This window comes from Streptomyces sp. KR80 (assembly GCF_052245555.1).
Classification (GTDB): domain Bacteria; phylum Actinomycetota; class Actinomycetes; order Streptomycetales; family Streptomycetaceae; genus Streptomyces.
The window spans coordinates 1-56,878 of record NZ_JBQQCD010000006.1; the positions used below are offsets into that span (position 1 = coordinate 1).

Consider the following 56,878-nt stretch of genomic DNA (forward strand, 5'->3'; position numbering starts at 1 on the left):
GACCCCCGTGCTGGGCCACCTCCGTCTCAGGCACCGCCGCGCCGTCAAAGGCGCTGTGCGGTGCTCCGCTCACGGAGCTCGTCGAGTACGGCGTCCACCAGCGGCAGCCGGTAGACGTCCGCGACGAGCGCCAAGTGCTCGTGTTCCGCGGCCGGTTCCGCGCCCGTCGCCACCACGATGCTGGTGGCGCTGCGGGCCGGCACATGTCCGACCGCCTGGTTCTGCAGGCCGCGGCGGAGGCCGACGGCCTCGGCGACGGCTGCCGTCCGCCGCTCGTCGAGCCCGGCCTCGGCCGCCTTCTCCCGGGCGCTGTCGAGCGCGTCGGCCTCGACATGGCATCGGACCGCCCGCTGAACGTCCCGGATCTCCGCCATCCGCCGGTTCGCCCGCCACTCCAGATCCGCGAAGGGCCACCAGACCGACCAGGGGGAGCGCTCGATGACCACATCCGGAGCGCCTGCGGTGACAGTCCGCCAGAGCGGCTGTAGCCGCCGCAGCCTGCGCCAGGCCGATCCCCGGGGCCCCATGGCAGGGAGCGCGAAGCCGGTGAGGACCAGCAGCGCGGCGACCGAAGCGCTCATCGGGGCCACGCCGTTGGAGAGCCAGTGCAGATCCCGGCCCGCCCAGGAGAAGGCGAAGCCGATGAGCTTGCAGGCGCAGTAGACCAGGCCCAGCCAGCAGCCGGCGGCGATTACCCGCAACCCGCGGGCGAGCCAGGAGCGGCCCAGGCTCGCGGCGTACCGCGGGCACATGATCCCGAGCCCGGCGAGACCGGCTCCGAAGATAGCCAGATACAGCACCAGGAAGGCGACCACGCCCGGCGCCGTTGCGTACGCGGTGCTGAAGTCGCGCGGGTGCTCCACAGAGTCCGGGCGGCCCACGGCGAAACAGACGAGCGCCACCGTCCACAGCCCTGCGGCGACGGCCAGGCCGATGCGGGACCGCCGGGCCGCGCGGGCGCGCGCCGCCTCGCTGTCGCGCACGGTCCACCGCATGAGAAGCACCAGGGCCCCCATGGCGAAACCCACCACGGACGAGTAGAGGAAGGCCATCGCCAGATTCGGCACGCCGGTGATCCGGTCGAACCAGCGGTACACGCTGGGTGCGGAGAGGAGGAACACCGTCGCGACCCCGCCGGTCATGACACAGGCCAGTCCGAGGTCTGCGTTGCGGCGGTCGCGCAGCCAGGCCCGGGTCTTGTATCCGACGATCGTCCACGCCACGGCGGCGAAACCCAGATAGAGGACGTCAAACATGCGCGCCCCCGCTCCGGTCGGTCCGGTTGCCGCCGCGGCTCCGCTCTCGGCGCACATGCTGCAGCGCGGGGCCGAGGGAGGCGGCGAGTTCGGCCGCCGGACCCTGCAGGGGCAGACCGTGGTCGGTGGACGAGGGCACCACATGCTCCATCAGCAGGGTGCCCAGCACCTCGGTCTCGCGCTCGGCCGCGTTGTCGTAGCAGTTGTGCCGGGCGAAGCCCATGGTCAGGCCCAGGCGCCGCATCGCCGTGGCCACGTCCACCGACGGTGTCCACACCTTCAGGGCGTCCTCGGTGACCGCCGGATCCTGCTCGTGGCCGAGCAGAAGATGGCCGATTTCGTGCAGCACGATGTGGACCTGGTGCCACGGCGAGGTCCTGAGCTCGTAGAAGACCCAGTAGGCGTCGTCCGTGGTGGCCGTCATGCCGGAGACGACGCCGTCGAGGCTCATCGGGACGAGATGGATGGGGCGGCCGATGCGCCGCGCGACGACGTCGCACAGCCCGTGCAGATCAGTGGTGGCGGGCAGCGCGAGCTCATTGATGAGCTGCTTGCACCGCCGGCGCACGCCTCCCACGTTCATGCCCTCGCCGTCCTCCTCGCCGGTACGTCGCCAGGTGTAGAAGAGCCGGACGTCTGCCTCATCGCCCTCCACGGGAGGCCTCACCACCCGCATCGCCTGGGCCGGCCGCCGGCTGGTCCGGGTCGGCCGGGTCCGAGGGGAGGTTCATCTGCTGCCGGAACTGGGAGATGATCGTGGTGAGGCTGTCCTGGACTTCCGGCGGCAGGCCCACCGAGCGCAGCGCGATCGCGCGGACCCGCTGGTCGCGCATGGCGACCAGGAACTGCACTTCCTCCTCCACCCGTTCGGCCTGCGCCTCGGAGAGATCCCCCATCAGATAGCCGACGGGGACGGCGAAGAACTTGGCCAGCGCGCGCAGGATGTCCGGGCTGGGGTTGGCACGTTTGGCGTTGCGCAGCATCGACAGGTACTGCTCGGTGAGGGAGACCCCGCCGTACTCCTCGGTCCGGCGACTGATCTCCTCCGCCACATACGCGTTCGTGTACGGGGCACCTGGGGGGTGCATGTTTGCGAACAAGTAGTTGAGCCGCCCCGCGAGCGCGCTGCCCGCGGCCTTCGGCGACTCGTCCCCCCCGGCTGCCATCTGCACCGCCCTTCGCAAACCCCGACTGGTATCGCCCCCCAGCTACGTCTCCCAGCAAGTGCTGGGGGTGTCCCCAGAGGTGCCCCCACCGCATGCTCACCGGCAGTTAAGTCGAGGGCATCCGCGCGATGCATACTGCCACGCGCGAACGCTCAGCACCAGCCCGACCCCGGACGGTAGTTGGGGTATCTCACTTAACCAGCAGTTGGGCGGATGGGTCCGGGGAGGAGGTCCGTCCTGGATCTGCGGAGCCAGCACATCCCCGGCCGCGATCGAGAGCGCGAACGCGCGCCTGGTGGGATCCTGGGGGTATGCCCGAGCTTCCGGATGTCGAGGGGTTCCGGCAGACCCTGGCCTCGTGCGGGACGGGCCGGCGGATCGAACGCGTCCAGGTGGCCGATCCGGGCGTACTGCACGGGGTGAGCGCGCGACGGCTGCGGCGCGACCTGGAAGGCCACCGGTTCACAGACCCGGAGCGGCACGGGAAGTGGCTGCTCGCCCGCACCGACGGGCCCACCGTCCTGCTCCACTTCGGCATGACGGGGCGTCTGGACTGCTGCTCGCCGTCGGATCCGCCTCACCCGCACGACCGCGTGGTGTTCGACGTCGACCACGAGCAGCTGCGCTATCGCGACCAGCGCAAACTGCAGGGCATCTGGCTCGCCGACGGCCCGGCCGTCGAGAAGATCCTGGCCGAGCAGGGGCCGGACGCCCTGGATGTGGGCCGGGCCGAGTTCGAGGAGCTGCTGTCGGGGCGGCGCGGACGGATCAAGGCGGTGCTGACCGACCAGTCCGTGATCGCGGGCCTGGGCAATCTGCTCGCCGACGAGATCCTCTGGCGGGCGAAGCTGCCTCCGGGCCGCAGGGCCGCCGACCTCGGCAGTGCGGAACGACGGCGGCTGCACACCGAGATGCGGCGCGTACTGCGGTCGTCCGTGCGCGCCGGGTGCGTCCCTCCCCGGAACTCCTGGCTGACCGGACGCCGTGACGACCCCGACCCGACGTGCCCCCGCTGCGGCGGCCATCTGCGCCGCAGCCGGATGGGCGGGCGCAGTACGGTCTGGTGCCCCCGCTGCCAGCCCGAGGGTTAGGGTCGGGCCATGGAGCACATAGGGGCGATATTGATCGACATCGACGGCGTGTTGACGGTGTCCTGGAAACCGCTGCCCGGAGCGGTCGCCGCCCTGGAGCGGATCCGCGCCTCGGACCTGCCGTTCGCGCTGCTGACCAACACCACGTCCCGTACCCGTGCCGCCATCGCGAACACGCTCGCCGACGCGGGCTTCCCGGTCGGCGTCGACGACATCGTCACCGCCCCTTCGCTCACCGCCGCGTATCTGGCCGAGCACTATCCGGGGGCGCGGTGCGCGCTGCTGAACAGCGGTGACATCAGTGCGGACCTGCCCGGGGTGACACGTGTCGGTCTGGACGACGACGCGCCGGACGTGGTCGTCCTCGGCGGTGCCGGACCCGAGTTCGGCTATGCGGCCCTCAACCGGGTCTTCGGGCACCTCCAGCGCGGTGCCCACCTGGTCGCCATGCACCGCAACCAGTACTGGCGCACCGACGAAGGGCTGCAGCTCGACACCGGAGCCTTCCTGGCGGGCCTGGAACAAGCCGCCCGCACCGTGGCGGAGGTCGTGGGAAAGCCCGCGGAGGCATTCTTCGCCACCGCACTGTCACGGCTCGGAGCCGAGCCCGCGCAGGCGCTGATGGTGGGGGACGACATCGACGCCGATGTGCTCGCCGCCCAGCGCCAAGGGATCACCGGGGTGCTGGTCAGGACCGGTAAGTATGCGCCCGAGACGCAGCGGAGCGCCCAGGGCACGCCCGACCACGTCCTGGACTCCTTCGCCGACCTGCCGGGCCTCCTGGAGCAGCTGAGCGGCTGAGCCATGCCCTAGGCCCCGTCGACGACAGAACGGTCGTCGAGGGCGAGCTTCATACCTCCTCGTCCCGGACCAGCACGGCCACCCCCGTGACCCGGCCCGCGGCCAGATCGGCCAGTGCCCGGTCCGCACGGCTCATGGGATAGCGGGTCAGCCGTACACGGGGCCGCGACCGCGCTGCCTCCGCCAGGAAGGCCCCCCCGTCCTCGCGGGTGTTCGCGGTGACGCTGCGCAGCGTCCGCTCCTGGAACAGGTGCCGTGCGTAGTCCAGACCGGGGATGGCGGTGAGATGCACGCCTGCCACCGCGAGCGTCCCGCCCCGGTCCAACTGGCCCAGCGCGACCGGCACCAGGTCGCCGACCGGGGCGAAGAGGATCGCGGAGTCCAGCGGCTCCGGAGGGTCCGCCGGGCCGGCCGAGGCCGCCCCCAGCTCCAGCGCCAGCCGCTGCGCCTCCCGCCCCCGGGTGACCACATGCACCGTGGCGCCCCGCGCGAGGGCGAGCTGGGCGGTCAGATGGGCCGAGGCCCCGAAACCGTAGATGCCCAGGCGCCCGCCGGGCGGCAGCTCGGCGCGCTGCAGCGCCCGGTACCCGATGATGCCCGCGCACAGCAGCGGCGCGGCCTGGTCGTCGGCCCAGTCGGCCGGCAGGCGGTAGACGTACCGGTCGTCGGCCAGGACATGCGAGGCGTAGCCGCCGTCGATGTCCCAGCCGGTGTAGCGGGACCGGGGGCACAGGTTCTCCCGGCCGGACCTGCAGTAGCGGCACGCGCCGCAGGTGCCCGCCAGCCACGCGGCGCCCACGCGGTCACCGGGTGAGAAGCCTTCGCTGGCCTGACCCGCGGCGATCACCAGGCCGACCACCTGGTGGCCCGGTGTGCACTGCGGCCTCCGGGGTGGAAGATCTCCCTCCGCCAGGTGCAGATCGGTCCGGCACACGCCGCACGCGAGCACCTCCAGCAGCAGGTCGTGCGGGCCGGGCGACGGAATGTCGCGCTCCACGAGCTGCAGTGGCGACGAGTCGATCGGCCCGGGCCGCATCACCACCCAGGCGGATGACGATGTCCCGGCGGCCATCCCGTCAGCCGCCGTTCAGCAGATCCTCGACCGGGAACGCGGCGGCATGCTCCGTGGGGCGCGAGAGATACAGCTCGACGTGGTAGTAACCGGTGCTCTCCTTGCCCTCGGGGGAGAGCCCGCGGGCCATGACCGCCTCTACGGCGTGCCGCTCTTCGTGCGCGTCGCTGAAGCGGCGCTGCGGAAAGGTCCGCGGCGCCTTCTGCGTGACCAGTCCGAAGCGCGCGAGGGTGTCCGCGATCGGCCCGTAGCCGACCGTGCGGAGGACGAAGGCGGCGACCCACACCGGACCGTCGATGTGCGGAACGATCTGCTCGAAGGTCCGGCTGGTGATGTAGCCGACGCCGCCGGTCACCGTGATCAGATGAACCGGGTGCAGCGTGCGGACCAGGTCCGCACTGGGTTCCTTGAGCTCCAGGTCCTCCCCGAACCCCTCGTCCAGCAGGCCCGCGGTCCGGGCGTACGCGACCGCGTTGCGCGCCGCGTCCAGGCCGATCACCCGGGTGGCGAGCGGCAGGCGGCGCTCGGCGTAGAAGGCCCGGTCCTGCTCGACCAGCTGGTCCCGGGTGAGACCGGCCGTACGGGGCGAGGTGTGGCGGTCGTACAGGTCGTCCAGGGTCACGTCGTGGCACAGCAGCGCCGCGTTGACGCCGTACGAGCAGCAGACGTCCACCACGGTGGCCGGCCGGTCCAGCCCGCTGATCGGCGTGCGGGCCTCGATCAGACGCCGGAAGATCTGCTGGGCGTGGTGCGGCGTCCGGTACTCCAGCGGCCGCAGCCGCCGGAAGTAGTCCCGCGGGTCGGGCCGGTCGTAGATGTCGTCGAACGACGTCTTTCCCAGCCTTCGGGCGGACGACGGCATGGCCTCGTCCGCGGCGGTCTCATACGCGTTGTTCCGGATGCCGGTCATCGCAGCCTCGCAGTCCACGGGTGAGTCGGTATCACCGGCCACTTCTATCGTCGCAGGGATCCCTGGGATACGGCGCGGCGACGGAACCGGCCACCATGTCCCGTTGACGCTTCAACGGTTCTGGGCCGATGTCCTCCCGCCCGGAGGAGTTGGGCGCCGTCGCGGACCTGGACCCCACCCTGGAGCCGATCGCCGCCGTGCCGCCCGCGGGTCAGTCGTCCGTCCGGCCCGGGTCCCGGTCACCTCGGTGGTCCGGGTCGCGGCGCAGCAGATAGGTGTCCATGATCCAGCCCTTGCGCCGCCGTGCCTCGTCCCGCGCGGCCTCGATCCGGTGCGCGACCTCCGACAGCCTGCCGGAGACGAGGATCTCGTCGGCCGTTCCCACGTAAGCGCCCCAGTGGATGTGCAGGTCCTCGTCCCGGAACCTGGTGAAGGCGCCGTGCGCGTCGAGCATGACGACGACGTCGTCGGCGTCGGCGGGGAACCCCTCGGACAGCCGCCTGCCGGTCGTGATGTGGACCGGCCTGCCCACGCGGTTGAGACCGGTGCGATGCCTGGCGGCCATTGCCGAGACGCTGCTGATGCCCGGGACGACCTCATGGTCGAAGGACACCGTGCCCCGGGCGAGGATGTCCTCCAGAATCCCCAGCGTGCTGTCGTACAGCGCCGGGTCGCCCCACACGAGGAAGGCGCCGCACTCGCCGTCCGCCAGCTCCTCGCGGATGAGCCGCTCGCAGATGTCGGCCCGTCGGCGGCGCCAGTCCTCCACCGCGGACGCGTACGCCGCCGGGGCGGCCGTACGGTCCCGTTCCGGATCGCGCGCTTCCACCAGCCGGTACGGCCGGTGGTGCCCGGCGTGCCGCTGAAGGATGTCGCGGCGCAACTGGACGAGATCCGCCTTCTCCTGCCCCTTGTCGAGGATGAAGAAGACGTCGGCCGAGCCGATCGCCTTCACCGCTTGGAGGGTCAGATGGTCGGGGTCGCCCGCTCCGATGCCGATGACGAGGATCTTTCGCACGGCCCCGAGTCTGCCGTACGCACCGGCCGAGCCCGCCCGGTGTTCGCTCGCCTGCGGGCGCTGTGACACCGGCCGGCCGTTCGGCGAAGGGTGCCCCGGGCATCGATAGAGGTCAAGGTCACATCCGAGCGGACTGCTGCTCAGGGGGTCGCCTCCCCTAGCCTTCCGTTCATGACGGTCCTGCCTGATGACGGGCTCTCCCTGGCCGCCGAGTTCCCCGACGCCACCCGTGAGCAGTGGCACCGCCTGGTCGAGGGCGTGCTGCGCAAATCGGGTCGGGACGGGCTCTCGGGTACTGCGGCCGAGGACGCGCTCTCCACCGAACTCCAGGACGGGCTCACCACCCGTCCGCTGTACACCGCCGAGGACGGCGCCGAGGCCCCCGGGTTTCCGGGCTTCCCGCCCTTCGTACGCGGCGGCAGGGCGGAGGGGACGGCCGTCTCCGGATGGGATGTGCGCCAGCGCCAGGCCCACCCCGACGCGAAGCGGACGAACGAGGCGGTGCTCACCGACCTCGAGAACGGCGTCACCTCCGTGTGGCTCGCCGTCGGCGAGGAGGGCATCCCCGTCGAGGGCCTCGCCCAGGCGCTGGACGGCGTCTACCTTGACCTGGCGCCCGTCGTCCTGGAACCGGGCGCGGCCTTCGAGGCGGCCGCACGCGAGCTGTTCCGGCTCCACGAGGAGCGCCGGGTGCCGCCGCGGGCCGCACTCGGCAATCTCGGCGCCGACCCGCTCGGACTGGTGGCCCGCACCGGCCGGGACAATGACCTCCAGGCGCACGGGGAATCCGCCGCCGCACTCGCCGCGCTCTGCGATCGCGACCACCCCGGTGTCCGGGCACTCGTCGTGGACGCCCTGCCGTACCACGAGGGCGGCGGTTCGGCCGCCGAGGAGCTGGGCTGCTCGCTGGCCACCGGAGTGGCCTACCTGCGCGAGCTGACGGCCGCCGGTCTGTCGGTCGACGCGGCCTGCGCCCAGCTGGAGTTCCGCCTCGCCGCCACCGCCGACCAGTTCCTGACGATCGCGAAGCTGCGCGCCGCGCGCCGTCTGTGGTCCCGCGTGGCAGAGGTCTGCGGGGCCGCTCCGGCCGCCGCGGCGCAGCGCCAGCACGCGGTCACCTCCCGAGTGATGATGACCCGTCGGGACCCGTGGGTGAACATGCTGCGGACCACGGTCGCCTGCCTGGGCGCCGGGGTCGGCGGCGCCGACTCCGTCACCGTGCTGCCCTTCGACAGCGCGCTCGGTCTGCCCGACGCCTTCGCCCGGCGCATCGCCCGTAACACCTCCTCGATCCTGCTGGAGGAGTCCCACCTGGCCCGGGTCATCGACCCGGCGGGCGGCTCCTGGTACGTGGAGCGGCTCACCGACGAACTCGCCCGCGCCGCCTGGGACTGGTTCCAGGAGATCGAGCGTGCCGGGGGCCAGGCGGCCGCCCTGCGCTCCGGGCTGGTCGCGGACCGGTTGGCGGCCACCTGGGAGCGCCGCTCCGAGGACCTCGCCCACCGCCGTGAACCGATCACCGGAGTCAGCGAGTTCCCCCATCTCGCCGAGGAGCCGGTGGAGCGCGAGACCGCGCCCGCCGCACCCTCCGGCGGACTGCCGGCCGTTCGCCGGGACGAGTCCTTCGAGGCCCTGCGGGCCCGTTCCGACGCCCATCTGGCCGCCACCGGCGCCCGACCGCGGATCTTCCTGGCCACCCTGGGCCCGGCGGCCGCGCACACCGCGCGGGCCACCTTCGCCGCCAACCTCTTCCAGGCCGGTGGCATCGAGCCGGTGCTCGCCGACGGCGACCGGGAACTCGCCGAGGCCTACCCGGCCAGCGGCGCCACGGCCGCCTGCCTCTGCTCCAGCGACACGCTCTACGCGGAGCAGGCGGAGGCCGCCGCTGCGGAGCTCAAAGCCGCCGGCGCGTCCCGGGTCTACCTCGCGGGACGGCCGGGTGAGCAGCGGGATGCCTATCTGCGGGCCGGCGTCGACGCGTTCGTCTTCGCCGGCGCCGACGCGGTCGCGGTCCTGTCCGCGGCCCTCGACGACATGGGAGTGGCGTGATGCAGGGCAGTGCGGGCGAGCCCGCGGCGATCCCCGACTTCTCGGGCGTCGAGCTGGAACCGGCAGGATCCTCGACGGTCACCGGTGACCAGTGGCGTGCCGCGCTGAAGGAGAGCACCGGCAAGGGCGACGACGACCTGCTGTGGGAAACCCCTGAGGGCATCGGCGTCAAGCCGCTCTACACCGCCGAGGACCTGGCCGGACTGGACTTCCTGGCCACCTACCCGGGCATCGCGCCGTACCTGCGCGGCCCGTACCCGACCATGTACGTCAACCAGCCCTGGACGATCCGCCAGTACGCCGGGTTCTCCACGGCCGAGGAGTCGAACGCCTTCTACCGGCGCAATCTCGCGGCGGGCCAGAAGGGCCTGTCGGTTGCCTTCGACCTGCCGACCCACCGGGGCTACGACAGCGACCACCCGCGGGTGACCGGCGATGTCGGCATGGCGGGCGTGGCCATCGACTCGATCTACGACATGCGGCAGCTCTTCGACGGCATCCCGCTGGACAAGATGAGCGTGTCGATGACCATGAACGGCGCCGTGCTGCCGGTGCTGGCGCTCTACATCGTGGCAGCGGAGGAGCAGGGCGTGCCGCCGGAGAAGCTGGCGGGGACCATTCAGAACGACATCCTCAAGGAGTTCATGGTCCGCAACACCTACATCTACCCGCCGCAGCCGTCGATGCGGATCATCTCCGACATCTTCGCGTACACCTCGCAGAAGATGCCGCGCTACAACTCCATCTCCATCTCCGGCTATCACATCCAGGAGGCCGGGGCGACGGCGGACCTGGAGCTGGCCTACACGCTCGCCGACGGCGTGGAGTATCTGCGCGCCGGTCTGGGGGCTGGCCTGGACGTGGACGCGTTCGCGCCCCGCCTCTCCTTCTTCTGGGCGATCGGCATGAACTTCTTCATGGAGATCGCCAAGTTGCGGGCGGCCCGCCTGCTGTGGGCCAAGCTCGTCAAGCGGTTCGATCCGAAGAACGTCAAGTCGCTGTCGCTGCGCACCCATTCGCAGACCTCCGGCTGGTCCCTGACCGCGCAGGACGTCTTCAACAACGTGGCGCGCACCTGCGTCGAGGCGATGGCCGCCACACAGGGCCACACCCAGTCCCTGCACACCAACGCTCTGGACGAGGCGCTGGCCCTGCCCACGGACTTCTCGGCCCGGATCGCCCGCAACACCCAGCTGCTGCTGCAGCAGGAGTCCGGGACCTGCCGGGTCATCGACCCGTGGGGCGGCAGCGCGTACGTCGAGCGGCTCACCCACGACCTCGCCCGCCGCGCCTGGCAGCACATCGAGGAGGTCGAGGCGGCGGGCGGCATGGCCGCGGCCATCGACGCCGGTATCCCCAAGCTGCGGGTCGAGGAGGCGGCGGCCCGCACACAGGCCCGTATCGACTCCGGGCGCCAGCCCGTCATCGGGGTCAACAAGTACCGGGTCGGGGGCGACGAGAACATCGAGGTGCTCAAGGTCGACAACTCGTCCGTGCGGGCCCAGCAGATCGAGAAGCTGCGCAGGCTGCGCGAGGAGCGTGACGAGGCGGTGTGCCAGGACGCCCTGCACGCCCTCACCCGCGCCGCGGAGTCCGGTTCCGGCACCGGCCTGGAGGACAACCTCCTCGCCCTCGCGTTGAACGCGGCCCGCGCCAAAGCGACCGTGGGCGAGATCTCGGACGCCCTGGAGAAGGTGTACGGGCGGCACTCCGGGCAGATCCGTACGATCTCCGGGGTGTACCGGGAGGAGGCCGGAGTGTCGTCCGGAGTGGAGCGCACGCGGGCCCTGGTGGACGCCTTCGAACGCGAGGAGGGTCGTCGGCCGCGCATCCTGGTCGCCAAGATGGGCCAGGACGGCCACGACCGCGGACAGAAGGTGATCGCCACGGCCTTCGCCGACCTCGGCTTCGACGTCGACGTCGGCCCGCTGTTCCAGACCCCGGCCGAGGTCGCCCGGCAGGCGGTCGAGGCGGACGTCCACATCATCGGCGTGTCCTCGCTCGCCGCCGGTCACCTGACCCTCGTGCCGGCGCTGCGCGAGGAGCTGGCGGCACAGGGCCGGGAGGACATCACCATCGTGGTCGGCGGGGTCATCCCGCCCCAGGACGTCGAGACGCTTCTGGAGATGGGCGCGGCCGCGGTCTTCCCGCCCGGCACGGTCATCCCCGATGCGGCCCACGACCTGCTGAAGACCCTCGCCGGGGTCCTCGGCCACGAGCTGTGAGCCCAGGGCCCCTCGAATGACCCGGACCATCGACATCGATGCGTACGCCAAGGGGGTACTCGACGGCTCCCGGGCCCACATCGCCCGGGCGATCACCCTCGTGGAGTCCACCCGGGCCGACCACCGGGAGCTCGCCCAGCGGCTGCTGATCGAACTGCTGCCGCACACGGGCGCCGCCCGGCGGGTCGGGATCAGCGGGGTTCCGGGCGTCGGCAAGTCCACCTTCATCGACGCCCTCGGCTCCCTGCTGACCGGGATGGGACACCGGGTCGCGGTGCTCGCCGTCGACCCGTCCTCCACCCGTACGGGCGGCAGCATCCTCGGCGACAAGACGCGGATGGAGCGGCTCGCCGCCGACCCCGCCGCCTTCGTCCGGCCCTCGCCCAGCGCGGGCACGCTGGGCGGGGTGGCGCGGGCGACCCGCGAGTCGATGGTCGTCATGGAGGCGGCAGGCTACGACGTGGTGCTGGTGGAGACGGTCGGCGTGGGCCAGTCCGAGACCGCCGTGGCGAACATGGTCGACTCCTTCCTGCTGCTCTCGCTCGCCAGGACCGGCGACCAGCTCCAGGGCATCAAGAAGGGCGTGCTGGAGCTGGCCGACGTCGTCGCCATCAACAAGGCCGACGGCCCCCACGAGCGGGACGCCCGGTCGGCCGCCCGTGAACTGGCCGGTGCGCTGCGGCTGTTGCGGTCGCCGGACGCGGAGTGGAACCCGCCGGTCCTCACCTGCAGCGCCCGCGAGAGCAGCGGTCTTGACACCGTGTGGGAGCGGCTGGAGCAGCACCGGAAGGTGCTCGATGCGACGGGTCGTCTCGCGTCGAAGCGGCGGGAGCAACAGGTCGACTGGACCTGGTCGATGGTCCATGACCAGCTGCTGGCCCGGCTACGGGACCACCCGGAAGTCCGGAGGGTCGCCCCTGACCTGGAACGACAGGTCCGCGACGGCGAGTTGACCGCCACGCTTGCCGCGGAACGGCTGCTCGCGGCGTTCGGCCAGTAGCCCGCCCCTGGCTGGGCCCGGTTCGGCTTCCCCTGGCTGCGCCGTCGCGGCGGCAAGCGATTCCCGCCGCGAGGGCGAGTAACCACCACGGTGGAGTCCGGCGGTGCCGAGCTCACAGCAATCGGTGGTCCAGCCTCCCGGCTGAGAGCCGGACCGTCAGCGGACGACGTCCACGAAGATCGGGTTCGTATAGAGCCAGGTGTCGGCCCACGGGTCGCCGTTGCCCGGCTCGTGGGGGAGTGGACCGTGCGGATCGACGCGGACCCCGAGCGGGCCCGGCCCGTTCCGCCGGCCGTCGCTGCCGCGCAGCCGCAGATAGCACGGCTCCTCGACCCGGCCGACCGGGATCCGGAGGGTGTACGTCCCTGTGCGGCCGGAGACGTCGGCCGTGTGCACGACGCGGGTGTCCGGCGCCCGCCACGCGTTGCGGTCCCACGCCGGGCCCCGCACCGCCCCGCGGATCACGTCCAGGTGGGCGAGTTGCGGCAGAACGCCGTGGAAGTTCGGCCGGGACGCGGTGGTGACGGTGACCGTGAGAAGGAGCCGCTCACCTGGCCGTACGCGCAGCCGGCCGCCGAGTGTCACGCCGCACTCGTGGCCGTCCCGCCGGTGCAGCCGTACGTCGATGCCGTCGATCAGCTGGCCGTGGTCGACCCAGACGCGGCCGGCGCGCAGGCCCGCCATGACCTCGCGGTAGCCGTACCGCGTCACGCCGACGTGGGTGCGGCTGAACTGACCGGGCCAGAAGTCGCTGCCGGGCTGCGGGCGGTCGGTGTTCACCGGATCGGGCAATTTGCCCGTGTTGTCGAAGTTCTGCCCCTCCGGCCAGTCGCCGTTGCGCCAGGTGTCGTGGACCGTCCGGTGGTTGTCGGAGTTGGTGGTGATCGAGAAGAGCCGGCCCTCGGACAGCAGGGCGTCCCACATGCCGCCCACCGTGGCGGTCATCCAGTCGAAGCCGCCGTGGGTCAGATACGCCTCGGCCGGGTAGCCGGGCCAGGACTGCGCGGTCGGCTTGTTCTCGTACTCGCCGCGCACGCTGGTGGCGCCGCCCCAGCCGGGCAGGGCGGCGCCCTGGGCGCCGGGCGCGCCCTCCATGCCGATCATGATCTCCGGTGCGGCGTCCCGCCAGGCCCGCAGCTCGTGTGGGGAGTCGATGCCCAGCCGGGACGGGTGGTTGGCGAGGACGAGCACATCGTCGACGTAACCGCTGCGACGCCGCTCGGCGAGCCACTTGATGGCGGCGACCGCGTGCGCCTCGTTGCCTGGCGTGTCGGGGTGGCCGGGGGAGCCCTCGGAGCGGCGAAGCAGCTTCCCGTCGTAGACGAGCTCGAACTGCCGGAGAAGTTCGGCCTCGTGGGGCCCGGGGGCCGAGAAGACGGTGGCGTGCTCGGCCGCGGGGATGTACCACTCCAGGCCCTGGAAGATCAGCATGCGCGGGTTCTCGAGGCGGGCGGATATCACCTCCTGGCGCTCCGCGAGCGCTCCACCGGCTTCGGCGTGCCCCACGTTGCTGTGCTCGGTGAAGACCATCCAGTCGAGGCCGAACTGCGCCCCTCGCTGCGCGAGCTGGGAGAAGGTGTACTTCGCGTCGTGGCTGTAGACCGAGTGCACATGGTGGTCGCCGACCAGATACACCAGATCCGGATCGCCGTCCGGCCGGTGCCCGTCCTCGGGGTCGGGGGAGGGGGCGGCGGACGCGGGCGATGCCGCGGTGAACGCGGACGCACCGGCGAACGCGGTGCCGTAGAGGCCCGCCCGGCGCAACAGCCCCCGCCGGGAAACGCCCTGGGCGTCCAGCGCCTCGGCAGGCACGCGGGGATCGGCCCACTCAGGAAGGGGAGGCATGGGGGTCGGCATGGCGGAGGTTCCCTGGTCGCGTGGACAACGATGTCAGGACCGTACGAGCGTTCCGCCGCCACGGCATGTGGTGGGGGAGATGAGGAGATGAACGGCCGGTGTCCAGCGCACTCGTCGTCCAGCCCGCATCGGCCCGGTCACCCGTTGATCGTGACGAGCGGTCTCCCGTCGAACGCTCGGACTTCGAAGCGGTCGATGTCCTTGCGCGCCATGCCCACGCCGCCCTGCAGATACAGGAGTTCGTCCTGACTGGCCGTGTGCGGCACGCCGTAGCCGCGCGCCGGCACGGCCCATGTGGCGACCGTCTGCTCCTCGCCGTTCCGGCCCACAGCCACCAGCCGGCACGTCAGCGGCCCGCGCACGTTTCCCAACTCGAGCCCGACCTCCGTGCCCCAGGCCCGCTGCTCCGTTCCGATCATCGCCGAGACAGCGGTACCGGGGTCGGTGTGCCGCGTTCTCTCGGCCAGAGCGCGGATCTGCTGCTGCTCACTCTGCGGCCGCCCCGGGCCAGGAAGATCACCGAGCCCCGCCGCGACGGACCCGCCGAAGGCGACCGCCGCGGCCGCGGCCACCAGGCACAACCGCCGCCTGCGGCCCCTGCGTCGTACCACCCTGACCTCGTCGACCATCCGGAACATCAGCCCCGGGCTGGGCTGTGGTGCCCAGGACTCGCCCGGGGGTGACGACGAGGCGTAGGCGGCCAGCAGCGCCTCGACGCCGGCGAACTCACGCAGCTGCGCCACGCAGGTCGCGCACTCGTCCAGATGCGCCTCAAAATGCCAGGCCTCCGCCGGGTCCAGCACGCCCAGCGCGTAGGCGCCGGCGGCGAAATGCAGCTGCGTCGTCATCATCGCTCCTTGTTCTCCCTTCCATACGGAGCGAAGCGGCCAACAGCTCAACCCGTACGCGACCAGGTGGGCCAGGATCCGGGAAGGACTGAACCAGGGGCGGACACCGCCCGTGGTGAGGGGTGAGCCGCGGGGAAACCTACGCTTCCGCGGCCGCCCCGGGTCCCGTGACTCGGTGAGCCGTCGTCTCCGCCGCGGACGGCGTTCCAGGGACCTGGCCTCGGTCCCGTGCGGCGGGGCGACGGCGACACGTCCGGCCCGTACGGTCGGCGTCCCCTGGCCAGTGGACGGGTGCGGACGTATGTCCACGCGTCCGGACACCACTTACACTCCGGGCATGCTGCGCGCACTGGCGGTTGACGACGAGGAACCGGCGCTCGAGGAGCTGCTCTACCTCCTCCGCGCCGACTCCCGCGTGCGCAGCGCCGAAGGCGCGACGGACTCCACGCAGGCGCTGCGCCGGATCAACCGGGCCCTCGACGCCGGGCCGGACGGGGACGACGCCATCGACGTGGTCTTCCTGGACGTCCACATGGCCGGCCTCACCGGCCTCGACATGGCCCGGCTGCTCGCCGGATTCGCCGTTCCGCCGATGGTCGTCTTCGTCACCGCCCACGAAGGCTTCGCCGTCCAGGCCTTCGACCTCAAGGCGGTCGACTACGTCCTCAAGCCGGTGCGCCGGGAGCGCCTCGCCGAGGCCGTACGTCGCGTCGCCGAGCAGATCCCGGCGGTCCGGGACGCCCGCCGCCCCCGGACCACGGACCTTCCCACGCCGGCGGAGCCGGTGGAGCCCGCGGATGACCGGATGCCCGACCACATCCCCGTCGAGCTCGGCGGCGTCACCCGGCTCGTGGCCGTCGAGGACATCACCCACGTGGAGGCCCAGGGCGACTACGCCCGCCTGCACACCGGCGAGGGCAGCCACCTGGTGCGCATCCCGCTGTCGACGCTCGAGGAGCGCTGGCGCGCCCGCGGCTTCGTCCGCATTCACCGCCGCCATCTCGTCGCACTCCGGCACATCGGCGAGCTCCGGCTGGACGCGGGCAGCGTGAGCGTACGGATCGGCGCCGCGGAGCTCTCGGTAAGCCGCCGCCATGCCCGGGAGCTGCGCGATCTGCTGCTGCGGCGGGCGAAGGGCTGAGCGCGATGCCCACGGAACCGACTCCCCGCCGCGAGGTCGTCACCGGAGTACCCAGGCAGAGCCGCGCGCGGCTGTCGGGCTATCCACCGCGCTCGGAGATCGACGAACAGACCACACTGGGCACCGCCTATGTCCGCTCCCTGATGCGCAGCCAGCTCAGGACGGCGCTCACCGCCTTCGCGGCCCTGGCGCTGCTGATCGGGCCGCTGCCGCTCTTCTTCGCCCTCCTCGACTCCGGCGCCGGACCGGTCTGGCTGATCCTGGGCTTCGCCGTCCATCCGCTGCTGATCGCGCTCGCCTGGTGGTACGTGCGCCGCGCGGAGCGCAACGAGCAGGACTTCGCCCGCCTGGTCGAAGGGCACTGAGCAGCGGTGAACCAGGCCTACGCCGTCCCCGCGGTCGCCGTGGTCGTGGTGGCTACGGTCCTCGTCGGTGCGCTGGGCCTGCGCATATCCCGTACCACCTCCGACTTCTACGTCGCTTCCCGGACCGTGGGGCCCCGCCTCAACGCCGCCGCCATCAGCGGTGAGTACCTCTCCGCCGCCTCGTTCCTCGGCATCGCGGGCCTGGTCCTCATCCAGGGCCCCGACATGCTCTGGTACCCGGTCGGATACACCGCCGGGTATCTCGTCCTGCTGCTCTTCGTCGCCGCACCCCTGCGCCGCTCCGGCGCCTACACCCTGCCGGACTTCGCCGAGGCACGGCTGGAGTCACAGCAGGTCCGCCGGCTCGCCGGCGCCTTCGTCGTCGGCGTCGGCTGGCTCTATCTCCTGCCGCAGCTCCAGGGCGCGGGGCTCACCCTGGAAGTGCTCACCGGAGCGCCCGGGTGGCTCGGCGGCCTGGTCGTCGCCGTCGTGGTGGTCGCCGCCGTCGCGGCCGGCGGCATGCGCAGCATCACCTTCGTCCAGGCCTTCCAGTACTGGCTCAAGCTCACCGCGCTGCTCGTACCGGCGCTGTTCCTGGTGCTCGCCTGGCAGGGCGACGGCGCGCCGCGGCTCGCTTTCGACGAACCCGCGGCCTTCCGCGAGCACCGGCTCGTACGGGTCGACGACACCGTCGACGTCAAGCTCGCCGGGCCGCTCACGGTGACCGCGACCGGCATGGTCGACGGGCGGTCCTACGACGGCGAGCGGGTCCGGCTGCCCGCCGGCGCCCACCGGATCCACCGCGGCACCGAGCTGTCGTTCCGTCCCGGCGACACCGTCCCCCGGACCGAACCGGGCACCGCGGGCGGCATGTCGACTCCGCTCGTCACCAGCCGCGACGAGCACCCGCTCTACGCCACGTACGGGCTGATCCTGGCCACCTTTCTGGGCACGATGGGGCTGCCCCATGTCGTCGTCCGCTTCTACACCAGCCCGCACGGCCGCGCCGCGCGCCGCACCACCGTGGCCGTCCTCGTGCTGGTCGGCGCCTTCTACCTGCTGCCGCCGGTGTACGGGGCGCTCGGCAGGCTCTACGCTCCCGAACTCACGCTCACCGGAGACGCGGACGCCGCCGTGCTGTTGCTCCCCGACCTGGTGATCGGGGGCCTCGGGGGCGATCTGCTCGGCGCGCTACTGGCGGGCGGCGCCTTCGCGGCGTTCCTGTCCACCGCGTCCGGGCTGACCATGGCGGTGGCCGGGGTGCTGACCCAGGACGTGCTGCCCTCCCGGGGAGTGCCCCATTTCCGGCTGGCCACCGTGCTGGCCATGACCGTGCCGCTGGCCGCGAGCGGAGTGGTCGGCTCGCTGCCGGTGGCCGACGCCGTGGGACTCGCCTTCGCGGTCTCCGCCTCGTCGTTCTGCCCCCTGCTGGTCCTTGGCATCTGGTGGCGGGGGCTCACTCCGCCGGGCGCGGCGGCCGGCATGATCACCGGAGGCGGCTCTGCGCTGGTCGCGGTGGCGGCGACGATGACCGGGCATCCGGACTCCGGACTGCTGCACACCCTGCTGGCCTGGCCCGCCGTATGGTCGGTGCCGCTCGGATTCCTCTCCATGGTGCTGGTGTCGCTCGCCACGCCGGGCCGGGTGCCTGATGGCACGGCGGCCACGATGGCGCGGCTGCACCTGCCCGAGGATCCCCCGGCTACTGCTGGCTGGGAGTCCCCCCAGCGGTCCCCCCAGCGGCAGCTTGGGGAGCGTCCCCAGGGGGCGCTCCCACCCATGTCGAAGGCTGTGGGGGAGGCCGCGCCCCGGCCGGCTGCCGTCACGGATCCCGCCGTCGAAGGAGCCGAACGGTGAACGCTCTCGCACTGCTCCTTGCCGGGTGCCCGCTGCTGCTCGCCACCGGCTACTGGATCGGCCGGTACGCCGCCCGGCGCGCCGGTTCCTCAGACCTCGGCACGCCCGTGGAGCGGGCGACCTTCCACACTCTGCACACTGCCTCGCTCGCCGCGCCCCCGCTCCGGGCCGGACTCACCGAGGAGACCGCGCGCAAGGCGGCCCGCCGGCTGCGCTCGCTGCTCGGCACCGATGCGCTCTGCCTCACCGACCGCGACGCGGTGCTGGCCTGGGACGGCGCCGGAGAGCACCACCGGTCCCAGGTGATGGGCCGGCTGGGTCATGCCCTGGAGACCGGCCGGGGCGAGGCCTTCCGCAGTTCGTGTGAGGACGTCGACTGCCCGCTGCGCTGGGCGGTGGCCGCCCCGCTCACCGTGGACGACCGGGTGCTTGGCGCCCTGGTCGCCTACGCACCGCGCGAGTCGGCCGTGTTCGTACGGGCGGTCGGCGAGGTGGCGCGATGGGTCTCGGTGCAGCTGGAGCTCACCGAGCTCGACCGCTCGCGGACCCGCCTCATCGAGGCCGAGATCAAGGCGCTGCGGGCTCAGATATCCCCGCATTTCATCTTCAACTCCCTCGCCGCGATCGCCTCGTTCGTCCGCACCGACCCGGAGCGCGCCCGGGAACTGCTGCTGGAGTTCGCCGACTTCACCCGCTACTCCTTCCGCAAGCACGGGGAGTTCACCACGCTCGCCGACGAGCTGCACTCCATCGACCAGTACCTGGCGCTGGTACGTGCCCGGTTCGGTGAGCGGCTCGGCGTGACCCTCCAGGTCGCACCCGAGGTGCTGCCCGTGGCACTGCCGTTCCTGTGTCTCCAGCCGCTGGTCGAGAACGCCGTCAAACACGGCCTCGAGGGCAAGCAGGCCAGAAGCCACATCACCATCACGGCGCAGGACGCGGGCGCGGAGGCGGTCGTCGTCATCGAGGACAACGGCGTCGGAATGAAGCCGGAACGGCTGCGGAGGATCCTCCGCGGCGAGGGCACCCCCTCGGCGGGGGTCGGGCTGTCGAATGTGGACGAGCGGCTGCGCCAGGTCTACGGCGACGACTACGGGCTGGTCATCGAGACCGGCGTGGGCGCCGGAATGAAGATCACGGTGCGGGTCCCCAAGTACCAGCCGGGCGTCCACTCGAATCTCTCGTCCGTGCGTTGAGTGCGTGCGGCCCCCATGTCCGTACGACCTGGTGACCGCCAGCCACCCACCGCGATCCGGGAGTCGGACGATGAGCATCCAGCAGACCCACACGCCTGCGCGCGAGGACCTGATCAGGGTGCTGACCGCGCTGGACCCGCGCGACCGCGAGGTGGTCAACATCCTTCTGCTGCCGCGTTCGCCGGAAGAGGCGGCCGCCGCGCTCGGCGTTTCGGTGGCGGAGGTCCACCGCCGCGCGTCGCGTGCGGTCACCCAGATGTGCCGGCAGGCGCGGAACCTGGCCCCCGTACGGAAGGCGCCGGTCAGGAAACTGGACCGGGCTCGCGGCCGGGAGCGTTTCCGGGACGGCGCCCGGGCGGGCGGCCGCGCCGCCTAGCCCGCGCTGTCGCGACGTCCGGGCACCTCGGGGCGTCCGGGCGTCAGATGCATCAGAAGAGGTGAATGGCCAGGTGGCCGAGCGGCAGGCCCAGGTGCCAGGCAGGCGCCCACACCGTCGGACCCTGTTCCTCGGCGATGCCGGCGATCTCCCATGCGGGGACGCCGTCGAGGTCGGCGGTCAGCACCTCGGTCTCCCGCAGCCACCGCCACGCCGCTTCGGCGAGCCGGAGGTCAGGGCCGTGCCCGTCACCGGCCGTCCGGAGCCGGTCCAGCCGCTCGCGCACCCACACCTCCCACGGCCTGCCGTACGCGGTCAGGGAGAGCCAGTGTTCCAGCTGGGAGATGACGCGGATGCCGGACAGCTCGCCCTCGACGTCGGAGAGGAAGGCGGTGAGCGCCAGGACCTCCCGCCCGGCGCGGAACTCCAGACTGGTCGGTGGCATCAGGTCGGCGGTGCGCAGCAGCTCGTCCGCGATGTACTCGGCGTACATCCAGGCCATGGGGACCGCCAGCTCACCGTCGCTGGTGCCGTTAACGCCCTCGGGCAGCATTCCGCTTCACCTTCTCCCGGGTTTCTCGATGTATGACGGCCCGTCGAACGGGCCTCTCAACCTTGAGACACGGATGGCAGGCCCACTTTGCTCATCCCACCTACCGCATCGGAGGTCGCGGCCGACGGGAGCACCGTGGTGGCGGGAACGCCGCCCGGCGCGTGACCGCTTCGTCCGGCCGGCGGGAGCCGCTTCGGCTGCCCGCCGCGAGGCAGGAACCTTCCCGGCGGCCGCAGGACAACCACCCTACGGGAGAAGGCAGTTGCGGCATGCGGCGGATCGGGGAATCGGCGGGGCCGGTGCCGGTCCCGGGAGGCGCAGTGACATCAGCGGCCTCGCGCACCGCGCCGGAGGCGCTGGTCGGCAGCGCTCCCGGCCGGAGGGCCACTCGGCACGCCTCTGGCCCGCCCGTGCGGCAGGAACCACAATGAGGCGGGCAGCGACGGATGAGGGATCGGTCGCCCGGTACGAGGGGCGCTTGTGAGCGGCTTGGGAGACACCGTGCCCCCGACGGGGCGAGGCCTCCGGCTGGCGCAGCTCCAGGCGGCGATACGCGCCGTGGCGTCCGGTAGTGGCGGCTTCGTGCTCGTCGACGGCGAGCCGGGCGCCGGGAAGAGCCACCTGCTCTCGGCAGGCGTGGCGGAGGCCGCCCGCCTGGGCCTGCGGATACACCGTGGCAGCGCCGACGACCTGGGCCGGGACCTCCCGCTGAGCGCCCTGCTCGACTGTCTCCGCGGCCACCCCCGATGTGCGGAGGTCGTCGAACTGCTGGGCGGCGAGCCCCCGCGGGCGCGCGTGGCGGCGGCCGTCGCGCGGATCACAGATCTTGTGCTGGACCTGTGCGCGGAGGCGCCCCTCGTCCTCGTCCTCGACGATCTCCAGTGGGCCGACGAGGCGAGCCTCCTGGTCTGGCACCGGCTGAGCCGGAACGCCGAGGGGCTGCCGTTGCTGCTGGTCGGTGCCCGCCGACCGGTTCCACGGCGGCTCGCTCTCGATCGGCTGGCACAGTCTCTTCGCGAACAGGGCGGACTGCTGATCCGTCTGGAGCCGCTGACCGCCGAGGAGACCCGGCGGCTCGTCGTGGAACTGCAGGGCGCCTCCGGGAGTCCGCAGCTGCTCGACCGGGTGCTGGCCCTCGCCGGTGGCAACCCCCGGTACGTACGCGAGCTGGTCACCGCCCCCGCAGGGCCGGACCCGGACGGGCGGAGCGCTCCCCCCGCCGTGCTCCGGGCGGTGGCCGGGACGCTGGGCTTCCTCTCCCCGGCCGCGTTCGACGTGCTGCGCACCGCCGCCCTCCTGGAGGCAGACGTCACCGTCCGTGAACTCGTCGCGCTCACCGGCCGCCCCGCGCGGGAACTGCTGCCGGTCGTGGAGGAGATCATCGCCGCCTCGCTCCTCGACGCCACCGGCGAGAGCCTGGCCTTCCGGCACGGCGTGGTCCGCGAGGCGCTGCTCGCCGGCCTGCCGGACCCCCTTCGCTCCGCGCTCCACCGGGACGCCGCCCGGACGCTGGCGGAGGCCCGGGCCCAGGTCACCCGCGTCGCCGAGCAGCTGCTCGCGGCCCCCGAGGCCACCGACGGATGGGTGACGGCCTGGCTGGTCGAGCACGCGGAGGCCCTCGCCGTCCAGGCACCCGCCCTCGCCGCCGCGCTCCTCCAGCGCACCGTCGACCGTATGGAGCACTCGGATCCCGACCGCGGCTGCCTGGAGGAGCACCTGGGCGCCGCGGCCTTCGCGCTGCGCCGGCCGGAGTCCGCGGCGCTGGTGCGCACCCTGCGCGACCGTGCGCCCGAGCCCGGGCGCAGAGCCTCGCTCACCGCGCTGCTCGTGCGCGGCCTCGTCCAGCGCGGCAGCTTCGCCGAAGCCTTGAACACTGTGGAGGAGGCGCTCCAGGAGCCATCACCCTCCCCGCAGTGGTCCGTCAGATTCACCGCACTGCGCGCTCTCGCGCTGGCGTATCTGGACCGGTACGCCGAAGCGGAGGAAGTCGCGGGCACGGCAGTCGCCCGGGCGGAGGCGCTGGGCGACCCGGTGACCCGGGCCCAGGCGCAGCACAGCCGGTCCATGGCCCTGCTCAGGCTGCGCCGTACGGCCGAGGCCGTGACACACATGGCCGCCGGCATCGAGGCGTCGCGGGACAGCCCCGAGGCCGCCGACCTGCGCCTGCACCTGCTGCTCAACCAGGCGGACACCCTCGACGCGCTCGACCGTCCGCCGGAGGCCCGGCGGGCACTGGAGGAGGCGCGCGAGCTGGCCCGTTGTACGGGCTCGACCAACCGGCTCGCCGGCGTCGACGCGACCTCCGCCGTCCTCGCCTTCTGGTCCGGGCACTGGGAGCAGGCCGAGGCCGACCTGGCAGCCGCGCGGAGCCGGCAGACCGCCGACGCCTGGATGCCGGTCCTCGTCCACGGCATGTCCGCCTTGATCCTGGGCCATCGCGACCGGCGTACGGAGGCCCGGCGCAGCCTCGGCCTGCTCGGCGACCGCCCACTCGCACCCGGCGACGCGCGAGCCAACTCCGCCTGCCTGCTGCTGGCCAGGGCGCTGCTCGCCGAGCGCGACGGGAGCCCCGCACAGGCCCTCGAGGCTCTCGCACCGGCCCTGATCACCGACTACGCGGCCGATCTGAGCCTGGAGCGCAGTCGGCTGCTGCCCGACACGGTCCGCCTCGCGCTGGACACCGGGAACGCCGAACGGGCCCGGGCCGCCATGGCGGCCTGCGCCTCGGACGCCGCGGCCGAGCCGGGACACGAGGGCCTGCGCGCCGCGGCCGCCCGCTGCCGCGGCCTGTTCGAGCAGGACCCCGACCGGCTGCGGGAGGCCGTGACGTACTACGAGGCCGTCTCCCGGCCGCTGCTCCTCGGGCAGTCGCTGGAAGACCTGGCCGTCGCCCTCGCCTGGCGCGGCGCCCTGGACGACGCGCGCGACAGCCTGGGCCGGGCGGTCGACGTCTACCTCTCGCTCGGCGCCGGATGGGACATCGCCCGCGCCGACGCGCGCCTGCGGCCGCTCGGCGTGCGGCGCGGCCGGCGCAGCGCCCGGCGCCGCGCCACCCGGGGCTGGGAGGCGCTGACACCCACCGAGTCGAAGGTCGCCCTGCTGGTCGCCGAGGGGCGGTCGAATCCGGAGATCGCGAGCGAGTTGTTCCTCTCCCGCCGGACCGTGCAGACCCATGTCTCGCACATCTTGGCCAAGCTGGAGGTGCGGTCGCGCACCGAGGTGGCCAGGGAGGTCACCGTCCGCCAGCCGTCCGGCTGACGTGACGTGCGGCGCTCGCCCGGTGTCAGCCCCGCTCCTCGTAGCCGGGCATGGCGTGTCTGAGGGCGCGCAGCGCGTAGTGCGTACGGGACTTGACGGTGCCCGGCGGCACGCCCAGGGCGCTCGAGGCTTCCGCGACGGACAGGCCCCGGAAGTACACCTGGACCAGCACCGCACGGTGCTCCGGGCTCAACCGCTCCAGCGCGGCCCGCACATCCAGCGCCGCCGCCGACCGCTCGGCGAGGTCGTCGTGCGGCGCGGGGGCGCTCTCCAGGACGGTGTCGCTGACCTCCGGCGGGCGAGCCTGCCGCGCCCGGCGCGCGTCGATCGCCAGCCGCCGCGCCACGGTGAACAGCCACGGCCGCATCGAGTCGTGGTCGCTCTCCAGCGCCTCCGGGTGCTGCCAGGCCCGCACCAGCGTCTCCTGCACCAGGTCCTCGGCTCGCTGCCGGTCGCCGTACGACAGCGGGAGCAGGAAGCCGAACAGCGCCCGTCCGTGCTCCCGTTGGAGCGCTGCCATCGCCTGCTCGCCGGTGCGCGGCGGGTGAGCGGCGGACCGGCCGCCGAAGCTCACGCGCCTCCAAGCGGCCGGGACCCTTGATCGGGCCGACGGGGAGGAAGCCCCGTGCGGGCGCTCTCTGCCGGGTCCGGTGGGAGTGCCGCCCCGGCCCTGCGCACTGTCGTTCCTCGGCTCGGTCGTGTGCGCGAGAGGTGGAGAGATCACCCGGCTCACCCCTTCGGGGTCGGATCCGTCGTGCGGAGGCCACGCATAGGCGGCCGCACGGCCGAGACTGACTGAGCGGACGTGCGGAGTTATCCGCCAAGTGGCGGATACCGCACCCGGTGTCGGTGAACGGACGAGCGGCGCCGCTCGCCGCACGATGAACGGGCGAATGGTCGGGCGCCGGGGGGCGGGCGGCGGCTCAGGATGCGCCGAGACGGTAGACCCGGCGTGCGTTGTCCGCGGCGACCAAGGACGCCACGCGTTCGGCGTCGGCCGACGACCAGTTGCTGTCCCGCACCCACCGGGTCAGAAGCCAGGTGAGGGCCTCGCCGAACAACCGCGCGCCCACCAGATGAAGCTCCGGCAGGCCGTACCCGTCGCTGGAGAACATCAGCTTGCCGAAGGGGGCCAGTTCCAGCGCTTCGCCGAGCACGGCGTCCGCGCGTGCCCCGGCGTGGTTCAGCGCCAGCCCCACATCGGCGTGGACGTGCGGGAAGACGTGCGCCAGGTAGGCGGCGTTGCGGTGATACGGATAGCCGTGCAGCAGGATCAGCGGGCAGCCGGTGGGGCGTACGGCGCGGACGAAGCCGGTGAGCAGCAGCGGGTCGCAGCGGTGCAGCGTGAGGTCGGGATCGCCGAAGCCGGTGTGGAATTGCAGCGGCAGGCCGGTGCCGACGGCGGACCACAGCAGATGGCGCAGCAGGACGGGGTCCGTGACGCGGCCCCCGGCGGTCCGGCCCGCGAGCCAGCGCTCGGCGGCGTCGCGCACCTGGGCCGGGCGGGGCGCGTCCGGCTCGAAGTCGAGCCCGTACCGGTACCCGGCGACCGACTTGAAGCCGGCCGCGGTGCGCGACGCCGTCCGGATCGCCTCGGCCAGCCCGTCGAGGAAGCCGTTGGTGCCGTCGCAGCGGTCGGCGACGTCCTCGGCAAGCCGCTCGAGCCGGACGATCTCACGGCTTGTGCCGCCGCCGGCCGTCGCCAACTCCTGTGGTGTCGTCAGGTCACCGCGCGGCCCGGTGTCCACCAGGTAGCAGTCGATGCCGCTCGCGCGCAGCAGCCTTTCCGTGACCTCCGCCGCTCCGAGCTCGCGCCGCCGGGCCAGATAGCGCTCGGGCGGGCAGTGCGGTTCGAGGCCGAGCGGCGGCGCGCACCAGCGGCGCACCGCGAACCCCAGCTGGCTGTCGAAGAACGTGGAACCGCGGACGAGGGGTTCGTCGGACTCCGTGAGATACGCCTCGAACCCGGCGCGGTCCAGCTCGGATCGGGCCACGCCGTGACAGTGGTGGTCCACCAGCGGCGGCAGCGCCGGCCCGACCGCACCGATGGCGGCCATGTCAGTACCGCCCGCGGGTCGCGTCCGCGATGTCCTGCGGCGGCACTCCGTCGAACAGCTCCGCTTCCGCCCGCCGCACGGCGACAATCGCCTCGAAGAGCGGGTCGCCCAGGGCCTCCCGGAGCACGGCAGAACGCTCGAAGTGCTCCAGCGCCGCGGGCAGCGAGGTGGGCAGGCGGATCTGCCCGCCCGTGAGGGCCGGGTCGCCGGCAACGGGCGGCGGCAGCGACCGCCCCGCGTCGATCCCGGCCAGACCCGCGGCGATCACCGCGCCGACCAGCAGGTACGGATTGGCCGCCGCGTCGAAGGACTTGACCTCCGCGTTCGCCGCCCCGGTGGCGTCCGGTGGGCCGGTGATGAAGCGGATCGCAGCCTCGCGGTTCTCCAGTCCCCAGCACTGGAACACCCCGGCCCAGCGCGAGGGTTGGAGCCGCAGATAGCTCGCCGGTGACGGTGCGCCGATGGCGAGCAGGGCGGGCAGTGCCTCGAGCACCCCGGCGAGGAAGGACTCGCACAGCGCCGTCATGCCGTACGGGCCGTCGCCGCCCCGGCACAGGTTCCGGCCGTCCCTCCAGAGACTCAGGTGCAGATGGGCGCCGTTGCCGACGCCCCCGGCCGCCACGGCAGGGCCGAACCAGGCCGCGAGCCCGTGCCGTACGGAGACGGCACGCACCGTCTCCCGGACGAGCACGGCGAGATCGGCCGCTTCGACCGGGTCGGCGGGCTCGACGGACACCTCGAACTGCCCCGGCGCGTACTCCGGGTGCAGCTGCAGCACGGCCACCTCTTCAGTGACCAGGGCGTCGAGGACGTCGGCCAGATAGCCGGACAGCTCGACGACGCGGATCATGCCGTAGCCGGGCCCCGCGCACGGATAGCGCGGTTCGGCCTCCGGGGTGTCGCCGCGTGCGACGACCCACTCCGTCTCGAACCCCATGCGCAGCTCGAGTCCCCGCTCCGCCGCCCACTGCGCGGCGCGGCGGGCGAACTGCCGCTGGCACGCCGGGTGCGGTGCCCCCTGCTGGTCGTAGCGGTCGACGGGCGCCCAGGCCCAGCCGGGCTGGGCCGCCAGCGGGGTCAGCCGGTCGAGATCCGGGAAGAGCCGCAGGTCGCCGTCGGGCCCGCCGATGTACGGGCTGGTGGTGATGGAGTCGTCGACGAGGTAGACGTCGAAAACGGGGGACATTCCGACGCCCCACTCGGCGGCCTGCGCCAGCCGGGCGATGGGCACCGTCTTGACGCGGGTGATGCCCGCGGTGTCCACCCAGGTGAGCGCGGTACGACGGACCCCCTCCGCGGTCAGCTCACCGGCGGCGAGACGGGCCCGTTCCCGCTCGCGCGCACGCTCCGGGCCGACGGCGTCCGGCGGCGGTGGGCCGGTCACGCGAACCGTTCCTCACGCCTCGCCCGGGTGCCACTTCGGCCACTCGCCGGGCCGGTCCGCCCAGTGGACCTGATCCGGGTCGTCGAAGTCGATCTCCGGGAAGAACTCCTGGACGCGGGGTTCGAACTCCTCGCGCTCCAGCGGCTCCCAGCCATGGCCCTGCAGGTGGACGAGGCGATACCGGCTGTCGGTGTCGAACGGGGCCACGATCACCGGAACGTCCGGTTCTGGTGTGCTCGGGGCGTTCTCCATGCCTCCAGAGTGCGCCCGGGTGGCCGGTCCGGCGACCTGTGAGCCGGCCTCAGGACGCGGAGCCGCCGGGCGGCAGACACCGCGGAAAAGACCTGGGCGCACCGGCCGGCGGAAGAGTTGACTGGAGGAATGAACTGCCCCTTCTGCGCGATCGTCGTCGGCGAGGTGCCCGACCACCGGGTCTTCGAGGACGAGACGGCGGTCGCCTTCCTGGATGCCAGACCGCTCTTCCCCGGCCATGTGCTCGTGGTCCCGCGGCAGCACGTCGAGACCCTCACCGACCTCCCTGCGGCCGAGGTGGGCCCGTTCTTCAGCCGGGTCCAGCGGATCGCGGGCGCCGTGGAGCGAGGCATGGCGGCGGCGGGCTCGTTCGTGGCCGCGAACAACCGGGTCAGCCAGTCCGTGCCGCACTTCCACGTCCACGTCGTGCCGCGGAACCGCAAGGACGGACTGCGCGGCTTCTTCTGGCCGCGCACCCGGTACGCCGACGAGGCACAGGCCGAGGAGGTCGCCGCGCGGCTGCGCGCGGCGCTGGAGACCTGACCCGCCGGCCGCGCGGGGATGAGGGGGATGACCGGCCCGTTTGCATCTTCATGAGTTTTCCGCTTGATTCGAACTAGCCGGTCATGTGGGTTCCGCTCTCCCCGGGCTGGGGGTGCATCATGCAGTTCACCGACCGCACCGAAGCCGGCCGCCTGCTCGCCGAGCACCTGGAGCATCTGCGATCCGAGAATCCGGTGGTCCTGGGCCTGCCCCGCGGCGGAGTGCCGGTGGCCTTCGAAGTCGCCCAGGCCTTGGACGCACCGCTCGATGTGATCCTCGTCCGCAAGCTCGGTGTCCCGTACCACCGGGAACTCGGCTACGGCGCCATCGGCGAGGACGGTGTGCGGGTGATCCACGAGCACATCCTGCAGATGAGCCGTGCCGACGAGGGGCAGCTCGCCGCGATCGAGCGCGACGAGGAGGCCGAACTCCGGCGCCAGGCCGAGCGGTTCCGCGGCGGACGGGAGCGCGTCCCCCTCGAGGGCCGTACGGCGATCGTCGTGGACGACGGGATCGCCACCGGCGCGACGGCGGCGGCCGCGTGCCGGGTCGCGCAGGCCCACGGCGCCTCTCGCGTCGTGCTGGCCGTCCCCGTGGCACCGCCGGACGCGGTCGTGTCACTCCGTCCCGAGGTCGACGAACTGGTGTGCCTGTCCACGCCCACCGCCTTCTTCGCGGTGGGGGAGTGGTACGACGACTTCTCCCAGACGTCGGACGACGAGGTCATGGACCTGCTGGCGCGCGCCACGGCCACCTCCGCGCCCCAGGGCACGCCGAACCCGGGCTCGCAGGCCTCCGGGGAACCGGAGATCCGGGAAGTGGAGATCCCGGTCCCGCAGGACAGGGTCGTGCTGACCGGTGACATCTGCGTGCCGGACGGAGCCCCCGGCATCGTCGCCTTCGCCCACGGCAGCGGCAGCAGTCGGCACAGCCCGCGCAACCGTGCCGTCGCGGCCGCCCTCAACGACGCCGGGCTCGGCACCCTGCTCTTCGACCTGCTCACCCTGGACGAGGAGCTCGACCGGGCCAATGTCTTCGATGTCGAGACCCTGGGCCGCCGCCTCCTGGAGGCGACCCGCATGCTCAGCGGCGAGAAGGTACCCGTCGGCTACTTCGGCGCCAGCACCGGGGCGGCAGCCGCCCTGTGGGCCGCCGCGGCCGTCGGCACCGAGGGCGCGGACGTCGCCGCCGTGGTGTCCCGCGGCGGCCGGCCCGATCTCGCCGGCCCCCGGCTCGGCGCCGTCCGGGCTCCCACACTGCTCATCGTCGGTGGCCGCGACGAGACCGTGATCGACCTCAACCGCCGGGCCCAGTCCCGTATGACCTGTGAGAACCGGCTCGCGGTCGTGCCCGGTGCGACCCATCTCTTCGAGGAGCCCGGAGCGCTGGAAACGGTCGCCGACCTCGCCCGGGACTGGTTCCTGGACCACTTCGCCACGGCCCCCACAGCCGCCCGCTAGGCCCTGACCGACCGGACAGGACCTGGTCCACCGTCGACTCCCACACCCCAAAGGGCGCATTCTGGAAGGTGACGCTGGACGTTGGAGGTGAAGGCCATGGAAACCGTCGTCGGATGGCACCTCGACCTGGAATTCCGCGAGATCGACACGAAGACCGAGGCGGCCGTCCTCCTGAGACTGCAGGACGGTACGGAATTGCGGGCCCACGGGCGGGCCAACAAGCACCCGGACGACCCGTCGCAGCCACGAGTCGGCGAAGAGATCGCGGCAGCCAGGGCACTGAACGACCTGGCACGTCAGCTGCTCGCGAAAGCCGGAGTGGAGATCGAGGAGGTCACACACCTGAAGGCCCACCTGGCCATGTGAGACACCGCCGGAGATCGGCGAATTCGAACCCGATAGTGCTGCCCGGCCGTCGCGCCGGGCAGCACCTGCAAGATTTAAAATGGGCTCGTGGCCCGACCGAACAAGGATGTCGAGGCTCTGCTCCAGGAGTACGCGGACCTCGTCCTCATCACCGGCGGAGACGCGTTCAAGGCTCGCGCCTACGAAAAGGCCGCCCGGGCGATCGGCGGCTACCACTCCGATGTGTCCAAGCTCGATGCCAAGGGCCTGCAGGAGATCCCCAACGTCGGCAAGTCCATCGCCGAGAAGGTGGTGGAATACCTGAGCACCGGCAAGATGCCCGCCGTCGAGGAGGTGCGGGCGAGGATCCCCGCCGGGGTGCGCGAACTCCTCACCATTCCCACCCTCGGACCGAAGAAGGCCATGGTCCTCTACGAAGACCTGCAGATCTCCTCGGTTCCCGAACTCCTCACCGCCATCGAGGAGGAGCGGCTGCGCGACCTCAAGGGCTTCGGCCCGAAGACCGAGGAGAACATCCTCCACGGCATCAGCCTCATGCAGGCGGCCGGTGACCGGGTGCCGATCAACACCGCGATGGAGGTCGCCGAGGAGATCGTCGCCGAGCTGTCGGCGGTGACCGGGTGCGAGTCCTGCACCTACGCCGGATCGCTGCGCCGGATGCGCGAGACCGTCGGAGACGTCGACATCCTGGTCGCTGCCGGCCGCTCCGAGCCGTTCATGGAGATGTTCTCCCGGCTGCCCATCGTCGCCGAGGTGATCGCCCACGGGCTGAAGAAGACCTCCATCCGCACCACCAAGGGCCTCCAGGTCGACCTGCGCGTCGTACCTCCGGACTCCTGGGGCGCCGGACTGCAGTACTTCACGGGTTCCAAGGCCCACAACATCCGCACCCGCGAGATGGCCGTGCACCACAAGCTCAAGCTCTCCGAGTACGGCCTCTTCGACGCCGAGAGCGGAAAGAAGATCGTCTCGGAGACCGAGGAGGAGGTCTACGCCCGGCTCGGACTTCCCTGGATCCCGCCGACGCTGCGCGAGGACCGCGGAGAGGTCGCAGCCGGCCTGCGCGACGAGCTGCCGGAACTGATCACGGAGGAGGACATCAAGGGGGACCTCCACACCCACACCGACCTCACCGACGGCCTCGCCCCGGTGGAGGAGATGGTCACCGCCGCGGCCCGGCGCGGCTTGCGCTACTACGCCGTCACCGATCACGCCCCGAACCTCTACATGCAGCGGATGACGGACGAGAAGATCCTGGCCCAGCGTGAGCGGGTGCGCGCCCTGGACGGCAAGCACCGCAAGATGCGCCTGCTGCACGGCACCGAGCTCAACATCGATCCCGACGGCGGCGTCGACTGGCCTCAGGACTTCCTCGAGGGCTTCGACCTCTGCGTCGCCTCGGTGCACTCGCACTTCAATCAGGGGCGGGACGCCCTGACCCGCCGGCTGGTCAAGGCCTGCGAGAACCCCTGCATCAACATCATCGGCCATCCGACCACCCGGATCATCGGCAAGCGGCCGGGGCTGGACATCGACCTCGACGCCGTCTTCGCCGCCTGCGCCCGCACCGGCACGGCATTGGAGATCAACGCCTTCCCCGACCGGCTCGACCTGTCCGACGAGAACATCCTGCTGGCCAAGCGGTACCGCGTGAAGTTCAGCGTGAACACCGACGCGCACTCGCCGCTCCACCTGGATCACCTGCGGTACGGCGTGGGCACCGCCCAACGCGGCTGGCTCACCGCCGACGATGTGATCAACACCTGGCCGCTGCCCCGGCTCCGCGCATTCCTCCGCAAGAGGGGCGTTGCAGGCGCATCGTCCTAGTCTGGTAGTACTCACTGTCCCCGAGCCTGGGGGAGATCATGGAACTCGGTTTTCTCAAACCGCTCTTCGACCGTCCGGGCCCATGGGCCTCGGTGTACATCGACACCTCGCGCGCGACCGAGGACGCGGCGAGGCAGCAGAAGCTCCGTGAGCGTTCAGTGGCCTCTCAGCTCGTCGACCGGGGCGCCGATGCGCGCACCACCAGGTCACTGATGGACCGGCTCGCCAACGAGCCCGTCTCCGGGGCGCCCCCCGGCCGGGCGCTCTTCGCCGCCGGTGCCGAGGTCGTGCTCGACCTCCCGCTCGCCATGACTCCGCCGACGAACGAGGCGACCTGGTCGACCCTGCCGCACATCGCGCCGCTGACGGGACTCCGTGGCGACCAGCCACCCTGTCTGGTGGCGTACATCGATCGCACCGGCGCCGATATGGAGCTGCGTGCGGCAGGTGGCCGCGAGCACCTGGGCCAGGTGGACGGCAAGGAGTGGCGGGGACGAGGACACCGCAGCATTCCCGCCGACCGGCAGGAGTGGCACTACCGGAACAGGGTCGAGAACGGCTGGAACGAGACGGCCGAGATCATCGCCGCCGAGCTCGCCCGACAGTGGCCGGAGTCCGGCGCGCAGCTGCTGGTCCTGACCGGTGACTCCCGGGAGCGCCGGGCCGTCCACAACCAGCTGCCCGAACAGATCCGCGCCGTCACCGTGGAGGCCGAGAACGGCAGCAGGTCCCCCGGGTCCTCGAAGACCCTGCTCGACCGGCAGATAGAACAGGCCTGTGAGGACTACGCGCGTGGGCGGCTCGAGAGCGCCCTCGAGCGGTTCCGCGCGGGCCGGGGCCGACCCGGCGAGCACTACCGGGCCGCCGGCGTCGACACCGGACCGGGGCAGGCCGCGGAAGGCGTGCCCGCCGTCGTCGACGCCGCCCGTACGCACCAGGTGGCCACGCTGCTCCTCGGAGAGATCGGGCCCGACGCAGCGCGCGAGTTGTGGATCGGACCCGGCGTCGACGACCTCGCCGTCCAGCGGTCGGAGGCCCAGGCGATGGGCGTCGCCAAGCCGGAACGGGCGCGCGCGGACGACGCCCTGCTGCGGTCCGCCGCCGCGGCCGACGCCGAGGTGCTGCTCGTCCCCGAGGGAGTGGCGGGGCCGGCGGGCGGGCTCGGTGCCGTACTGCGCTGGAGTCTGTGAGCCTGGGCGGCCGCATATGACAACGGCGGATCAGCCCTTCCGCCCCGCCCCCGACGCTTCCTCCCGCGGGACGGACACCACCTCCCGCGCGGGGGAGGGCAGGGGTACTCGCGCGGCGGGATCGGTCGCGCATCAGCTCATCGCCGCGCACCTGGTGGCCGGCCGGATGGAGCCCGGCGAGGAGATCGGCCTGCGCGTCGACCAGACCCTCACCCAGGACGCCACCGGCACCCTGGTGATGCAGGAGCTCGAAGCGCTGGGGCTGGACCGGGTCCGTACCGAAGTCAGCGTGCAGTACGTCGACCACAACATCCTGCAGGCCGACGAGCGCAACGCCGAGGACCACATCTTCCTGCGCTCCGCCGCCCGCCGCCTCGGCCTCTGGTACTCCAAGCCCGGCAACGGCGTCTCGCACCCCACCCACATGCAGCGCTTCGGCGTCCCCGGCAGAACTCTCGCCGGATCGGACTCCCACACCTGCGCCGCGGGCTCGCTGGGCATGCTCGCGATCGGCGTCGGTGGCCTGGAAGTGGCCCTCGCCATGGCGGGACAGCCGCTGCACCTCCGTATGCCGCGGATCTGGGGCGTACGGCTGACCGGGGAGCTGCCCCCCTGGGTCAGCGCCAAGGACGTCATCCTGGAGTTGCTGCGGCGGCACGGGGTGAAGGGAGCCGTCGACCGGATCCTGGAGTACCACGGCCCGGGGCTCGCCTGCCTGACGGCCATGGACCGGCATGTGATCGCCAACATGGGAGCCGAGCTCGGGGCGACCACCAGCGTGTTCCCGGCCGACGCGGCGGTACGGGAGTTTCTGCGGGCGGCAGGCCGGGCGGAGGACTTCACGGAGCTCGTTCCCGAGCCGGGCACCCGCTACGACCTGGACGAGGAGATCGACCTGTCGGCCCTGGAGCCGCTCATCGCCCGCCCCACGTCGCCCGGCAACGTCGTACCCGTACGGGAAGCCGCGGGCGAGCCGGTCTCCCAGGTGGTCATCGGCTCCTCCGCCAACCCCGGACTGCGGGACTTCGCCGTCGCCGCCGCCATGGTCAAGGGACGCCAGACCGCCTCCGGGCTGAGCTTCGACGTCAATCCGACCTCCCGTGAGCTCCTCCAGGACCTCACGCGGATGGGCGCCACCTTCGACCTGATCGCCGCGGGCGCCCGGATCCATCAGGCCGGATGTCTGGGCTGCATCGGGATGGGCCAGGCACCGGCCGTCGGACGCAACTCCCTGCGCACCTTTCCGCGGAACTTCCCCGGCCGGTCCGGTACCGAGGAGGACGCGGTCTGGCTCTGTTCGCCCGAGACGGCCGCCGCCTCGGCACTGACCGGCGTCATCACCGATCCACGGGACTGGGCCGCGCGGACGGGGACCGGGCCGCTCGACCTCGGCCTGCCGGCGCGCGCCGCCGTCAACACCGCCGCCCTGGAGGCGCCCCCGCCCCCCGACGAGGCCATCGGCATCCGCCTCGAACGCGGCCCCAACGTCTCCGCCCTCCCCGATCTGGATCCCCTTCCCGACACCTTGGAGGGGCCGGTCCTGCTCAAGGCGGGCGACGACGTCTCCACCGACGAGATCTCACCGGCAGGCGCCAAGGCGCTGCCCTTCCGGTCCAACATCCCGAAACTCGCCGAGTTCACCTTCACTCGACTGGACCCCCACTATCCGCGCCGGGCGGCCGAAGCCGCCGCCGGGCCCGGCGGCGGCGCGCACTTCGTCGTCGGCGGGGACAACTACGGGCAGGGCTCCTCCCGGGAGCACGCCGCGATCACCCCCCGCCACCTGGGGCTGCGGGCCGTACTCGCCAAGTCCTTCGCCCGTATCCACTGGCAGAACCTGGCCAACTTCGGAGTGCTCGCCCTGGAATTCGACGACCCGGGCGACTGGGAACGCATCGCGGTCGGCGACCGGCTCCGGCTGAACGGCCTGCACGCCGGCCTCGCCCCCGACACCGCACCGTCCCTGCGGGTGCGCAACACCACCAGGGGCGAGGAGTACGCCGTCCACCACCGGCTCTCCCCGCGCCAGCGCAGGACCGTGCTCGCGGGCGGCGTGATCCCCGCCCTCGCTGCGGAAGCGGATCGCCCGGCGGGGGAGTAAAAACGGAAGCGCGGGTCACCCGCTTGGGGGCCCCTCCCAGCGGTAGCTGGGGGAGTACACGGTCTCCCAAGGAGTGATTCCCGTGCCGATCGCGACCGTCAACCCCACGACGGGAGAAACGCTCAAGGCCTTCGACCCACTCGGCGCGGAGGAGATCGAGGAGCGGCTGGAGCGGGCGCAGGCGGCGTTCCGCGACTATCGCACGACGTCCTTCAGCCGCCGTTCGGAGCTGCTGCGCGCCGCGGCCGACCTGCTCGAGCAGGATCAGGAGGACGCCGCCGGCACCATGACCCTCGAGATGGGCAAGACGCTCGGCGCGGCCCGCGCGGAGGCGGCCAAGTGCGTCAAGGCCATGCGCTGGTACGCGGCGAACGCGCCGGAGCTGCTGGCCGATGAGCAGCCCGCAGCCCTGGACGTCGAGGACTCCGGCGGCGCCCACGCCACCGTGCGCTACCGCCCCCTGGGCCCGGTGCTCGCGATCATGCCGTGGAACTTCCCGCTCTGGCAGGTCGTCCGCTTCGCCGCCCCGGCGCTGATGGCCGGAAACGTGGGCCTGCTCAAGCACGCCTCGATCGTGCCCCAGACCGCCCTCTACCTCGAGGACCTCTTCCGCCGGGCCGGCTACCCCGGGGGCTGCTTCCAGACCTTGCTGATCGGCTCGGACGCCGTGGCCGACATCCTCCGGGACCCCAGGGTCGCCGCCGCGACGCTCACCGGCAGCGAGCCCGCGGGCCGTGCGGTCGCCTCGATCGCCGGCGATGTGATCAAGAAGACGGTGCTGGAGCTGGGCGGCAGCGACCCGTACCTCGTCATGCCCTCGGCCGACCTCGACCAGGCCGTACGGACCGGCGTCAAGGCCCGGGTGCAGAACAACGGGCAGTCCTGCATCGCCGCCAAGCGCTTCATCGTGCACACGGACGTCTACGACGCCTTCGCCCACCGCTTCGTCCAGGCCATGTCGGCGCTCACCGTCGGCGACCCGATGGACGAGGACACGGACGTCGGACCGCTCTCCAGCGAGCAGGGCAGGCGGTCCCTGGAGGAGCTCGTGGACGAGGCGCGCGGGCGCGGTGCCACCGTCCTGTGCGGCGGCGACCGTCCGGAGGGACGCACCGAGGGCTGGTTCTACGCGCCGACGGTGCTCGCCGACATCACCCCCGAGATGCGGATCTACCACGAGGAGGCGTTCGGTCCGGTCGCCGCGCTCTACCGGGTCGCGGATCTGGACGAGGCGGTGCGGCTGGCCAATGACACCCCCTTCGGGTTGAGCTCCAATGTGTGGACCCGCGACGCGGCAGAGCAGGAGCGCTGTGCCCGGGATCTGGAGGCCGGCGGGATCTACTTCAACGGGATGACCGCCTCGCACCCCGGATTCCCGTTCGGCGGGGTGAAGCGGTCCGGCTACGGGCGTGAGCTGTCCGGGCACGGGATCCGGGAGTTCTGCAACGTGACGACGATCTGGCACGGCGCCCCCACGCCCTGAACTGCCGGACTGCCGGTGGTCCATAGTGCAGGGGAGGGGGCGTGGGGACGCCGGACGGGAACGGCTACTGCTCGATCGGACGACCGTCGGTGCCGCAGATGTAGCCGGCGTTGATGCAGTCCGTGACCCGCCGGCGGAGTTCCGCGCTGTCCCAGGCGTTGAAGAAGTCGCCGTGGAAGGTGTAGCCGGGCGCCGTGGTCACGTTGGCGCCGTTACGGGTCCCGGCGAGGCTCAGCCCGCCGCCGCCCACCGGCCAGGTGATCAGCAGCTCCAGGCGCGGGACGGGCACCGGATGACTTGAGGGACAGGTGGAGCCGCTCGCGTACGCCATGTGGTCCCGGTGATTGGGGCTGTCGAGCCGGACTCCGTCCCAACAGGTCGGGAAGTCCAGGTAGTTCTCCAGTTTGGTGCCGGGCGGGCAGGTCATGAAGTCCCGGCTGGATTCGGGCCGTCCGACGCAGGACCAGCGGGCGGCGGGGTTGTCGTCGGGACTCGTGGCGAGGGCGTTGCCGACGACGTAGCGCAGACCCCGGGGGTGCGGGACGGCGCGGGTCCGGTCGGTAATGCCCTGGTAATACACGGTCACGCGTTCGGGGGCGACCGGCACGCCGTTCTTGTAGAGGGTCGGCGTCCAGTAGGAGGAGAGGTCGGTCTTCGGGGTGCAGTTGGTGGTGCCCGCGCTCAGCGACTCCAGAGTGGACGAGGCGTTCGCCGTGCGGTTCCCATAGAACTCGTGGATGTGGGACCGCCCGGACTGGCCAGGGAAGACGATCGGGTCGTCGGGCCTGCGGTGGCTGGAGAAGCAGTCGGCGCGGAACTCGGAGCCGCGGAGCGGCGCGGCCGCCTGGGAGACGATGGCCGCCTTCTGGGCCTGGGTGAAGTGGTACGCGTGGGTGGCGTGTCCCGCACCGGAGTGGCCGTCGCGGACGGCCCTGATGCCGCTGTCGGCGGCACCGGTGATCAGCAGTAAGCCGGCGGCAGCGGTTGCCGCGAGACGGCGGCGCATCGTCCCCTCCCCTCAGCTGAAGGGGATCTTGACGAAGGACGTGTCGCCGGTGCCCAGGGTGCTGACGCCGTTGCCGATGGCGTTCCAGACCTCGACCCGGACCTTGCCGTTCACCATGTCCCCGAGACTGCCGCTCGCCGACTTCAGTCCGAGGCTCTGCGTGTAGTGCTCGTATCCGGCCACGGGGTCGGTGGCGAAGTAGTGATAGGTCTCGGTACGGTCCCAGCTGCCGTCGCCGGTGAGGTCGTACGAGACGCGCACCTGCTGGCCGTTGGCGACCGTGCTGCCGGCGTCGACGAACAGGTCGAACTGCGTGGAGCCGCCGCTGTACTTCCGGGTGATCCCGGATGAGACGAAGGTCTGCTGCTGGTGCGGAGTCCCGTCGTGGTTGGTGCCGCCGGCCGAGGCGAGGGTGGCCGTGTCCCCGGACGACGCGGCGTCGCCGAGCGCACCACCGGAGCGCAGATGCAGTGTGGGGGAGCCGGAGGGCGGCTCGCTGCCCGGTGGCGTGGTGGAGCCGCCGCGGCTCCAGACGGCGACGTAGTCGACCAGCATCGGGCGGCCGGGGACCGTGGCCGACGTCGGCGTCTTGCTGCCGGCCAGCGCGTCGGGGAAGGCGCCGCCGATGGCGACGTTCAGCAGGATGAAGTAGCCCGCGTGCTGGGTCATGTTGTTCCAGGCGTCGGCACCGACGCGGTTCTCGTTGACACTGTGGAACTGCTGGCCGTCGACATACCAGCGCAGTTCGTTCGGGGTGGTGCTGCGGTCCCACTCGAACCGATAGGTGTGGAAGGCCGACTGGCAGCTCGAGCCCGGGCAGGCGCGGTTGGCACCGATGCCGGTGGTCTCGTTGCAGGGCCCTCCCGGGTTGACGCCGCAGTGGAGCACGCCCCACACGGAGTTGATCCCGTTGACGTTCTCCATGACGTCGAATTCGCCGATACCGGGCCAGTTCCAGTAGTTGCCGCGGTAGGGAGAGCCGAGGGCCCAGAATGCGGGCCAGTAGCCGAGGGCGGCGTTGCCGGTGACGTTCGGCATCTGGATGCGGCTCTCGATGCGCAGTACGCCTCCGGCGGGCGCCTTGAAGTCGGCGCGGTGGGTCTCGATGCGTGCCGAGGTCCAGTTGCCCGCGCCGTCGCGGAGCGGGGTGATACGTAGGTTGCCCCCGCCGTCGAGGCTGAGGTTGTCGAGGGAGCGGGTGTAGTTCTGGATCTCGCCGGTACCCCAGTTGGCGGGGCCGCCGGGGTACGAATGCCCGGTGTCTATCTGCCAGTTGGTGGACGAGGGCAGGGTGCGGTCCGGTCCGTTGAAGTCATCGCTCCACTGCAGGTTCCAGCCGGGCGCGGGCGGGACGTCGCCGCGGGCCGGCCCGGCCGTGAGCACCGCGGCCAGCACCGCGAGGGCCAGCGTGAAGACGCTGCAGGCGGCGAGGACGGCTCTGCGCCTGCGGGACGGAGGGGGCTGAGTGACGCTGCTCGTGCTCATGGGAGAGTGCCTCCGAGAGAGGGGGGTTGGGTGAGAGCGCTCTCAGCATGGTGTAAATGAAGACACAAGGACCGTCAATGAGTTGCGCACGTCAACTTCTTGAATGGACGGTCAATGTGTTTGGGTTTCCGCGATGAGCAGAGCGGTGTCGTCGTGTCCGTCGGGGTCGCGCAGCGAGTGGAGCAGCAAGTCGCAGGTGCGCTCCAGGGAGTGGCGGGGACCGGACAGCATCCGGAGCAGATCGGTGAGGCGCACGTCGATCGGGTCGTCCCGGGTCTCGACCAGGCCGTCGGTGTAGAGCACCAGCCGACTGCCCGGCGGCAGCTCGAGCTCCGCGGTCCCGAAGGGAACGCCCCCGACGCCCAGCGGCGCCCCGGTGGGGACGTCGACGTACTCCGCGCTGCCGTCGGGATGGACGACGGCGGGCGGCAGATGGCCGGCGGTGGACACCAGGCACTGCCGCGTTCGCGGGTCGTACCTGGCGTACACGCAGGTCGCAAAGGCCTGGTCGAGCCCCGCCGTGACATCGTCGAGATGGCTGAGCACCGTCTCGGGCGGCATGTCGAGGCGCGCCAGCGTACGCGTGGCCGTACGCAGCTGGCCCATCGTCGCGGCCGCCGTGATGCCGCTGCCCATCACGTCGCCGACGACCAGCGCGGTCTTGTCCCCGGCGAGCGGCAGCACGTCGAACCAGTCGCCGCCGACCTCGTGGGTGGCCCCCGCGGGCTGGTAGCGGTAGGCGATCTCCAGGCCGGGCTGGCGCGGTGGCCGGCCGGGCAGCAGGCTGCGCTGCAGCATCAGCGCGGTGCGCCGCTCCTTTCGGTACAGCCGGGCGTTGTCGATGCTGATGGCGGCCCGCGCCGCGAGTTCGCTGGCGAGCAGGCGGTCGTCCTCGTCGAACGGAGTCTGGTTACGGGCCCGCAGCAGGCTCAGGGTGCCTATCACCTGGCCGCGGGCTATCAGCGGCACCCCGAGGTAGGAGTGGGCGCCCGCCCGGGCGAGCAGGGCGGCGGAGTCGTCGTCCCGCGCGACCCGGCGCAAGGTCTCCTCGTCCAGCCGCGGCACGAGGATCGGGTCGCCGGAGTTCACGACCTGGGCGATCAGGCGGTCGGGGTCGTACCTGGCGACTTTGCCGGCGGGGTCCGGTGCGCCTGACGCCTCGGTGCGGTAGCCGGTCTTCACCGCGAGTGCCCGGAACACCGCAGGTCCGCCGTCGCTCACCGGCACCGATGCGGCCTGCCGGTCGCTGAGAATGTCGTCGAGGATGTCCACCGCCGCGAGATCGGCGAGGTCGGGTACGACCACCTCGGCCAGCTCCCGGGCCGTATGGGGAAGGTCGAGCGTGGTGCCGATCCGGACCCCGGCGTCGGCGATGAGGGCCAGCCGCTTCCGCGCCCGCGTCATCTCCACGGTCGCGCTGTGCCGCTCGGTCACGTCGATCACCGATACGGCGACGCCCAGGACCTGCCCGCCGGTGTCCTCCAGCCGGTAGTACGACACGGACCACGCGTGGTCCTGTCCGGGGTCCGCGGGCGTGCGCCCCACCTCGTACTGGTCCAGCAGCGGCGCGCCCGTGGCCAGCACCTGTTGCGTCGCGTTCTCGATGGCCGACACGTCGAGGAACGGCAGGGCGTCCGATACATGCCGGCCGAGGTGCTTCTCTGCGGGCAGGCCGTTGATCCGCTCGAGGGCCTGGTTGACCAGGACATAGCACAGATCCGTGTCGAGGACGGCCAGCCCGATCGGGGACTGGCTGATCAGCCGCATGGACAGCGCCAGGTCGGTTTCGACGGTGCGCAGCGCGGTCTGGTCGGTGGCGATGCCCAGGGCGTAGACGTTCTTCTTCTCGTCGAGCATCCGCATGTTGCGGAACTCGATCTGCCGCAGGCTGCCGTCCTTGACCCGGACGGGGAAGCCGCCGGCCCAGGTGGCGCCCTCGAGCACCTGGCTGAACAGCTCCTTGACCAGTGGGGCGTGCTGCGGGTCGACGAGCAGTGCGGAACCGGCCTGGCCGAGCGCCTCGTCCGCGCTGTAGCCGAAGAGCTGCTCCGCCGACGGGCTCCACAGAGCGATCCGGCCCTTGGCGTCCAGAACGACGGCGGCGACCCCCAGGGCGTCCAGAAGCCCCCCGGGTGCCGAAGGCTCGGGGGCGGCACTCTCGGGGTGGCCGGCCCGCCGAGGATCGGTCTGTCTCATCCCGGGCACCTCTCTCGGTTGCCCTGTCCTCATCGCCGCGATGCCTCCATCGTCCCCTGGATATGCCTGTTGTGCAGTCGACTCCGACTGATCGTCGGGCCCGATTTCGGCCGTGCGAGCAGTGTGCCGCCCGGCCCGTCGCGGTCCGTAGTGCCTCGGGCGCCCGGAGCATCGAGCCTACGGCCCCGCGGCGGCTGTGCCACACGGACGGCGCCGACCGGACGACCGGGATCCGCCGCCTGAATCCGCGATGTGAGTTCGTCGATTCATCGATTCTCGATGAATCCGGATCGGCTCTGAGCAGATCCCGGCCCGGCCACGTTCTTAAGGGCACGCGGTTCGAAATCTCGACCGTGGGTTTGTGAACGACGACAGGAGTTGCGCGTGTCCCGCAGGAAAACGGTCAGCCGGAAGAAGAAGATCGTCATACTTGTCGGCGCCGCCGCACTGGTCGGTGGCACAGCCGTGGTGATGACCGGTACCAGCCAGGCCTCGGTCACCTGTGACGGTCTGGCCAAGGCGCTGAGCAACAACCAGAATTTCATCGCCGACCAGCAGGCCAATCCGGACGCCCAGTCAGCGGCCAGGATCGCCAACCGGCAGGCAGTCATCAAGCAGATTCAAGTGCAGCAGCAGGCGGCGGGCTGCGCGGAGGGTGGGGACGCTGCTGCCGCGCCCGAGCAGCAGGCACCGCCGGCCCAGGACCAGGGTGCCGGTCAGGAGCAGGGCGCCGGTCAGGACCAAGGCGCGGGCCAGGGTGAAGAAGCCGGCCAGGGCGCAGGCGCAGGTCAGGCGGGAGAGGTGGTCTGCCAGGGTTCGACGGTGACCCTCTCCGGCGAGGGAGGCGCGCCCGCGGCGTCCAGCAGCCAGTTCCCGGTGGGCACCAAGCTCAAGGTGACCAACCTCGACAACAACAAGTCCACGACCGTGGACGTGACATCGGTCTCCGGGAGCTGCGCGCTCCTCAACAACGCGGCCTTCGAGCAGGTCCGTGAGCCCGGCAAGTTCCTCATCCGCAAGGCCCGGATCGAGCGCGTCGGCTGATCGGACCGTGCCCGCGCGTGGCGCCCGCTCCTCATTCAGCCGGATGCGGAGCGGGCCCACGCCCGCAGCGCGGCGCGGTCGTCGAACCGGCCGACGTTCGTGTCCAGGGGCTGGGTCTTGTACTGGTGAAAGCGCCACGGGGCCTTGATTCCCGGCTGCCCCGGCTTCCCGTTGTGGTTCGCGATCCACAGCCCGTCGCCCGCGAAGGACGTGGTGTCGCGATTCAGCCAGAAGTCCCGGTTGCAGTACAGCAGCACACGGTGGTCCGGGCGCTTGCCCTGGACGTACTTGATCCAGGAGTCCTTCTGCGCGTTGCTGACATCGGTGTCCTCCCAGTCGAGGACCAGCATGTCGCCGTCGACCAGGTTGATCTTCGAGAGGAAGTAGTCGGCCTGCGCGCTCATGCTCCCGGCCCGTACGAAGTGGTAGAAGCCGGTGACCAGTCCGGCGTCGCGCGCGGTCTTCCGCTGCCCGACCCACTTGGGGTTCGTGTACGACCTCCCCTCCGTGATCTTGATGAAGACGAAGTCGATGCCCTTGGTGCTGTAGTCCGTCGGTTGATACGACGCGACGTCAACGCCCTTGATGGTCATACCAGTTGCTTACCCGCGACCGCACCCGGCGAAGCGAACTCACCGTCCGCTCAGCAGCACCCAGACCTGACCCTTGGCGAAGTTCAGCGGCTCACCCGAGGGAGTGGTGAAGTTCGTGCCGTCCTCCTCCGTGTCGCGGCTCCACCGGGCGTCGTACGCCTTGCCGTCGCGCAGCACCACTGCGCTGCCCGAGCCCACGGTCTCGGTGTAGGGCGAGACGGCGCCCCAGCGGTCCTGGAACTCCGACTCACGGACGGTGACCCGCTGGACGACCACGGTCGCCGCTGCGGACCGTCCGCCGTCGGTGGTGCTGAACGCCGTTCCGTCCATCGACACCCGCCACTGCTTCTCGCCGGGCGACCAGGTGAAGGAGAAGCGGGCGGCGGGGTAGCGGACCGTGTGCTGCTGCACCGGCTTGCCACCGGCCGGCGCCGCCCCGAACCGGAATCCGATGTCCGCCGCCTCCGAAGCCTCGGGCGCGGCGGAGAGCAACCGGTCGGGCCGGAGGTAGAGGTTGTGCGGGGCCCGCCGGCCACCGTTGCGGAAGTACGCGTCGGGAGCCTCGCCCGGTGGAATGGCGTAGAGCGGAGCATCCTTGAGCAGCGGACTGAGCTTGGACTGGACCCCGGAGTACGCCAGGGCGGGCCGCCCGAACTGGCGGAGGAGTTCGATGTCCGACTCACGCGCGCTGCGCACCGGCCCCAGCTTCGGGGGCAGACGGGACGAGAGCACCGCGAGGATCCGGGTCTGCCCCGCCTCGACCTGCTCCACGTAGACGATGTCCGCCTTCCCCAGGCCGGTGTGCGGCCGCGCCGGTCCTACGTTGTCGATCTTCACGGCCAGCACCGGTCCCGGGTCGGCGACGAGTCCCGTGAACGGGGAGACCACCCTGCCCTGCGCGTCCCGGGGCGGCGGCGGCATCTCCTCCTCGGCCCCGGGGTCGGTGCAGGACGCGAGGGTGAGCGCCATGACCGCGAAGGCCACGGCGGCCACGCCCATGCGCCTGGCCGCCGACACGATCCGCTCCAGCCTGCCGCTGTGTGCGCCGCGCCAGTAGACCTTGCCGCAGTCGGAGCAGCGCATGAAGCTGTCGTACGTGCGCCGGGTGCCCGGCCGCAGCAGATGCTCCACATCGGCCTTCTCGACCCGGGACAGCAGCGCGTTGCACGCCATGCAGCGCGTCCACGGCGCCAGCGGGGGCTCGAACCGCTCGAGTACGTCGGCGAGTTGGCGGTCCGGCCCCGCACCCCGCACATACGCCCCCAGCCACAGCGAGCGCCGGCGCAGCAGCCCGCGGTCCTGGGTCAGCAGCACCCGGCGTTCCGCGTTCGCCTGCGCGATGAGTGCGTCGTCGTCCATGTCGTTGCGATAGGCGGTGTCCACGCCCACCAGCCGCAGCTGTCGCGCGAGCGCGCCGAGATGGACGTCGAGGACGAACCGCAGCGGCTCCGGGCGTGGCTCCTGCGGCCGTGCCACCGCGTGCACCTCCACCACATCGCCCGGCCGCGGCCGGTACGAGGGCGCGACCGTACGGCCGTCGATACGCAGGGAGCCGACCTCCGGGAGTGGTACGCCGAGCGACTCGACGACATGGCCGAGCGACGACGTCCCGTCGTGCGCCACCCAGACCTGCCCCGTCCGGTGGCGCGCCGACAGGAACAACCGCAGTTCCGCGGGGAAACGAAGGCACAGTGCCGGTTCGTACACATATTCAGGATGCCACCGAGTGGCCCGTCTCACGCGGATGCGACGGCCGGAAGGAGGACCTAGAAGCCCAGAGGTGTCGGCCGGATCTCGAATCCCACGATCCCTTCGGGCTCCTCCTGGCGTACGGACACCTCGTCGACGATCGCCGTCGGCGGACCGTCGTGGGCCCATGCGACCAGCTCGTCCACGCCCTCGGCGGCCCCTTCGAAGACGGCTTCGACGGTCCCGTCCGGCAGATTCCGCACCCAGCCGGCGACGCCGTGCGCCCTGGCGGTACTCCGGCAGGTGTTACGGAAGAACACGCCCTGCACGTCCCCGATGACCACCACGCGCTTGCGCACCATGCCCCGCCTCGCTCCCTTCGCGGATCCGCCGGGCACAGCGGGGCCGGCCGCCCCGTCCGTCCCGTATCCCGTATATCCCGTGCGGTCACTCGGTGGTGGCGCGCCCCTCCGGCGTCCGGGTCACCGAGCGGCCCTCGGCGGAGACCTCGTGGGCGAAGGTGATGGCGTCCAGGACGGCGGCTCCGCCCGGGTCGTTGTTGAAGTAGGTGTAGACATCGGCCGTGTCCGGCCAGGTGTCGGCGATGCGCCGCACCCAGGTGTGCAGCGCCCGGCGGCCGTAGCGGGGCCACGGCTCGGCGCGCCCCTGGTGGAGGCGGAGATACCCCCAGTCGGCGGTCCGCCAGAGGGGGGTGACGGGACGGGACCACTGGTCCGCCCAGCACAACGCGGCTCCCCGCCGCTGCAGCACGTCCCGGATCTCGTCCGTCCACCACGAGGCGTGGCGCGGCTCGACGGCGACCCGCGTGCCGTCCGGGAAACAGCCCAGGCAGGTGTCCAGCAGGGCGGCGTCCGCGCGTAGCGTGGGCGGCAGCTGAAGCAGTACGGGCCCCAGCCGGGGTCCCAGACCGGCGGCGTGCGACATCAGCCGTCGGACCGGCTCCTCGGGGTCGCGCAGCCGTTTGATGTGCGTCAGGAACCGGCTGGCCTTGATCGCCATGACGAACCCGGCCGGAGTGCGGTCCCGCCAGTCGGCGAAGTTCTCCTCGGTGGGGAGGCGGTAGAACGCGTTGTTGCTTTCGACCGTGGCGAAGTTCCGGGCGTACTCCTCCAGCCACAGCCGCTGTGGCCGCTCGGGAGGGTAGAGGACGTCGCGCCAGTCCTTGTACTGCCATCCGGACGTCCCGACGAGGACGGTCATACGGGCAGTATCAACCGATTCCGGCGGGGGCTGCGACCGCGGCGACCGCCCGCAGATAGCGTGCGACGGCCGCGCGCTGCACACCACGGGTCACCGGGCCGCCCAGGCGGGCGTACCAGGCGCCGGGCCGGGAGAAGGCGATCACCTCGAACCAGACCCCGTCCTCATCGTCCCGCGTGACCACGAACGCCTCCTCGCCGCACGCCGGATGGCCCGGCAGTGACCCGTACGCGAAGCCGGTCCGGCGCGGCTCGGACACCGTCGCCACCACCCGGCACGGGATCACCAGCCGGGGACGGCGCAGTCCCGGAAGGCGGGCGACGATCAGCACCGTGGCCCCCGGCACCGGCTCGGATCCCGGATGGACGTCGAAACCGGCTCCGCGCTGCGCGCCCCACGCCCGCACATACGCCCCGGCCCGGGCGAAGACCTCCGGGCCATCGCCGAGGCGGATCCTGCGGCGCAGCTGCGCATACTCGGCCGGGAACGGCCCGCCGAGCGTCGCACCGGCCTCCGGGTAGGTCAGCCGCCGCGCGCAGGCCGCGCGGTACAGCCGGTCCAGATCGCGGGCCATACGGACACGCTACGAGCGGTTTGGGCCGCGCCGCGCCGGTGCACCCGGGACGCCTGGCGCACAAGGCCGCCCAGCGGCCTCGGAAGGAGGAGCCATGAGGGCCCTGACCTGGCACGGAAGGCGTGATGTCCGGATGGACACGGTGCCGGACGCGCGGATCGAGAAGCCGACGGACGCGGTCGTACGAATCACCTGCACCGGCATCTGCGGCTCTGATCTGCACCTGTACGAACTCCTGGGGCCGTTCCTCCAGGAGGGCGACATCCTCGGGCACGAGCCCATGGGCGTCGTGCAGGAGGTCGGCGCCGAGGTGACATCGCTGGCCCCGGGTGACCGGGTGGTGGTGCCGTTCAACGTCTCCTGCGGCACCTGCTACATGTGCGAGGCGGGCCTTCAGTCGCAGTGCGAGACCACCCAGATCCGCGACCGGGGCATGGGCGGGTCGCTGTTCGGCTACACGAAGCTCTACGGCGAGATCCCCGGCGGGCAGGCCGAGTACCTGCGTGTCCCCTTCGCCGACACGCTGCCCATCAAGGTGCCCGACGGTCCGCCCGACGAGCGGTTCGTCTACCTCTCCGACGTACTGCCCACGGCCTGGCAGGCCGTGGAGTACGCGGCCGTCCCGCAGGGCGGCACCCTGGCCATCCTCGGCCTGGGGCCGATCGGGGACATGGCGGCGCGGGTGGCGCTGCGTCGCGGGGTGTGGCGGGTCATCGGCGTCGACCTCGTCCCGGAGCGGCTCGAGCGGGCGCGATCGCGCGGGGTGGAGGTGCTGGACCTGCGGGAGCACCGCAAGCACCTCGCCGATGTCATCCGCGATATGACCGACGGCCGTGGCCCGGACGCGGTCATCGACGCGGTCGGCATGGAGGCCCACGGAGCCCCGGCGGCCAAGGCCGCCCAGCAGCTCACCAACCTCCTACCCCACACGGTCGCCGAGAAGCTGGCGGAGCATGCGGGGGTGGACCGCCTGCGCGCCCTGCTCACCGCCATCGACATCGTCCGCCGCGGCGGCACGATCTCGGTGGTCGGCGACTACGGCGGCATGACCGACCCGCTGCCGCTGCTCACCCTCTTCGACAAGCAGATCCAGCTGCGGATGGGCCAGGCCAACGTCCGGCACTGGGTGGACGACATCATGCCGCTGCTCACCGACAGTGATCCGCTGGGTGTGGAGGGCTTCGCGACGCACACGCTGCCTCTGGAGGACGCCCCCTCGGCGTACAAGTCGTTCCAGGCGAAGGAGGACGGCATGGTCAAGGTGCTCCTCAGGCCGTGAGCCGCGGCACGCCCGACATCCGTCCCCGGCCAGGACTCGTACGGCGCGGAACCGTGCGGTGGGCGAGCGAGAGGCATCGCCCGCCGCGCGGTCCGTACGCCGCTGTCAGGGCTCGCAGACCGTGACGTGGAACAGGGCGCCCTCGGGGTCGCGGAACGCGGCGACGGGGCCGACGGTCGAGTCGGCGGGGGGCGATACGACCGCGCCTCCAGCCGCGAGGACCTGGCGAGCGGCGGCCTCCACGTCGTCCACGCAGAAGTGGACATGCCACTGCGGCCGGACGTGCGGGTCGGGGGCGGACTCCACGCCTCCGCCGCACAGCATGGCCACCATGTGCCCGCCGATGCGCACCACCACATGCTCGTCCTCGTACCGGACGTCGAGACGGTCGGCCTCCTTCGCGTCCCAGTCGAACACCTCGCCGTAGAAGAGCGCGGCGGCGAACGGGTCCCTGGTGCGCAGCTCCAGCCACGCGGGAGCCCCGGAACCGCGGCGGCGCACCCGCCAGTCGGGGTCGACCTCGCCCTCCCAGATGCCGAACACCGCGTCCTGGGGGTCGGCGGCCCACACCACCCGGCCCTTGCCGAACTCGATCGGGCCGACCGCGACCGTGGCGCTGCGCTCCCGGACGCGTTCCGCCACCCGGTCCGCGCTGTCGGCCGCGAAGTACGCCGTCCAGGACACCGGGAAGCCCAGCGTGCGCGCGGTGGCCGCGAGCCCGGCCACGGGCGTCCCATGGGCGAGTGCGACCGAGTAGCTGCCCTGCCCCTGGAAGCCGGGTTTGTAATGCCAGCCCAGCACAGCGGCGTAGAAGTCCTGGGCGGCCTTCAGGTCGTGCGCCATCAGGCTCACCCAGCAGGGCGCACCTTGGACCGCCCGCGTCCTGGTAAGCACGGCCCTCACCTCGTTCCGACGGAAGGGCTCACCGCTTCCACCTTCCGCTTCCTGCGGCGCCGCCGCCACCCCTGTGGGGCAGTTCCGGGACCTCCTGGGGCTCCAGGGGCCGGGTGGCCGGCCCGTGGAGCACCGACCCGTCCGTCGCGAACCGCGAGCCGTGGCACGGGCACTCCCAGACGCGGTCGGCGTCGTCGAAGTGGACCAGGCAACCCAGATGTGTGCACCGGGCATCCACCGCCGTGACCGCGCCGGAGTCGTCCCGGTACACCGCGCAGTGCCGGCCGCCCAGTCGTACGACCGCGCCGCTGCCGGGCGGGATGTCCTCGACGGAGTCCAGGTGCGAGGTGTGCAGCCGGTCGCCGACGAAGTGCTTGGCCACGAAGGCCTGCTGCTTGAGCAGCGGGGCGGCCTCCCGTACGTGCGGGAGACGCCGGGGGTCGTAGAGCTCGGTCCAGGCGGGCCGCGGCCCCCCGGCGATATGGGCGGCCAGCAGCCGTCCGGACATCACCCCGCCGCTCATGCCCCAGCCGCCGAAGCCGGTGGCCACGTACAGATGCTGCGTGCCCGGGTGGAAGTGCCCGACGTACGGCAGCCGGTCCGTGGTGTCGTTGTCCTGGGCCGCCCAGCGGTAGGTGATCTCGGCATCCGGGAAACGGCCCCGCGTCCAGGCCGACAGCAGTGCGTACCGCTCCTCGACGCTCCCCACCCCGGGCTCGAAGGCCTCGCCGGTGACGATCAGCAGCCGCTGCCCGTCGTCGTGCAAGGGTGCACTGCGCACCGAGCGGGTGTGCTGCTCCGGAGTGATGTACATGCCGTGCGGGGCGCTCGCGGCCGGGACCGCCGCGCCGGCGACCAGCTCGCGGCGCGGCTTGAGGCGGGTGAAGAGCATGGCCCGGTCGAAGACCGGATAGTGCGTGGCGACGACGACATCCCGGGCCACCACCGTCGCCCCACTCTCGGTGGTGATCCGGCACCGGGCTCCGTCGTGCAGGCCCACCGCGCGGGAGCGCTCGAAGATTCGCCCTCCGCGGGCGGTCAGGTCCCGGGCGAGGGCGAACAGGAACTTGCGGGGATGGAACTGGAGTTGGTCTGCCACGCGCACCGCGCCCGCGACCGGGTAGGGCAGGTCGGTCTCCGTCACGAACGATGCGGGCAGACCCGCTTCGCGCGCCGCCTCGGCCTCGGCGCGGATCTCCTCGACCCGCCGCGCCGACTCCACGTACGTGTAGGCGGGGATGCGCTCCAGTTCGGCGTCGGCCCCGAGCTCGGCGCAGATCCGGCTCACGTGCTCGACGGCGTCCTGGTGCGAGTCCGCGTACAGCCGGGCGGCCTCCGGGCCACGCTCCTCCCGCAGCCATGCGTAGATCAGGGTGTGGAGCGAGGTGAGCTTGGCCGTCGTGTAGCCGGTGACACCGGAGCCGATGCGGTCCGCCTCCAGGAGTGCCACGTCCAGACCGGCGCGCCGCAGCTCCCAGGCGGAGCACAGGCCGGCGATGCCACCGCCGATCACGGCGACCTCCACCTCCAGGTCGGTGTCGAGCGACGGATATCCGGTGCTCTCCGCCGACACCATCCAGTAGGACTCGTGGGTGGGGCCGTCGTGGCGGTGGTGCGACATGCCGCACGAGTTCCCCTCGGACGGGTCGGTTAACGCGGGACTCTCGCCGGCTGATCTGGCCCGAACGGCGGGCCTGCGGTCGGGGCCGCCCCGGGTGGGCCCGGCCTCCCGGGTGAACGGCCGGCCGGCGAGTAGGTGAACGCCGCGTGCCGAACCGTGCGCAATATGACGCGCGCCGCAGCCTGCGGGTCGCTACCCTGAGGGCGACGGACAGCCTCCTTGAGAGCACCGACAACCTCGGCCGTCCCGGGAGAGGCCAGCCACCATGGCCCGCTCCCGGTTGCGTGATCCGGCGCCACCGCGTCCGAACTGCCTAACTGCAGCCCCACCGGGCGTCCGGCGCCCGGTCGAGGCCGGGTCGGCACGTCCGGTTTCACCCGACGCGAAGGAGTGTGCGCGGTGACACCCGAGAAGACGAAACGCAGCCAGCTCCCGCCGGAGCGCAAGGAACGCGCGGGCCGGCACAACCGGCCCAAGGAAGCGCGGAATCCGGACGCCTGGTCGAGGTCGTCGCCCATTCGGCTGGCCGGATACGACGACGACCCGGCGGAGTCGCACATCGTCCGCGGAATCGACTAGGTCCTGTCCGGCATGATCGGCCGGACAGAACCTTAAGCGCCGCAACTCCTCGCGCGGGTCGGCCTGCGTGCGCGCGTAGGCGGGCCGACCATTCATCAGCGGTCGAACTCATCACTGAGAGAACGCTCTCGGGAGGCCGTGACGCCCCCGATCGGGCGGTCGTTTTTCCGAGCACCCGTCCGATCCGGCGTCCATCCGTCATGCCGAGGAGGCCTCCGTGCTCCACGCTCTCCCGACGATCACGAGCGTCTCCCGGCGAGGTGCGGCATGAGGTGGCCGCACCGCTTCCGCGCCTCGGCCGCGCCGACGTCCCCGCCGGAGCAGCTGCTGTTCGGCGGCCGGCTCAAAGGCGCGTGGGGGTGGACCGCCCACGAGGGGGCGCGGCTGGACGTCACCTTCCTGGCGATCCTCCGCCAACTCCCGCGGCTGATTCGGCTGACCGTCGAGCTGGCCTGGCAGGCCGACCGGGTGGCGCTGCTGGCGGTGGCCGTCGCGCAGCTCGGCCAGGGCGCCGCGACGGCCTTCGGCCTGCTCGCCACCAACCGCGTTCTGGTCGACCTGTTCTCCACCGGCCCCACCGCGGACCGGGTACGCGAGGCGGTGCCCTCTCTGTTCTGGGTCGCGGCCGCCACTGCCCTGGCCGCCACCCTGCGGGCCGTCTCCTTCGGCGCCGCCGGACGCCTGGAGCCGAAGGTCGAGCGGATCGCCGCGGTCAGCATGCTGAGCAAGGTGATCCGGGTGGAGATGGAACACATCGAGCGGGCCGACTTCCACGCCGTCCTCGACTCGGGCCAGCACGGCCAGGACGCGGCCCGCCGCCTGATCGGTCACTCGCTCGGCATCGCCGAGGCGCTGATGGGCCTGGCCGCGGCAGCGGGCGTCCTCGCCGTGCTGCACCCCGTTCTGATGCCGCTGCTGATCGTCGTCGTCATCCCGAAGGCCTGGGGCACGGTCCGTGCCGCGCGGTGCACCTATGAGTCCATCCAGGTCTGGCTCGAACACGTCCGCCAGCAAGCCACGCTGCGGCGCCTGCTGATCTCTCAGGAAGCCGCCCCCGAGCTGCGCGTGCACGGCGCCGGCGGCTTTCTGCTCGGCCAGTTCGAACGCATGGCGGTCGAGGCCGAGCGCGAGCAGACCCGCCTCGCTCACCGGGAGGCGGGTACGGACCTGCTCACCTCCGCTCTCTCCGGGGTCACGGCGGCGTTCACCTACGCCGTCCTCGGCTGGCTTCTCACCCGCGGGCACCTGCCGCTCGCCTCCGGCGCCACCGCGGCCCTCGCCATCGGCAACGGCACGAGCGGACTGCGCAGGCTGGTCACCAACATCCATCACCTGTACGAGCAGGCGCTCTTCCTCAACGACCTCATCAGGGCGCGTGAGGAGTCCGAGCGCCGGGCCATTCCGCCCGGTGGAGTCCCCGTGCCCGAGCCGCCCGACCTGATCGAGTTCGACCAGGTCTCGTTCACGTACCCCGACCGCGACACCCCCGCCCTGGAATCGGTGTCGCTCGCCATCCGGCGTGGCCAAGTCGTCGCGCTGGTCGGCCGGAACGGCAGCGGCAAGACCACGCTCAGCAAGCTCCTCGCCGGTCTCTACTGCCCCACCGCAGGACGCATCCGCTGGGACGGCACCGACCTGCGGGACCTCGACCGCGACCAGGTCTTCGACCGCGTCGCGCTGGTTTTGCAGGACTACCAGCGCTGGCCCTTCACCGCCCGGGCGAACGTCGCCGTCAGCCGCCCGGCGGAGATCGGCGACACCGACCGGCTGGAGGCCGCCGCCGCGTACGCCGACGCGCGCAGGGTGGTCGACGAGCTGCCGCGTGGCTGGGAAACGCTGTGTCAGCGCGGCTACCACGGAGGCGTCGAGCTCTCGGGCGGGCAGTGGCAACGCCTCGCCCTCGCCCGCGCGTTCTATCGGCAGGCCGACATCCTCATCTGCGACGAACCGACGAGCAGCATGGACCCGGCTGCCGAGATCGAGGCGTTCCGGCAGATCCGCGACCTCGCCTCGGACCGGCAGACGATCATCCTGGTCACCCACCGGCTGCACAGCGTCCAGGCCGCCGACATGATCTACGTCCTCGACGGCGGCCGCCTCGCCGAGAGCGGCAGTTTCGCGTCCCTCATGGCGAGTGACACGGGCCCCGGGATCTTCCGGGAGATGTTCCTGATGCAGTCGCAGCAGTACCGATTCGACGGCCACACCGTTCCGGCTCAGAACGGACACGGCGTCGGGGCCGATCCGCGGTCATGACACCCGTCCTCCCGCACGGCTGAGGCGTCCGGCGGCATGTCGCCGGTGCGCGCGTCGCTCTCACCGTCCGATGCGCGCCCGGTGGCGCAGCCAGAGCGCCGGGACGAACCAGCAGCCCGCGAACCACACCAGCACGGCGAACGCGAGCCAGATTGCCAGCCAGTCGGAGACGACCATCCGGAGTACCAGCAGCACCGCCGAGACCACGGTGCACAGGAGCAGGATCAGCCCGGCGATGGTGAAACGCGACGCCCACTCGACCGTCTCGGGCTTGAGCCGGCGGCCGGCGACGATGCGGTGGAACGAGGCCGGGGCGATGAGGGCTCCGGTGGCCGCGGCCCCGAGCAGTACGGTCGCGACGTAGATGTCGCGGTCGGCTTCGCCCAGGTCCGTGAAGCGGGGCGTGAAGGCGACGATGAGCAGGAAGGCCAGCAGGATCTGGACGCCCGTCTGCGCGACCCGCACCTCCTGCAGCAGCTCACCCCATCTGCGGTCGGCTCGTTGTTCACGGGTCTCGTGGCGCCCGGGCGGCGGCTCGCGCTCCTCACGCATGTGACCGACCTCCTTCGTCGTCACGCGACGGGTTCCCGGAGGGAAGGCACTTACTGCTCGGGCCCCCGGTTCTGTCCGCCGGACCGCTCGTGGCCCCCTCACACGCCTCGCGGGGCGTTCTGGCGGTGGCCCAGGCCTTTCTGGTGCCCCGGCGCGTGGGAGACGGCCGACAGCGGCGGGACGGGGGCTCCGCGCCGGGGGTCAGACCCGGGCGTGGGCGGAGATGTCGGCGGTGAACTCGTCGATCATCGCGGGCGTGACCGTGGGCCTGCACTGGGCGAGGGCCGCGAGGTAGTCCTCGGTGCCGGCCCCCGTCCGGCCCGGACCGGCGCCGCCGGGCGCCGCGCCTGCCGCCTGGGCGAGGTCGCGCTCGAAGGCGGCCTGGGCGGCGATCCGGGCCGCGTGCTCGATGTCCGCGGGGGTGAACAGCTCGCTCGCCCCCACCAGCGCGTCCAGGTCGACGTCGGCGCGCCCGTCGGCGTACCGCGACCAGATCGCGGACCGGGCCGCCCGGTCCGGCGTGCCGATCGGGATCAGATAGTCGAACCGGCCGGGCCGCAGAAACGCCGGATCGAGCGATCGGATCGAGTTGGTCGCGCAGACCAGCAGCCGTTCGTCGCCCTCCCGGAACCCGGGGATGAGCTTGAGCAGTTCATTGGTGACGCCGTGCATGCCCGAGCCCGGGAGGGCGCCTTCGCCGCGCGTGGGCGCGATCTCCTCCACCTCGTCGATGAAGACCAGCACCCGCTCCAGCTCGCCTATCCGGGCGAACGCGGTACGCAGCGCGTTCGCCAGATTGCCCTCGTCGGCGAGCCGGGACGGCAGCAGCTCCACGAACGGCCAGCCCAGCTTGGAGGCGATGCCCCGGGCGAAGGTCGTCTTGCCCGTCCCCGGCGGTCCGAACAGCGCGATCGCGCGCGGCGGCCGCACCCCGTGCCGGGAGGCTCGCTCGGGCTCGGCGAGCGGCAGTACGACCCGCCGTTCGATCAAGTCCTTCTCGGCCTCCATGCCCGCGACCTTGCCCCACAGGTCGCCCGGCAGCACGCGGCCGCCCAGCTCCTCCAGGACGCCGGCGGCGGGACCGGTCAGCGGCTCGGTCTTCTCGAAGTACGCGACCGCTGGACGCCGCAGGTACCCCGCCTTCAGCAGCCCCTGGCCGAACAGGTCCTCCTCGGGAAGCACGTAGGCGATACGCCGTACCCGCGCCGCGATCAGCCGCCGCTCCAGCTCCATCAGCAGCGCGCTCGCCAGGCCCCGGCCGCGCCAGGCCGAGGCGATGGCGATCCGCATCACCCATGCCCGGTCGCCGGCCACACAGGCGAGCGCCGCGCCGATGGGCGTGCCCTGGTGGACGGCGACCACGGCCGGCTGGCGCGCGGTGAGTGCACTGATGCACTCGGCGAGGGAGAACACGGATTCCTGGCCCAGCTCGGCCGTGGTGTCGATCAGATGGACCACCGCCGCCAGATCGTCCTCGCGGTAATCGTGGATGAGCCAGTTCACCGTCGCCGCCTCCTCGTCCGGGTTGCCGATGCGCCGAGGCTAGGTGCGGGTCCGGACCCGGGCTCGCTCCACCGTGCACAACCCGGAGTGCGGAGTTCGCCGCCGCGTACGTAGCCGGATGCGCGGATCTCCTGACGTTTCGGATCGGCACCGTCGAGGTGTCCCGTGGGGAGAGCATCCCGCATGTCAGGCGTCTGCTGGGCGAACGCAGCTGTCCTGAAATCGGTGGCGCGCTGGGGAAGGCGTCGGAGCGACCAGCGCCTCCCGTTCCTCAGTAGTCACAGAAGTCCCCATGAGGAGCGAAGAGGGGGCGCACGGAAGCACATGTCCACCGGCAAGTGCTCCGGAGCGCCGTTCGACTGCGGCTGAAATGCAGGGCACCACGAGATCGGGTGTCAGCCCCTCGTGCAGCGGTCTCGGCGGCGTCCTTCCCGGAGCCCTCAAGGCGGCCTGCCCGCCCGGCAATTGCCTGGTGGGCAGGCCGGTGGCGAGGCGCGGACAGGTCCGCGCGAAGTCGCACAACGACCTCTGCACGATCCCTGCATCAAGAGCAACTGCCGTAGCACATTGCACAGTTGGGCCCAGAAGACAACACAGAGGGTTTCAGCCAAAGCCGGACAACGATCTTGGCTAGTGGTGTCGACTTGTAGACGATATTGCTGTCGGCCAGCCTGGTGGACGGGGACCACTGCCCGACGAACGACCTTCGCGTCCGGCCCGGGCGCGGGGGGAGCGCGGAGGAGGGCTCGTCGTGGAACGCTACTTCACAAACCGCCGACATCACGATTTGCGTCAACGCGTACACGAGTTCGCCGAGTGTCATGTGCGGCCCCGAATTGCGGAGATGGAGGCGTCGCGCACCGTCTCCCGGGACCTGTCGCGGCTCATCGCCCGGCAGGGCTGGATCGGGGCAACCATCGACGAGAGCTACGGCGGCATGGCAGCCGGTCATCTGGCGAAGACCATCATCATCGAGGAACTCTCCAGGGTCAGCGGCGCAATGGGTGCCATGGTTCAGGCCTCCCAGCTCGGCGTCGCCAAGATCATCCACTACGGCAACGAGATCCAGAAGAAGACCTGGCTCCCCCGGATCGCGGCCGGCGAGTGCCTGCCGACGATCGCGGTGACGGAACCTCAGTCGGGCGGGCACGTCCTGGGGATGGAGAGCATCGCCGTCCGCGACGGCGACACCTACCTCCTCAACGGGCGCAAGGTCTTCGTCGGCAACAGTCACGTCGGCGATCTGCACGGCGTCGTCGTCCGTACCGGCCCCGGCTCCAAGGGGCTGTCGGCCTTCCTCGTCGAGGCCGACACCCCGGGCTGCTATCTCGCCGAACAGCAGCCGGCGATGGGCCTGCACGGCTTCAGCTTCGGGGAGCTGAGATTCGACGACTGCCGGGTACCCGCCGCGAATCTGCTCGGGGAGGAGGGTCAGGGCCTGTCTGTCGCGTACTCCTCCAGCGTGCTGTACGGCCGGGCCAACCTCGCTGCGGTCTCCCTCGGCATCCACCAGGCGATCCTGGACGAGACGACCGCGTTCTGCATCGAGCGGGAGCGCTACGGCAAGCCGCTGGGCGAACTGGGCTCCATCAAGCTCAAGCTCGGTCAGATGCAGTCCCGGCTGATGACCGCGCGGCTGGCGGCATACCATGCCGTCCATCTGCTCGACCTCGGACTGCCGTGC

48 protein-coding genes (1 of these 48 cut by a window edge) are annotated in these 56,878 nt (G+C 71.9%); 23 read left to right on the forward strand and 25 right to left on the reverse strand.

Annotation, left to right across the window (positions count from 1 at the left end; genetic code table 11):
* Positions 1-44: 44 nt before the first annotated feature.
* The 3 genes from ACTWQI_RS11140 to ACTWQI_RS11150 are packed head-to-tail and all read right to left on the reverse strand — an operon-like array spanning position 45 to position 2,422.
* Positions 45-1,256, reverse strand: coding sequence for an MAB_1171c family putative transporter (locus ACTWQI_RS11140; protein WP_443269648.1), 1,212 nt, complete (start codon positions 1,254-1,256; stop codon positions 45-47).
* Positions 1,249-1,839: a hypothetical protein gene (locus tag ACTWQI_RS11145; protein ID WP_443269908.1), complete on the reverse strand. Its 591-nt coding sequence runs from the start codon at positions 1,837-1,839 to the stop codon at positions 1,249-1,251. Before ACTWQI_RS11145 ends, ACTWQI_RS11140 begins: the two co-directional genes overlap by 8 nt.
* A 58-nt stretch (positions 1,840-1,897) precedes the next feature.
* Complete coding sequence (locus tag ACTWQI_RS11150) at positions 1,898-2,422, reverse strand: helix-turn-helix domain-containing protein (RefSeq protein WP_443269649.1); 525 nt, start codon at positions 2,420-2,422, stop codon at positions 1,898-1,900.
* Between the two features lie 311 nt (positions 2,423-2,733).
* On the opposite strand from ACTWQI_RS11150, the gene ACTWQI_RS11155 reads away from it, so the two are divergent.
* The gene (locus ACTWQI_RS11155; RefSeq protein WP_443269650.1) at positions 2,734-3,513 is read left to right on the forward strand and encodes an Fpg/Nei family DNA glycosylase; all 780 of its coding nucleotides are present in this window, start codon (positions 2,734-2,736) and stop codon (positions 3,511-3,513) included.
* A gap of 9 nt (positions 3,514-3,522) precedes the next feature.
* Positions 3,523-4,314, forward strand: a complete 792-nt coding sequence (locus ACTWQI_RS11160) for an HAD-IIA family hydrolase (protein ID WP_443269651.1) — start codon at positions 3,523-3,525, stop codon at positions 4,312-4,314.
* 49 nt (positions 4,315-4,363) lie between these two features.
* Here the strand turns inward: ACTWQI_RS11160 and ACTWQI_RS11165 are convergent, their stop codons facing one another.
* The 3 genes from ACTWQI_RS11165 to cobF form a co-directional block, all read right to left on the reverse strand.
* Positions 4,364-5,386: a zinc-dependent alcohol dehydrogenase family protein gene (locus tag ACTWQI_RS11165; RefSeq protein WP_443269652.1), complete on the reverse strand. Its 1,023-nt coding sequence runs from the start codon at positions 5,384-5,386 to the stop codon at positions 4,364-4,366.
* A 4-nt stretch (positions 5,387-5,390) separates the two neighbouring features.
* Positions 5,391-6,314: a hypothetical protein gene (locus ACTWQI_RS11170; protein ID WP_443269653.1), complete on the reverse strand. Its 924-nt coding sequence runs from the start codon at positions 6,312-6,314 to the stop codon at positions 5,391-5,393.
* 193 nt (positions 6,315-6,507) lie between these two features.
* Positions 6,508-7,314, reverse strand: a complete 807-nt coding sequence (cobF, locus tag ACTWQI_RS11175) for a precorrin-6A synthase (deacetylating) (protein ID WP_443269654.1) — start codon at positions 7,312-7,314, stop codon at positions 6,508-6,510.
* Positions 7,315-7,485: 171 nt separating this feature from the next.
* On the opposite strand from cobF, the gene ACTWQI_RS11180 reads away from it, so the two are divergent.
* Genes ACTWQI_RS11180 through meaB form a run of 3 tightly spaced genes read left to right on the forward strand, consistent with a single transcriptional unit; the run spans position 7,486 to position 12,588 of the window.
* Complete coding sequence (locus ACTWQI_RS11180; RefSeq protein WP_443269655.1) at positions 7,486-9,363, forward strand: methylmalonyl-CoA mutase family protein; 1,878 nt, start codon at positions 7,486-7,488, stop codon at positions 9,361-9,363.
* Positions 9,363-11,588: a methylmalonyl-CoA mutase gene (gene scpA, locus ACTWQI_RS11185; RefSeq protein WP_443269656.1), complete on the forward strand. Its 2,226-nt coding sequence runs from the start codon at positions 9,363-9,365 to the stop codon at positions 11,586-11,588. The genes ACTWQI_RS11180 and scpA overlap by 1 nt, the downstream gene beginning before the upstream one ends.
* Before the next feature lie 16 nt (positions 11,589-11,604).
* Positions 11,605-12,588: a methylmalonyl Co-A mutase-associated GTPase MeaB gene (gene meaB, locus ACTWQI_RS11190; RefSeq protein WP_443269657.1), complete on the forward strand. Its 984-nt coding sequence runs from the start codon at positions 11,605-11,607 to the stop codon at positions 12,586-12,588.
* A gap of 156 nt (positions 12,589-12,744) precedes the next feature.
* Here meaB and ACTWQI_RS11195 read toward each other — a convergent pair whose 3' ends face one another.
* Positions 12,745-14,433: a PHP domain-containing protein gene (locus ACTWQI_RS11195; protein ID WP_443269658.1), complete on the reverse strand. Its 1,689-nt coding sequence runs from the start codon at positions 14,431-14,433 to the stop codon at positions 12,745-12,747.
* Between the two features lie 149 nt (positions 14,434-14,582).
* The gene (locus ACTWQI_RS11200) at positions 14,583-15,293 is read right to left on the reverse strand and encodes a zf-HC2 domain-containing protein (RefSeq protein WP_443269659.1); all 711 of its coding nucleotides are present in this window, start codon (positions 15,291-15,293) and stop codon (positions 14,583-14,585) included.
* Between the two features lie 337 nt (positions 15,294-15,630).
* On the opposite strand from ACTWQI_RS11200, the gene ACTWQI_RS11205 reads away from it, so the two are divergent.
* The 5 genes from ACTWQI_RS11205 to ACTWQI_RS11225 all read left to right on the forward strand — a co-directional run bounded on the left by ACTWQI_RS11205 (position 15,631) and on the right by ACTWQI_RS11225 (position 20,228).
* On the forward strand, positions 15,631-16,434 hold the full coding sequence (locus ACTWQI_RS11205) for a LytR/AlgR family response regulator transcription factor (protein ID WP_443269660.1): 804 nt from the start codon (positions 15,631-15,633) through the stop codon (positions 16,432-16,434).
* 5 nt (positions 16,435-16,439) lie between these two features.
* On the forward strand, positions 16,440-16,799 hold the full coding sequence (locus ACTWQI_RS11210) for a hypothetical protein (protein WP_443269661.1): 360 nt from the start codon (positions 16,440-16,442) through the stop codon (positions 16,797-16,799).
* Positions 16,800-16,805: 6 nt separating this feature from the next.
* Positions 16,806-18,656 (forward strand): sodium/solute symporter, encoded by a 1,851-nt coding sequence (locus tag ACTWQI_RS11215; protein ID WP_443269662.1) that lies wholly within the window; start codon positions 16,806-16,808, stop codon positions 18,654-18,656.
* Positions 18,653-19,852 (forward strand): histidine kinase, encoded by a 1,200-nt coding sequence (locus tag ACTWQI_RS11220; RefSeq protein ID WP_443269663.1) that lies wholly within the window; start codon positions 18,653-18,655, stop codon positions 19,850-19,852. The genes ACTWQI_RS11215 and ACTWQI_RS11220 overlap by 4 nt, the downstream gene beginning before the upstream one ends.
* Positions 19,853-19,922: 70 nt before the next feature.
* A complete protein-coding gene (locus ACTWQI_RS11225) occupies positions 19,923-20,228 on the forward strand; it encodes a sigma factor-like helix-turn-helix DNA-binding protein (protein WP_443269664.1) in 306 nt (101 codons plus the stop codon).
* 52 nt (positions 20,229-20,280) lie between these two features.
* On the opposite strand, the gene ACTWQI_RS11230 is transcribed toward ACTWQI_RS11225, so the two are convergent.
* Positions 20,281-20,781, reverse strand: coding sequence for a hypothetical protein (locus ACTWQI_RS11230; RefSeq protein ID WP_443269665.1), 501 nt, complete (start codon positions 20,779-20,781; stop codon positions 20,281-20,283).
* Between the two features lie 480 nt (positions 20,782-21,261).
* Here ACTWQI_RS11230 and ACTWQI_RS11235 point away from each other — a divergent pair, with 480 nt between their 5' ends.
* Complete coding sequence (locus tag ACTWQI_RS11235; protein ID WP_443269666.1) at positions 21,262-24,039, forward strand: ATP-binding protein; 2,778 nt, start codon at positions 21,262-21,264, stop codon at positions 24,037-24,039.
* A 25-nt stretch (positions 24,040-24,064) separates the two neighbouring features.
* Here ACTWQI_RS11235 and ACTWQI_RS11240 read toward each other — a convergent pair whose 3' ends face one another.
* The 4 genes from ACTWQI_RS11240 to ACTWQI_RS11255 form a co-directional block, all read right to left on the reverse strand.
* Positions 24,065-24,559 (reverse strand): sigma-70 family RNA polymerase sigma factor, encoded by a 495-nt coding sequence (locus ACTWQI_RS11240; protein ID WP_443269909.1) that lies wholly within the window; start codon positions 24,557-24,559, stop codon positions 24,065-24,067.
* Positions 24,560-24,962: 403 nt separating this feature from the next.
* The gene (locus tag ACTWQI_RS11245) at positions 24,963-26,096 is read right to left on the reverse strand and encodes an amidohydrolase family protein (RefSeq protein ID WP_443269667.1); all 1,134 of its coding nucleotides are present in this window, start codon (positions 26,094-26,096) and stop codon (positions 24,963-24,965) included.
* A gap of 1 nt (position 26,097) precedes the next feature.
* Positions 26,098-27,480: a glutamine synthetase family protein gene (locus ACTWQI_RS11250; RefSeq protein WP_443269668.1), complete on the reverse strand. Its 1,383-nt coding sequence runs from the start codon at positions 27,478-27,480 to the stop codon at positions 26,098-26,100.
* 12 nt (positions 27,481-27,492) lie between these two features.
* Positions 27,493-27,732: a hypothetical protein gene (locus tag ACTWQI_RS11255; RefSeq protein WP_443269669.1), complete on the reverse strand. Its 240-nt coding sequence runs from the start codon at positions 27,730-27,732 to the stop codon at positions 27,493-27,495.
* A 129-nt stretch (positions 27,733-27,861) separates the two neighbouring features.
* Between ACTWQI_RS11255 and ACTWQI_RS11260 the strand changes: the two genes are divergently transcribed.
* The 7 genes from ACTWQI_RS11260 to ACTWQI_RS11290 all read left to right on the forward strand — a co-directional run bounded on the left by ACTWQI_RS11260 (position 27,862) and on the right by ACTWQI_RS11290 (position 36,702).
* Entirely contained in the window at positions 27,862-28,275 is a 414-nt protein-coding gene (locus ACTWQI_RS11260; protein ID WP_443269670.1) for an HIT family protein, read from the forward strand.
* Positions 28,276-28,394: 119 nt separating this feature from the next.
* On the forward strand, positions 28,395-29,735 hold the full coding sequence (locus ACTWQI_RS11265; RefSeq protein WP_443269671.1) for a phosphoribosyltransferase family protein: 1,341 nt from the start codon (positions 28,395-28,397) through the stop codon (positions 29,733-29,735).
* Positions 29,736-29,831: 96 nt separating this feature from the next.
* Entirely contained in the window at positions 29,832-30,101 is a 270-nt protein-coding gene (locus ACTWQI_RS11270) for a DUF1876 domain-containing protein (RefSeq protein ID WP_443269672.1), read from the forward strand.
* 87 nt (positions 30,102-30,188) lie between these two features.
* Positions 30,189-31,928, forward strand: a complete 1,740-nt coding sequence (gene polX, locus ACTWQI_RS11275; RefSeq protein ID WP_443269673.1) for a DNA polymerase/3'-5' exonuclease PolX — start codon at positions 30,189-30,191, stop codon at positions 31,926-31,928.
* 38 nt (positions 31,929-31,966) lie between these two features.
* Positions 31,967-33,118 carry a baeRF2 domain-containing protein gene (locus tag ACTWQI_RS11280; protein ID WP_443269674.1) on the forward strand — a complete coding sequence of 384 codons (1,152 nt, stop codon included), beginning with the start codon at positions 31,967-31,969 and terminating at the stop codon, positions 33,116-33,118.
* Positions 33,119-33,134: 16 nt separating this feature from the next.
* Positions 33,135-35,219 (forward strand): aconitate hydratase, encoded by a 2,085-nt coding sequence (locus tag ACTWQI_RS11285; RefSeq protein WP_443269675.1) that lies wholly within the window; start codon positions 33,135-33,137, stop codon positions 35,217-35,219.
* A gap of 82 nt (positions 35,220-35,301) precedes the next feature.
* Positions 35,302-36,702 (forward strand): NADP-dependent succinic semialdehyde dehydrogenase, encoded by a 1,401-nt coding sequence (locus tag ACTWQI_RS11290; RefSeq protein WP_443269676.1) that lies wholly within the window; start codon positions 35,302-35,304, stop codon positions 36,700-36,702.
* Positions 36,703-36,766: 64 nt separating this feature from the next.
* Here the strand turns inward: ACTWQI_RS11290 and ACTWQI_RS11295 are convergent, their stop codons facing one another.
* The 3 genes from ACTWQI_RS11295 to ACTWQI_RS11305 form a co-directional block, all read right to left on the reverse strand.
* Positions 36,767-37,708, reverse strand: coding sequence for a DUF1996 domain-containing protein (locus tag ACTWQI_RS11295; protein ID WP_443269677.1), 942 nt, complete (start codon positions 37,706-37,708; stop codon positions 36,767-36,769).
* A 12-nt stretch (positions 37,709-37,720) separates the two neighbouring features.
* Entirely contained in the window at positions 37,721-39,193 is a 1,473-nt protein-coding gene (locus ACTWQI_RS11300) for a glycoside hydrolase family 16 protein (protein WP_443269678.1), read from the reverse strand.
* Positions 39,194-39,304: 111 nt separating this feature from the next.
* Positions 39,305-41,389, reverse strand: a complete 2,085-nt coding sequence (locus ACTWQI_RS11305) for a SpoIIE family protein phosphatase (RefSeq protein ID WP_443269679.1) — start codon at positions 41,387-41,389, stop codon at positions 39,305-39,307.
* 384 nt (positions 41,390-41,773) lie between these two features.
* Here ACTWQI_RS11305 and ACTWQI_RS11310 point away from each other — a divergent pair, with 384 nt between their 5' ends.
* A complete protein-coding gene (locus ACTWQI_RS11310) occupies positions 41,774-42,433 on the forward strand; it encodes a hypothetical protein (protein WP_443269680.1) in 660 nt (219 codons plus the stop codon).
* Positions 42,434-42,468: 35 nt separating this feature from the next.
* On the opposite strand, the gene ACTWQI_RS11315 is transcribed toward ACTWQI_RS11310, so the two are convergent.
* The 5 genes from ACTWQI_RS11315 to ACTWQI_RS11335 form a co-directional block, all read right to left on the reverse strand.
* A complete protein-coding gene (locus tag ACTWQI_RS11315; RefSeq protein WP_443269681.1) occupies positions 42,469-43,026 on the reverse strand; it encodes a glycoside hydrolase family 25 protein in 558 nt (185 codons plus the stop codon).
* 39 nt (positions 43,027-43,065) lie between these two features.
* Positions 43,066-44,733: a Mut7-C RNAse domain-containing protein gene (locus ACTWQI_RS11320; protein WP_443269682.1), complete on the reverse strand. Its 1,668-nt coding sequence runs from the start codon at positions 44,731-44,733 to the stop codon at positions 43,066-43,068.
* A gap of 59 nt (positions 44,734-44,792) precedes the next feature.
* Positions 44,793-45,077 (reverse strand): acylphosphatase, encoded by a 285-nt coding sequence (locus ACTWQI_RS11325; RefSeq protein WP_443269683.1) that lies wholly within the window; start codon positions 45,075-45,077, stop codon positions 44,793-44,795.
* A gap of 85 nt (positions 45,078-45,162) precedes the next feature.
* Positions 45,163-45,936, reverse strand: coding sequence for a DUF72 domain-containing protein (locus tag ACTWQI_RS11330; protein ID WP_443269684.1), 774 nt, complete (start codon positions 45,934-45,936; stop codon positions 45,163-45,165).
* A 10-nt stretch (positions 45,937-45,946) separates the two neighbouring features.
* Entirely contained in the window at positions 45,947-46,510 is a 564-nt protein-coding gene (locus tag ACTWQI_RS11335) for a DUF1990 family protein (RefSeq protein WP_443269685.1), read from the reverse strand.
* A 94-nt stretch (positions 46,511-46,604) separates the two neighbouring features.
* Here ACTWQI_RS11335 and ACTWQI_RS11340 point away from each other — a divergent pair, with 94 nt between their 5' ends.
* Positions 46,605-47,789 carry a zinc-dependent alcohol dehydrogenase gene (locus ACTWQI_RS11340; protein WP_443269686.1) on the forward strand — a complete coding sequence of 395 codons (1,185 nt, stop codon included), beginning with the start codon at positions 46,605-46,607 and terminating at the stop codon, positions 47,787-47,789.
* 105 nt (positions 47,790-47,894) lie between these two features.
* Here ACTWQI_RS11340 and ACTWQI_RS11345 read toward each other — a convergent pair whose 3' ends face one another.
* Positions 47,895-48,632 (reverse strand): VOC family protein, encoded by a 738-nt coding sequence (locus tag ACTWQI_RS11345; RefSeq protein WP_443269687.1) that lies wholly within the window; start codon positions 48,630-48,632, stop codon positions 47,895-47,897.
* A 79-nt stretch (positions 48,633-48,711) separates the two neighbouring features.
* Positions 48,712-50,304, reverse strand: coding sequence for an FAD-dependent oxidoreductase (locus ACTWQI_RS11350; protein ID WP_443269688.1), 1,593 nt, complete (start codon positions 50,302-50,304; stop codon positions 48,712-48,714).
* A 399-nt stretch (positions 50,305-50,703) separates the two neighbouring features.
* Between ACTWQI_RS11350 and ACTWQI_RS11355 the strand changes: the two genes are divergently transcribed.
* Both ACTWQI_RS11355 and ACTWQI_RS11360 read left to right on the forward strand, forming a co-directional pair.
* A complete protein-coding gene (locus ACTWQI_RS11355) occupies positions 50,704-50,883 on the forward strand; it encodes a hypothetical protein (protein ID WP_443269689.1) in 180 nt (59 codons plus the stop codon).
* A 267-nt stretch (positions 50,884-51,150) separates the two neighbouring features.
* Entirely contained in the window at positions 51,151-53,139 is a 1,989-nt protein-coding gene (locus ACTWQI_RS11360) for an ATP-binding cassette domain-containing protein (protein WP_443269690.1), read from the forward strand.
* A gap of 60 nt (positions 53,140-53,199) precedes the next feature.
* Here ACTWQI_RS11360 and ACTWQI_RS11365 read toward each other — a convergent pair whose 3' ends face one another.
* Together ACTWQI_RS11365 and ACTWQI_RS11370 are read right to left on the reverse strand one after the other, a co-directional pair.
* Positions 53,200-53,691, reverse strand: coding sequence for a DUF6328 family protein (locus tag ACTWQI_RS11365; RefSeq protein ID WP_443269691.1), 492 nt, complete (start codon positions 53,689-53,691; stop codon positions 53,200-53,202).
* Between the two features lie 201 nt (positions 53,692-53,892).
* Positions 53,893-55,194 carry an ATP-binding protein gene (locus ACTWQI_RS11370; RefSeq protein ID WP_443269692.1) on the reverse strand — a complete coding sequence of 434 codons (1,302 nt, stop codon included), beginning with the start codon at positions 55,192-55,194 and terminating at the stop codon, positions 53,893-53,895.
* A gap of 751 nt (positions 55,195-55,945) precedes the next feature.
* Here ACTWQI_RS11370 and ACTWQI_RS11375 point away from each other — a divergent pair.
* Positions 55,946-56,878, forward strand: the 5' portion of a protein-coding gene (locus ACTWQI_RS11375; protein ID WP_443269693.1) for an acyl-CoA dehydrogenase family protein. The gene runs 273 nt beyond the window's last position; 933 of the gene's 1,206 nt are visible here — the first part of the coding sequence; its start codon is at positions 55,946-55,948; the stop codon falls past the right edge of the window.

Excerpts from the sequence above, each read along its gene's own strand:
- ACTWQI_RS11140 (WP_443269648.1), bottom strand. The coding sequence starts at position 1,256 with ATGTTTGACGTCCTCTATCTGGGTTTCGCCGCCGTGGCGTGGACGATC.
- ACTWQI_RS11145 (WP_443269908.1), bottom strand. The coding sequence starts at position 1,839 with ATGAACGTGGGAGGCGTGCGCCGGCGGTGCAAGCAGCTCATCAATGAG.
- ACTWQI_RS11150 (WP_443269649.1), bottom strand. The coding sequence starts at position 2,422 with ATGGCAGCCGGGGGGGACGAGTCGCCGAAGGCCGCGGGCAGCGCGCTC.
- ACTWQI_RS11155 (WP_443269650.1), top strand. The coding sequence starts at position 2,734 with ATGCCCGAGCTTCCGGATGTCGAGGGGTTCCGGCAGACCCTGGCCTCG.
- ACTWQI_RS11160 (WP_443269651.1), top strand. The coding sequence starts at position 3,523 with ATGGAGCACATAGGGGCGATATTGATCGACATCGACGGCGTGTTGACG.
- ACTWQI_RS11165 (WP_443269652.1), bottom strand. The coding sequence starts at position 5,386 with ATGGCCGCCGGGACATCGTCATCCGCCTGGGTGGTGATGCGGCCCGGG.
- ACTWQI_RS11180 (WP_443269655.1), top strand. The coding sequence starts at position 7,486 with ATGACGGTCCTGCCTGATGACGGGCTCTCCCTGGCCGCCGAGTTCCCC.
- scpA (WP_443269656.1), top strand. The coding sequence starts at position 9,363 with ATGCAGGGCAGTGCGGGCGAGCCCGCGGCGATCCCCGACTTCTCGGGC.
- meaB (WP_443269657.1), top strand. The coding sequence starts at position 11,605 with ATGACCCGGACCATCGACATCGATGCGTACGCCAAGGGGGTACTCGAC.
- ACTWQI_RS11195 (WP_443269658.1), bottom strand. The coding sequence starts at position 14,433 with ATGCCTCCCCTTCCTGAGTGGGCCGATCCCCGCGTGCCTGCCGAGGCG.
- ACTWQI_RS11200 (WP_443269659.1), bottom strand. The coding sequence starts at position 15,293 with ATGACGACGCAGCTGCATTTCGCCGCCGGCGCCTACGCGCTGGGCGTG.
- ACTWQI_RS11205 (WP_443269660.1), top strand. The coding sequence starts at position 15,631 with ATGCTGCGCGCACTGGCGGTTGACGACGAGGAACCGGCGCTCGAGGAG.
- ACTWQI_RS11210 (WP_443269661.1), top strand. The coding sequence starts at position 16,440 with ATGCCCACGGAACCGACTCCCCGCCGCGAGGTCGTCACCGGAGTACCC.
- ACTWQI_RS11225 (WP_443269664.1), top strand. The coding sequence starts at position 19,923 with ATGAGCATCCAGCAGACCCACACGCCTGCGCGCGAGGACCTGATCAGG.
- ACTWQI_RS11230 (WP_443269665.1), bottom strand. The coding sequence starts at position 20,781 with ATGCTGCCCGAGGGCGTTAACGGCACCAGCGACGGTGAGCTGGCGGTC.
- ACTWQI_RS11240 (WP_443269909.1), bottom strand. The coding sequence starts at position 24,559 with ATGGCAGCGCTCCAACGGGAGCACGGACGGGCGCTGTTCGGCTTCCTG.
- ACTWQI_RS11245 (WP_443269667.1), bottom strand. The coding sequence starts at position 26,096 with ATGGCCGCCATCGGTGCGGTCGGGCCGGCGCTGCCGCCGCTGGTGGAC.
- ACTWQI_RS11255 (WP_443269669.1), bottom strand. The coding sequence starts at position 27,732 with ATGGAGAACGCCCCGAGCACACCAGAACCGGACGTTCCGGTGATCGTG.
- ACTWQI_RS11260 (WP_443269670.1), top strand. The coding sequence starts at position 27,862 with ATGAACTGCCCCTTCTGCGCGATCGTCGTCGGCGAGGTGCCCGACCAC.
- ACTWQI_RS11265 (WP_443269671.1), top strand. The coding sequence starts at position 28,395 with ATGCAGTTCACCGACCGCACCGAAGCCGGCCGCCTGCTCGCCGAGCAC.
- ACTWQI_RS11270 (WP_443269672.1), top strand. The coding sequence starts at position 29,832 with ATGGAAACCGTCGTCGGATGGCACCTCGACCTGGAATTCCGCGAGATC.
- ACTWQI_RS11280 (WP_443269674.1), top strand. The coding sequence starts at position 31,967 with ATGGAACTCGGTTTTCTCAAACCGCTCTTCGACCGTCCGGGCCCATGG.
- ACTWQI_RS11285 (WP_443269675.1), top strand. The coding sequence starts at position 33,135 with ATGACAACGGCGGATCAGCCCTTCCGCCCCGCCCCCGACGCTTCCTCC.
- ACTWQI_RS11295 (WP_443269677.1), bottom strand. The coding sequence starts at position 37,708 with ATGCGCCGCCGTCTCGCGGCAACCGCTGCCGCCGGCTTACTGCTGATC.
- ACTWQI_RS11300 (WP_443269678.1), bottom strand. The coding sequence starts at position 39,193 with ATGAGCACGAGCAGCGTCACTCAGCCCCCTCCGTCCCGCAGGCGCAGA.
- ACTWQI_RS11305 (WP_443269679.1), bottom strand. The coding sequence starts at position 41,389 with ATGAGACAGACCGATCCTCGGCGGGCCGGCCACCCCGAGAGTGCCGCC.
- ACTWQI_RS11315 (WP_443269681.1), bottom strand. The coding sequence starts at position 43,026 with ATGACCATCAAGGGCGTTGACGTCGCGTCGTATCAACCGACGGACTAC.
- ACTWQI_RS11325 (WP_443269683.1), bottom strand. The coding sequence starts at position 45,077 with ATGGTGCGCAAGCGCGTGGTGGTCATCGGGGACGTGCAGGGCGTGTTC.
- ACTWQI_RS11330 (WP_443269684.1), bottom strand. The coding sequence starts at position 45,936 with ATGACCGTCCTCGTCGGGACGTCCGGATGGCAGTACAAGGACTGGCGC.
- ACTWQI_RS11335 (WP_443269685.1), bottom strand. The coding sequence starts at position 46,510 with ATGGCCCGCGATCTGGACCGGCTGTACCGCGCGGCCTGCGCGCGGCGG.
- ACTWQI_RS11340 (WP_443269686.1), top strand. The coding sequence starts at position 46,605 with ATGAGGGCCCTGACCTGGCACGGAAGGCGTGATGTCCGGATGGACACG.
- ACTWQI_RS11345 (WP_443269687.1), bottom strand. The coding sequence starts at position 48,632 with ATGGCGCACGACCTGAAGGCCGCCCAGGACTTCTACGCCGCTGTGCTG.
- ACTWQI_RS11350 (WP_443269688.1), bottom strand. The coding sequence starts at position 50,304 with ATGTCGCACCACCGCCACGACGGCCCCACCCACGAGTCCTACTGGATG.
- ACTWQI_RS11360 (WP_443269690.1), top strand. The coding sequence starts at position 51,151 with ATGAGGTGGCCGCACCGCTTCCGCGCCTCGGCCGCGCCGACGTCCCCG.
- ACTWQI_RS11365 (WP_443269691.1), bottom strand. The coding sequence starts at position 53,691 with ATGCGTGAGGAGCGCGAGCCGCCGCCCGGGCGCCACGAGACCCGTGAA.